The sequence below is a fragment of the Curtobacterium sp. MCBD17_034 genome, assembly GCF_003234515.1.
Taxonomy (GTDB): Bacteria; Actinomycetota; Actinomycetes; order Actinomycetales; family Microbacteriaceae; genus Curtobacterium.
The window spans coordinates 1-56,357 of the sequence record NZ_QKTN01000008.1 but is presented as its reverse complement, the minus strand read 5'-3'; the positions used below and the strand labels follow the sequence as shown (position 1 = coordinate 56,357).

The following is a 56,357-nucleotide window of genomic DNA, read 5'->3' as shown; positions in this document are numbered from 1 at the left end:
CGCCCTCCGCAGCGAGCAGGCCGAGGGCCTCAGCGACAAGGTGCTCGACGCGGTGCAGGGCGCGGTGGACAAGGCCACCGGCGGCAAGTACAGCGACCAGCTCAAGGGCGCGCGGGACCAGGCCGACAAGCACATCGGCAAGGTCGTGGGGCCAGGAGGGGACGACCGGGGGCACGACGCGCAGGCACACGGCGACCACGGCGTGGCGGGTCACGGGGGCCACGCGGCGCACGGCGCACCGGACCAGGAGCACGACGGCGGACCGCACCACGGCGACGGATCGGGCAAGCACAAGGCCTGACCGCGGTCACCGACTGGACGGGATCCGGAACAGCGGGGACCATGGACGGGTCGCCCTCGGGTGACGACGTCGCCGGCACCGTGCCGAGCGACACCGCCCACCCGGGCGCCAGGAGGACCGCACCACCGTGACGACGACCGTGACCACCGCCCCGCTCACCGACGCCGAGGTCCGCGCCATCCGCGCCGACTTCCCGATCCTCGGTCAGGAGGTCGGCGGCGTCCCGCTCGTGTACCTCGACTCCGGGGCGACCGCGCAACGGCCCTCGCAGGTGCTCGACGCCGAACGGCGGTTCCTCGAGACGAGCAACAGCGCCGTCCACCGCGGGGCACACACGCTCGCCGCGCTCGCCACCGACGCGTACGAGGAGGCCCGGGCGACCGTCGCCGGGTTCATCGGCGCCGCAGCCGCGACCGAGGTCGTGTGGACCGCGAACGCCACCGACGCGCTCAACCTCGTCGCGTACGGCATGGGCAACGCGAGCCGGGGCCGGGGCGGGCCCGCGGCCGAGCGCTTCCGGCTCGCCGCCGGCGACGAGATCGTCGTCACCGAGGCCGAACACCACGCCGACCTCGTGCCGTGGCAGGAGCTCGCCGCCGCGACCGGGGCGACGCTCCGCTGGGTCCCCGTCGACGACGACGGTTGCTGGACCGCCGAGGACGCCGCCGCCGTGATCGGCCCGCGGACCCGGGTCGTCGCGTTCGCGCACGTGTCGAACGTCACCGGGATGATCGCGCCCGTCGAGCAGGTCGTCGCGCTCGCCCACACCGTCGGCGCCCTCGTCGTGCTCGACGCCTGCCAGTCCGCACCCCACCGGCCGCTCGACGTCGGCGCCCTCGGGGTCGACTTCGCCGCGTTCTCCGGACACAAGATGCTCGGCCCGAACGGCATCGGGGTGCTCTGGGGACGCCAGGAACTCCTCGACGCGCTGCCGCCGTTCCGAACGGGCGGGTCGATGATCACGACGGTCACGATGGAGCACACCGAGTTCATGCCCGCGCCCGAGCGGTTCGAAGCCGGGACGCAGCCGGTGTCGCAGGCCGTCGCGCTCGCCGAGGCCGTCCGCTACCTGCAGGGCATCGGGATGGAGCGCGTGCGCGAGCACGAGGAGGCCCTCGCCCAGCGCCTCGTCGGAGGACTCACCGCGATCCCGGGCGTCCGCGTCGTCGGGCCCGGGGTGGGCGTCCCGCGGTCGGGACTGGCGGCGTTCGACGTCGACGGGGTCCACGCGCACGACGTGTCGCAGGTGCTCGACGCGCAGGGGTTCGCCGTCCGCGCCGGCCACCACTGCGCGCAGCCGCTGCACCGCCGACTCGGCCTCGTGGCCACGAGCCGTGCGAGCACGTACGTGTACACGACCGAGGACGAGGTCGACCGGTTCCTCGAGGCCGTCGCGGGTGTCCGCGCGTACTTCGGGCTGTCGGACGTCGACGGCCGGGCGGACGCCGGCGCGCCGGTCGAGGTCGGAGTGGACCGATGAGCGACGCGCTCGCGGGGCTCTACCAGCAGGTCATCCTCGACCACGCGAAGGCCCGCACCGGCGAGGGTCCGCTGCCCGACGCGGACGCCGAGCACCACGAGCGGAACCCCACCTGCGGAGACGAGATCACCGTGCGGATCCGGCTCGAGCGCGGTACCGACCGCATCGCCGACCTCCGCTGGCAGGGCGCCGGGTGCTCGATCTCGATGGCGTCGGCGTCCGTCCTCGCCGAGATGGCCCCGGGCCGGACCGTCGCGGAGTTCACGGCGCTCGCCGACGCGTTCCGGACCATGCTGCGGTCGCGGGGCGTGGGTGAGCCCGACGAGGAGCTCCTCGGCGACGCGGTCGCGTTCCAGGGGGTCGCGAAGTTCGTCATGCGGGTCAAGTGCGCGATGCTCGCCTGGGTGGCCACCGAGGCGTCGGCGGAGCTGGCCGCGGCGCGCTGACCCGACCCGTCCCTCCCGGTCGGCCCCCGTCACACGAGGTCACACACCCGGCAGCGGGGTCGGGGGCGGCCGTAGCGTCGGACCGTGACCGAACCCCAGGACGTCCGACGGATCCGCTTCAACGCGTTCGACATGAACTGCGTCGCGCACCAGTCCTCCGGGCTGTGGCGCCACCCGCGTGATCGTTCCCGCCACTACAACGACCTCTCCTACTGGACCGACCTGGCACGGCTGCTCGAGTCCGGGGACTTCGACGGGATCTTCATCGCCGACGTGCTCGGCACGTACGACGTGTACGGCGGATCGAACGAGGCCGCGTTGCGGACGGGGTCGCAGGTCCCCGTGAACGACCCGATGCTCCTGGTGTCGGCGATGGCGTCCGTCACCGAGCGCCTCGGCTTCGGCATCACCGCGGGGACGGCCTACGAGCACCCGTACCCGTTCGCCCGACGCATGTCGACGCTCGACCACCTGACGAAGGGCCGGATCGGCTGGAACGTCGTGACCGGGTACCTGCCGAGTGCGGCGCGGAACATGGGACAGACGGACCAGCTCGCGCACGACGACCGCTACGACGTCGCCGACGAGTACCTCGAGGTCCTCTACAAGCTGTGGGAGGGCTCCTGGGAGGACGACGCGGTGGTCGCCGATGTCGAGACCGGCGTCTTCACCGACCCCGCGAAGGTGCACCCGATCGAGCACCACGGCCGGCACTTCGACGTGCCGGGCATCCACCTGTCCGAACCGTCGGTGCAGCGATCGCCCGTGATCTACCAGGCCGGCGCGTCCCCCAGGGGGATCCGGTTCGCGGCCGAGCACGCCGAGGCGATCTTCGTCGGCGCGCCGACGATCCCGCAGCTCGCGGCCACCGTGGGCAAGATCCGGGATGCGCTGGAGGCGGCGGGTCGCGACCGGTACGCCGCGCGCGTCTACACCCTGCTGACCGTGATCACCGACGCCACGGACGAACTCGCACGGGCGAAGTACGCGGACTACCTGTCCTACGCGTCCGAGGTCGGCGCCCTCGTGCTCAACTCCGGGTGGATGGGCGTCGACCTGGCGCAGTACGACCTCGACGAGCCGCTCGGCAACATCGAGTCGAACGCGATCCAGTCCGCGGCCGCGAACCTCTCGGCCGCGACCGGCGAGGACGGTTCGACGTGGACCGTCCGGGACATCGCGCGACGGACCGCGATCGGCGGGCTCGGCCCCGTCGAGGTGGGCAGCGGCGCGACGATCGCGGACCGCCTCCAGGAGATCGTGCGGGAGACCGACGTCGACGGCTTCAACCTCGCCTACGCGGTGACCCCCGGGACCTGGGAGGACGTCGTCGAGTTCGTCGTGCCCGAGCTCCGGGCCCGCGGGGCCTATCCGGAGGCATCCGGAGCGGGGTCGTTGCGCGACAAGCTGTTCGGCCGGGGCGACCGGCTGCCGGACGAGCACCGTGGCGCGTCCCACCGGGTGGGAGCGCGGACGGCAGCCGTGTGAGTGCGTCGACACCGCCTCGACGAGCGCCCTCCGCGTGCACGCATCGGGCTCTTGTGGTGCACCCGCTAGCGTCGAGGTGAGCACGCCGACGGACAGCGCGTGCCGGACAGGAGCGTGCTCGTGAGTGGAACAGGGACGTCGGTCGTCGTCATCGGAGGCGGTGCGAGCGCGGTGTACGTCGCCGTCGCGCTCCGCGAGCGCGCCGCAGCGCGGGACCTGCCCGCACCGGACGTCACGATCGTCGCCCGTGAGACGCCGGTCGGCCGGGGGCTGGCGTACGGGCACGCCGAGGCGCACCACCGGCTCAACAGCCCTGCGGGCAAGATGAGCGTCTCCGCGGGCGACGCTGCGCACTTCGTCCGGTGGTGCGCCGACCACGGGTACGACGTCGCGCCGGGGGACTACGTCGAGCGCCGGCTGTTCGGTGACTACCTCGTCGATGTCGCGGAGCACCTCGTCGCCGACCCGGACCACCCGGTGCACGTCGTGCAGGGCGAGGCGGTGGGCTGCACGACCGACGACGACGGCGCGCACGTGGCCCTCGCGGACGGCTCGACGATCGTCGCCGACGTCGCCGTCCTCGCGCTCGGGAACCCGCCGCCTGCCACCTGGCCGACGGGAGCGGCGGTCCAGATCGACGACCCGTGGGCGTCCGGTGCGCTCGACCGTGTGCCCGACGGCTCGAGGGTCCTGCTCGTCGGGACGGGCCTGACGATGGTGGACGTCGCGACGTCGCTCGCCCGCCGGGAGGCCGGGATCACCATGACCGCGACGAGTCGCCACCTCCTGCTCCCGGCGGAGCACCTGTCGGCTCCGGTGGCGCCCGGGCCGGGCCTCGACCCGACCGTGTCGACGCTCGGCGGACTCGCCCACGAGCTCGGCGTACAGCTCCGTGCCGCCGAGGACGCCGCCACACCGTGGCAGGCGGTGATCGACGGCATGCGCCCTCGGCTCATGGAGCACTGGACGGGGATGGACGAGGCCGACCGCCGCCGGTTCGTCGAGCACCTCGCGCGCCGGTGGGATGTCCACCGGCACCGCATGGCGCCGTCGGTCCACGCCGAGCTCCAGGGGCTCGTCGACGGCGGCGCCCTCCGGTTCGTGGCCGACGCCGACCCGTCCGGGTTCGACGCCGTCGTGTTCTGCACCGGCCCCACCGCCGTGACGACACCCGGCTGGAGTCCCGTCGTCGATGCGTTGCTCGAGCGCGGGAGGATCCTGCCCGAGCCCCTCGGACTCGGACTGGACGCCGACTGGTCCGGCGCGGTCCGCGACGACCACGGCGACGTGGACGGGCGGCTCCTGGCGATCGGGCACGCGCTGCGCGGGGCGCTGTGGGAGACGACGGCGATCGGCGAGATCCGGATCATCGCGAACCGCGTCGCCGATCGGGCCCTCGACACGGTCGCGGCCGTCTCCGCCTGAGCGGGACTGTCAGGTCCGCGCGAGCCGGGGCGACCCCGCCTGCACGAGCGGCAGGACGTCCCGCGCGATGCGGGGGAGCTCCTCGTGGAGTGGCGACGCCTGCACGAGGAGCAGGGTCACGCCCGCGTCGGCGAACGCCAGGATCCGCTCTGCGACCTGCTCGGGCGTCCCCACGAGGTCCGGACGGAGCCCCCGCGTCCCGACGGAGTACTCGCGGCGGGACAGCTCGACGTCGAGGTTCGAGTTCGCCCGGAACTCCTCGAACGAGGCGTACCCGGGCGACGCGGGATCGACGGTGGTGATGCGCTCGAGCTCGGCGCGGGCCTCCGCCTCGGTCTCGCGCACGATGACGTAGGCGGCCATGCCGATCTCGGCGAACGGGGCGCCCTGCAACCGCTCGCGACGAGCGTTGACGTCGGCGACCTTCTCGCGGAGCTCCTCGACGGTGCCGCCGTGGGTGACGTAGGCGTCCGCGAACCCGGCGATGGACTCACGGCCGGCGTCGCTCTCGCCGCCGGCGAACACCCGCGGGGGCACGGCGGGTTTCGGCGACAAGACCGCGTCGACGACGTCGTAGAACGACCCACGTCGGGTGGCCGGGAGCTCCGTCCACAGCGCCCGGAGCACGTCGACGAACTCCTCCGCCTGCTCGTACCGGCGGTCGTGCGGAGCGAACACCCCGCCGTACTGCCGGGCCTCCTCGGCCCACCACGCGGCGACGACGTTGAGCGCGAACCGATCACCGCCCGCGATGTCGGTGATCGTCGCGGCGGCCTTGGCGATGACGGTCGGCAGGTGGAACCCGGCGCGGACCGCGGTCATGACGCGGAGCCGTTCCGTCGCGGCGAGGATCGCGGTGCTGAGCGACCAGGCCTCCAACGAGGGCGCCTCCACGCCCTTCCGGTCGTTGAGGTAGAGCTCGGGCACGAGGGTGGTCGTGAACCCGAGGTCCTCTGCCTGTCGTGACACGCGACGGATGTAGTCCCAGGTCGCGGGCATGCCCTCGTCGCCGACGTTGCGGAGGAACCCGCCGTAGACGGGGGTCCAGTAGCCGAGTTCCATGTCGTTCCTCCGAGGTGCTGGTCGGGTCAGTGGGCGGCGTCGAGCGCCTGGACCAGGTCGGCGACGAGGTCGTCCGGGTCCTCGAGGCCCACCGACAGCCGGATCGTCGCGTGGGACAGGCCCGCGGCGGCGAGCTGCTCGGGCGACAGGTGCCCGTGCGTGGTCGACGCGGGCGGGATGACGAGCGAGCGGACGTCGCCGATGTTCGCGACGAGGGCGAACCGCTCGAGCGCGTCGACGACCGGCGCGACGGCGTCGGGTCCGGCGGCGAGGTCGAACGAGAACACGGCGCCCGCACCGCGGGGCAGGTACCGCCGGGCCGCGTCGTGCCCGGGTGAGCCCGCGAGGCCCGGGTGGTGCACGCGGGCGACGGCCGGGTGCTCGGCCAGGACCTCCGCGATCCGCAGCGCCGACGCCGCCTGGCGGAGGACCCGGAGCTCGAGGGTCTCGACGCCCTGCAGGATCTGGAACGCGTTCCACGGCGCGAGCGACGGGCCGAGGTCGTGCACCCACTTCGTGCGGGCGAGGACGGTGTACGCGCTGCCGTTGCCGCCCGCACCCCGACCGAAACGGTTCCACAGGACGATGCCTCCGAACCGCGGGTAGGGGCCCGTGAACTGCGGCCAGCGCGCGGGGTCGGCGCCGAAGTCGAACGACCCGATGTCGACGAGCACGCCGGCGAGTGACGTCCCGTGCCCACCGAGGAACTTCGTCGCGGAGTGCACGACGACGTCGGCGCCGTGGTCGCCGGCGCGTTGCAGGGCGGGGGTGGCGAGCGTCGCGTCGACGACGAGCGGCACACCGGCCGCGTGCGCGATGTCGGCGACCTCACGCACCTGCAGCACGTCGGCGAGCGGGTTGCCGATCGTCTCGGCGAAGAACGCCCGGGTCTCGGGGCGCACGGCGTCGCGCCACGCGTCGAGGTCGTCCTGTTCGACGAACGTCACGTCGATGCCGAAGTCGGTGAACCCGTCGGTCAACAGGTCGACCGTCCCGCCGTAGAGGCGTCGGGCGGCGACGACGTGACCACCGGCGCGGACGAGCGTGAGCAGCGCGACCGCGACGGCGGACTGCCCGGACGCGGTGGCGACCGCGGCGACCCCGCCCTCGAGCGCGGCGATCCGCCGTTCGAGCACGGCCACGGTCGGGTTGGCGTTGCGGCTGTACAGGTTGCCCGGTTCCTCGAGCGCGAACACCGCTCGCGCGTGCGCCGTCGACGCGAACTCGTACGCGGCGGTCTGGTAGATCGCCGGCGCCACGGCGTTCTGCGCCACGGGCGTCTGGACCCCGCCGTGGATCTGCGTCGTCGCGATCTGCTCGGTCGTCGTCATGCCCCCACCCTGGCCGGGAGGCGCGGCTCGGCACGACGAGGACGGTCACGGTCTGTAACACGGTGACGACGGACGCGTCACATCGGTGCGGTGGTCCGGCCCGGGGGTCCAGCATCGCGGCCATGACGACTGCTGACCCCATCGCGACCGCTCCGTTCCTGCGCTCCCCGACGACACCGGCGCGAGGTCGCCTCGTGGTCCTCACCGGCCGCGGTGAGCACCCCGACGTGTACGAACGGTTCGCCACCCGGATCGCGTTCGACGGGTACGCGGTCCTCGCCGTCCGGGCCGACGACCCGGCGGAGCTCGTGGCGGCGGGGACCTGGCTCGACGAACGGAGTGCCGGTCCCGCCGTGCTCGTGGGCGCTGACGCCGGGGCCGCGCGCGCGGTGCGTGCCGTCCTGGGCGGCGCGGTCCGCATCGACGGTGTCGTGCTCGCCGGGGTCCTCACCGACGCGGCGGTGTCGGTGTCGGACGACGAGGACGAGGTGGCGGCACGGACGGCCTGCCCGGTGCACGGGGCACGGCTCCGCGACGGCGTGGTGCTCGTCGCCGGGCAGCTCACCCGTCCCGAGGCCGAGGACGTGGTGACTCGGGCGGAGCTCGCCGCGCTGCCCGTCGCGGTGCTCGCCTTCCACGGCACCGACGACCGCGTCAGTCCGGTCGACGCCGCACTCGACGTGCTCGCTCCGGCGGTCGGGCGCACTCCGGGCGGCGTGCGCGTCGTCGAGGGCGGTCGGCACGACGTGCTCAACGACGTCACACACCGCACGGTCGCCGCGGCGGTCGTCGAGTACGTCGAGCGGCTGCGCACGCCGGAGACGGGGATCCGCACGATCTGAGTCCGCCGGCCCGGCCCGGGCGGCGCTGTGTTGCGGTTCATGACGTGTTCATCGCCGACCTGAGGAAATTCTTACCCATCCGCCGTACCGTCTTTGATCGAGAAGCGCGATCGGCGATCACAAGCACCGATGAGCGGGAATGGAGACACCATGACGCAGTCCACGATGAAGCTGGGGGTCGTCCTCACCGGTGCCGGCGGCCCGGGACACCCGAAGACCTGGCTCGACGAGGACCTGCCCCTCGACTCGAGCGTCGACGTCGACTGGTACACGGAGTACGCACGCCTGGCGGAGGACGCCCGGTTCGACCTCGTGTTCATCGTCGACTCGCAGTTCATCACGCCGTCGTCGCCGCCCCACTACCTCAACCGGCTCGAGCCGCTGACGCTCCTGTCGGCGCTGGCCGCCCGGACGACGCACATCGGCCTCGTCGGCACGGCCACGACGTCGTACAACGAACCGTTCACCCTCGCGCGGCAGTTCGCGTCGCTCGACCTCATCAGCCACGGCCGGGCCGGTTGGAACGTCGTCACGACGGGTGACGGCGGGACGGCCCGAAACTACGGCCGCGACGAGCACTACGACTACGACCACCGCTACGGCCGGGCGCACGAGCACGTCGGCGTCGTCCGCGGCCTCTGGGACTCCTACGAGGACGACGCGTTCCCGCGCGACCGCGCCACCGGGCAGTTCCTCGACCCGACGAAGCAGCACCGGCTCGACCACCACGGCGAGTACCTCGACGTCGAGGGCCCGCTCAACATCGTGCGATCCGAGCAAGGGCAGCCGGTGATCTTCCAGGCCGGCGACTCCGACCAGGGCCGGGACCTCGGCGCCGCGATCGGCGAGGGCGTCTTCACCCACGCGAGCTCGCTCGAGCAGGCGACGGCGTTCCGCGACGACATCCGCTCCCGCGCCACGGCGAAGGGCCGTGACGCCGACGGGGTGCTCGTCCTGCCCGGGATCCAGTGGTTCATCGGCGACACCGACGAGCACGGCCGCGAGCTCGAGCGCGCCGCGCAGGCCCGCGACTGGGACTTCGACCGCGCACTCGCCGAGTTCGGCCGCTCGTTCGGCTGGCACGACTTCTCGCAGTACGACCCCGATGCGCCGTTCCCCGCCGAGACCTCCGCACTCGGCGAGACGAGTTGGAAGACCCAGACCGACCGCATCCGCGCGCTCGTCGAGGCCGAGGGGCTGACCCTCCGTCAGACGGTCGAACGGGTCAGCGCGCCGAAGCCCGGGTACTTCGTCGGCAGCGCGACGACCGTCGCCGACCGACTCGAGGAGTGGTTCCGCGGCGGGGGCACCGACGGGTTCCTGCTCCACATGGCCGCCCCGTCCCAGTTCCGCCGCTTCGTCGCCGAGGTCGTGCCGATCCTCCGCGAGCGCGGGCTGTTCCGCAGCGAGTACGAGGCCTCGACCCTCCGCGGCAACCTCGGACTGCCGATCCCCGAGAACCGGTACACCGCGGCACGGAGGACGGCGGACGGAACCGCACCGTCCCTCCCGGTCGACGCCACCCAGCAGCCGGCCACCGCCGGCGCGACCGCCTGACCACCACCCCAACCCCCGAAGGACGTCAGTGAGAACACACCTCCGCTCCCGACCCACCTGGGCGAGGATCCTCGGACTCGGTGCCGGGGCCGTCGTCGCCGCGACGGTCCTGGCCGGATGCTCCTCCGGGTCCTCCACCGCGACCGGCAGCTCGAGCTCCGCCTCCGGGTCCGGCGCCGCCACCGGCACGCTCAACTGGGCGTCGTCGTACGGCCCGTCGAGCTGGGACCCCGTGGTCAACGGCAGTGGCGCGTCCTTCCGGATCACCGCGCTCGCCTACGCGTCCCTGACGAACACGAACACCAAGGGCGAGGCGGTGCCCGGACTCGCCAAGAGCTGGGACTACAACGCGGACGGCACGCAGGTGACGTTCCACCTGCGGAAGGGTCTGACGTTCGACGACGGCAGCGCGCTCGACTCCACCGCCGTCGCGAAGTACCTGACCCGTGCGCAGACCCAGGAGAACTCGGCACTGGTCGGCGAGGGCATCTCGGTCATCAAGTCCATCGACACCCCGAACGCGACCGACGTCGTGCTCCACCTGAGCCAGGCCGACTACCAGCTGCCGCTGGTCCTGGCGCAGCGGGTCGGGCAGATCACGAATCCCGACAAGACCACCACCGAGCTCAACGAGAAGCCCGACGGCGCGGGTCCCTTCAAGCCGGTGAGCATCGTCGCCGGCTCCAAGGCCACGTTCGTCAAGAACCCCCGCTACTGGGACGCGAAGGACATCCACATCCAGAACGTGACGGTCTCGTTCGGCGTCGACGCCTCGAGCATCGTGTCGGGTCTGCAGAGCGGGGTGTACAACTTCGCCGACCTCGCGGCGAGCCAGGTCAAGTCCGCCAAGTCCGCCGGTCTCGACGTCGTGTTCCAGCCCGGGTTCAACGCGGCCAACGTCAGCGTGAACACGACGCAGGCGCCGTTCGACGACCCGAAGGTGCTCCAGGCGGTGAACTTCGCCATCAACCGGAACCAGATCGTCAAGCAGGTCGACTTCGGCTACGGGTCCGCGACGAGTGAGCCGTTCCCGAAGGGCTACATCGCGTACGACGCCGCGTCGGCGAACGAGTACCCGTACAACCCCACGAAGGCGAAGCAGCTCCTCGCCGAGGCTGGCTACCCGAACGGCGTCACGGTGACGATGACGGTCCTCAACAACAGCGCCGAGAACGAACTCGTGCAGGCGCAGCTCAAGAAGGTGGGCATCGACGCGACGCTGAAGGTCGACCCGAACTGGGCCACCTCGTTCTTCGCCAAGAAGCTGCCGCTGTCCACCTACAGCACCACGGGCCGCGACTCGCCCATCCAGACGCTGCAGGCGCACTTCGGTGCGCAGGGCGCGCTGAACTCGTCGGGCGTCGACGCCGGCAGTGCGTTCCAGGCGGCCGTCTCGAAGGCGCTCGCGACACCGCTCGACTCGCCCGACTACGCGGGGAACATCAAGGCGGCGACCGCCGCGGGGCTCGCCAACACGGGCCTGGTGTTCACCGACAGCGTGCCGAACATCCTCGTCAAGACGAAGGCGGTCTCGAGCATCCCGAAGATCCCGGCGTACATCACCTGGACCGGCGTGACCATCAGCGGGAGCTGACATGGCGAGCGAGATCGAGCTGCCCCGCGTCCGGAGCGTCCCCGCGCTCCGGGCGCGGTCGGCCGGCGGCCTGCGCTGGAAACGGGTCGTCCTGGCGGTGCTCCGCCCCCTCGCGGTGTTCGTGCCCGTGTTCGTGTTCGGGACGTTCATCACGTTCCTGCTCGGGGCGATCACCGGCCTGAACCCCGCGTACGTGCAACTCGGCGACGCCGCCACACCGTCGGCGGTCGCCCGGCTCAACCACCAGTGGGGCCTCGACAAGCCGTTCCTCGTCCAGTACTGGACGTGGTTCACCGACCTGCTCCACGGGTCCCTCGGCACGAGCTGGCTCGACGGCATCCCGGTCTCGACGCTCATCGGTCAGCGGATCCTCATCAGCCTGTCCGTGGCGCTCGTCGCACTCGTGATCGGCGTGCTGGTCGGGGCGCTGCTCGGCGCGCTCGCGGCGGTCACCGCGACGAGCTGGGTGGACCGGACGATCACGGCGTTCACGTCGTTCATCTCGGTGATGCCCCCGTTCACCGTCGGCATCGTGCTCGTCGCCGTGTTCGCGGTCCAGCTGCACCTGCTGCCGTCCGCGGGGTTCATCCCGCTCAGCCAGGGCTTCGGACCCTGGCTGTCGCACGTGATCATGCCCGCGATCGCCCTGAGCCTCGACATGGTCGCCGGCATCGCACGGCAGCTCCGCGCGGGACTCGTGTCGGCGTACGACGAGAACTACGTGCTCGGCGCCACCGTGCACGGGCTCAGTCCGCGGCGGATCTTCTTCGTGCACGTCCTCCGGAACGGCGGCGGGCCGGCCCTCGCGCTCCTCGGACTGACGTTCCCGAACCTGCTCGGCGGTGCGGTGGTCACGGAGACCGTGTTCGGCCTGTCCGGGTACGGCGTCTTCGCGAGCACGTCCGCGCTGCACGGCGACGTCCCGAGCGTGCAGGGGGTGCTCGTCGTGTCGATCGTGCTCGTCGTCGGGTTCAACCTGCTCGTCAACATCGCGCTGAACCGCATCCAGCCGTCCGCCGCGAGAGGTGTCTGACATGCTCGCTCGCCTCATCCGGCTCCCGTCGTTCTGGGTCGGCACCGGGGTCCTCGCACTCGTCGTCCTGCTCGGTGTGTTCGGCCACCTGCTCGCGCCGCACGATCCCCTGCAGGGTGGGTCGCGGCTCCTGGCGGCACCGTCGGCCGCGCATCCGCTCGGCACCGACTACCTCGGTCGCGACGTCCTGAGTCGCCTGCTCGCCGGCGCCCCGGCGAGCGTCCTCAGCGCGTTCGAGGTGGCCGCCATCGCGCTCGTCGTCGGCACGGTCCCCGGCCTGCTGTCCGTGTACCTGGGGCGCGTGTTCGAGTGGCTCAGCCTCCGCGTCGTCGACACCCTCATCGCGCTGCCGTTCCTCGTGTTCGCGGTCGCCATGACGGCCCTGCTCGGCAACGGGCTCACGCAGGCGATGTTCAGCGTCGGCATCCTGCTCGCCCCGATGTTCTACCGTGTCTCGCGCGCGGCAGCGCTGTCCGTGTCGGGCTCGCAGTTCGTCGAGGCGGCGGTGCTCAGCGGCGCGTCCACGGGCTGGGTGCTCCGGAAGCACATCGCACCGAAGGTCGTCGCGCCGGTCGGGATCGCCTTCGCGAACGCGACCGGGGTCGGACTCGTCATCGTGGCGAGCCTGACGTTCCTCGGCATCGGCGTGCAGCCACCGGCACCGACCTGGGGCGGGATGCTCGCGTCCGACCTCGGGTACCTGTCGTACCAGCCGTACGCGCCGGTGTGGCCGATCGTGCTCATCATGGCGACCGTGTGGTCCCTCAACCTGCTCGCGGACGTCCTCCGCGACGCGTCGGGCGAGTCCGGCCGCGTGATGCTCCGCAGACGCGCCCTGGAGCGAGCTCGGCGTCGCGCCCGCGGCATCGCGACCCCCGTCGCCCCCGTCGCCCGGAAGGCCGGTTCCTGATGTCCGTTCCCACGCCCCGCCCCGCTCCCACGTCCGGCGCGGCGCGCGCGTCCACCGACGGCACGGCCGGGAGGCCCGACACGACCGACACCGCCGCACCGGTCGTCGTCGTGGACAGCCTGCGGATCCACGACCACCTGCAGGACGTCGTCGCGGTCGAGTCGGTCACGTTCTCGCTGCGCCCCGGGCAGGCGCTCGGCATCGTCGGTGAGTCCGGCAGCGGCAAGACGATCACGTGCCGCGCGCTGCTCGGCGTGCTCCCGGAGTTGTTCGAGGTCACGGCCGGCTCGGTCACGATCGACGGCCGCGACACCGCCACGCTGAGCCGGAAGGACTGGACGGCGCTCCGCGGCACGACGATCTCCGCGGTGTTCCAGGACCCCGCGACCTACCTCAACCCATCGATCCCGGTCGGGAAGCAGCTCGAGGAAATCCTCCGCGTCAAGAAGGGCGTGCCCCGGCGGCAGGCGGAGGAGGCCGCGGTCGCCCTGCTCGAGGCCGTGCGCATCCGCGACCCGCACTTCGTGTTCCACCAGTACCCGTTCGAGCTGTCCGGCGGCATGCTCCAGCGCATCCTCATCGCCGCCGCGGTCGCCTGCGAACCCGCGGTGCTCATCGCCGACGAGGCCACCACGGCGCTCGACGTCACCGTGCAGGCGGAGATCCTCGACCTGCTCACCGACCTCAAGGACCGCCTCGGGCTCGCACTCATCGTCGTCTCGCACGACCTCGCGGTCGTCGCGCAGCTCTGCGGCGAGGTGCTCGTCATGCGGAACGGCGTCGTCGTGGAGCAGGGCCCCACCGAGCAGATCCTGTACCGGCCGGAGCACGAGTACACGCAGCTCCTGCTCGACGAGCACCACCGGTTCGGCCTCGAGCGGTTCCTCCGGGCCCCCGGAGACGACCCGGCGGCCAGCGTCGGCCGCGGTTCCCCGACGGAGGCCCCTGCATGAGCACCACGACCGACGCGACCGCGGGTGGCACCGCCACCCGCGCCGACGGAGCCGCCCCGGTCCTCCAGATCGAGGGTCTGCGGGTGTCGTACGGACGCGGTGCGCGGCGACAGCAGGTGATCCACGACGCCGACCTGACGATCGCACCTGGCGAGGTGGTCGGACTCATCGGCGAGACCGGGTCCGGCAAGTCGACGCTCGCGCGCGCGGTGCTCGGACTCGTGCCGGCGAGCGGGGGCCGGATCATCCTGGACGGACAGGACGTCACCCGCGCGAGCGCGAAGCAGCGGCAGGGGCTCCGCCGCTCCGGCCGGGTGCAGTACGTGTTCCAGGACCCGATGCGGAGCCTCGACCCCGGCTTCACCCTCGAGCAGTCGATCGCGGAACCCCTCGTGACGAGCGGCCGGTACGACCAGACGACCATCGCGGCGACGGTCCGCGAGTACCTGGCGAAGGTGCGGCTCGACGAGCGCCTGCTCGACCGGCTTCCCGGGCAGGTCTCCGGCGGGCAACGGCAGCGGATCGCGATCGCCCGAGCCCTGGTCACCCGACCCGGGCTGCTCATCCTCGACGAGCCGGTCAGCGCCCTCGACTCGGCGAACCGTGTGCAGATCCTCGAACTGCTCCAGGGGCTCGCCGGGCCGGACGTGTCACTGCTGTTCATCTCGCACGACCTCGGCTCCGTCGCCGGCATCACCGACCGCGTCGTCGTGCTGTATCGCGGTCGGGTGGTCGAGACGAACACGACGGACGCGATCATCAACGACCCGCAGCACCCGTACACGCAGTTGCTCGTGGGGTCCGCGCCGACGCTCGGCACCGAGGCGGCCACCCGCGCCTGGCGGGACGAGCTGCGCGCCCGCGTCGACGCCGGCTGACGCGCCGCAGGCGCACCCCGCCCGCCAGATCGCGGTCGGTGTCGTTCCGGAGGGTGCCAGAACGGCACCGACCGCGATCTCGCGGAGGGTCGTCGTGCCTCCAGTACCGTCGGCAGCATGACGGACCCGCTCGCGACCCTGTCGTTCCCCGTGATCGACGGCCACAACGACCTGCCGTGGGAGTGCCAGATGCGGCGCGGCTCGTCCGTCGAGGGCGTCGACGGCACCGCGCTCACGCTGCACACCGACCTGCCGAAGCTCCGTGCGGGCGGTGTCGTCGGCCAGTTCTGGTCCGTGTACGTCGACGTCGACGAGCCGGACCCCGTCCGCACGACGCTCCAGCAGATCGACCTGGTCCACCGCCTCATCGCCCGCTACCCGGACGACCTCCGGCTCGCGCGCACGGCCGACGACGTCCGCGCGGCCGTCTCGGCCGGACGCATCGCGAGCCTGCTCGGGGCCGAGGGCGGGCACGCGATCGGCGACGACCTCGCCGTGCTCCGGACGTTCGCGCGGCTCGGCGTCCGGTACATGACGCTGACGCACACCGCGGACACGGCCTGGGCGGACTCCGCGACGGGGGCGCGCGCGCACGGCGGCCTGACCGACCGCGGGCGCGAGGTCGTCGCCGAGATGGAACGGATCGGCATGCTCGTCGACCTCTCGCACACGAGCCCCGACACCATGCGCGACACGCTCGACGTCGCCACCGCCCCGGTGCTGTTCAGCCACTCGTCGACGACCGCGGTGAACGACCACCCGCGGAACGTCCCCGACGACGTGCTCGCCCGACTCACCGACAACGGCGGAGTCGTCATGATCACGTTCGTGCCGGCGTTCGTCTCCGCGCCCTGGGCCGCGTGGGAGGCCGCCGACCCGGCGAGCCGCCCGGCCGACGGCCCGATCGTCACCGTGGCCGACGTCGCGGACCACGTCGACCACGCACGCCAGATCGCGGGCATCGAGCACGTCGGGCTCGGGGGCGACTACGACGGCACGCCCGTCCTGCCCCCGGACCTCCGCGACGTCTCGCGGTACCCGGTGCTCGCCGACGAGCTCCGGCGGCGCGGCTGGTCGGACGACGACCTCCGCGCGCTGGCGGGCGGCAACGTGCTCCGGGTGCTCGCCGCGACGGACGCAGCGTTCGTCGGGGGCTGACGCAGCGTTCGTCGCGAACCGACGACGGACGGACGGACGGGAGGCGCGGGGCCGGGCCCGTCAGAACGCGTAGCGGACGCGGCAGTACGGCATGGTCGCGGCGAGCAGCGTCGTGAACCGGTCCACCGCAGCCCGCTTCAGCTCCCGCCGGTACCGCACGTTCACGGCGCCGTTCTCGGACACCTTCGTCTCCTGCAGTTCGGGGCGCCACAGGACGTCCTCGGCCTTGGGGTGCCAACCGAGGTTCACCCCGTGCAGACCCTCGTTGTGGGTGAGCATGATGACCTCGCACGCGAGCTGCGCCTTGGTCCGCGGGGACAGGACGTCGTCGAGGTGCTCGAACAGCGCCTGCCAGTCCTGCTCCCACGTCGGTGTGAGGATCACCGGCGAGAAGTTGAGGTGGACCTCGTACCCGGCCTCGACGAAGTCGTCGATCGCCGCGATGCGCTCGGCCACGGGCGACGTCCTGATGTCCGTGAGCTTGGCGAGCTCGGCCGGCATGAGCGAGAACCGGACCCGCGTGCGGCCCATCGGATCCCAGTCCAACAGGTCACGGTTGACGTACTTGGTGGCGAAGGACGCCTTCGCGGTCGGCATCATGCGGAACAGGTCGACGAGGTCGTGGACGTTCTCGCTCACCAGGGCGTCGGCCGAGCAGTCCGAGTTCTCGCCGATGTCGTAGACCCAGGCCTCGGGGTCGCACTGGTTCGGCTCGACCTTCGGCCCCTGCTTGGCGACGTGGCGGGCGATGTGCCGTTGGATCTGCTCGATGTTCACGAAGGTGGTGATCGGGTTGCTGTACCCCTTGCGCCGCGGGACGTAGCAGTACGCGCACGCCATCGCGCACCCGTTCGCCGTGGACGGGGCGATGAAGTCGGCGCTGCGCCCGTTCGGTCGGGTGACCAGGGACTTCTTGACGCCGAGCACGAGGGCCTCGGTCTTGATCCGGACCCACCGGCGCACGTTGGTCTCGTCGCCGTGGACCTCCGGGATCTGCCAGTGCGACGGGACCTCGACGACCTCGGCGTCCGGCCACTCGGCAAGGATCTCGGCCCCGCGCGGCATCGCGAGCGCGGCCGGCTCGGCGTAGATGCGTCGGACGTCGAGGAGCTGCCGCGGGGCGGTCGTCGTGGTGCCGGTCATCGCCTCCATCGTGGCCCCGACCACCGACACCACGAGGTCGGGCGGGTGCCGTCAGGGTGTCAGGACGATCCGCCCGAAGACGCTGCCGGCGTCCATCCGCCGATGCGCCTCCGCGGCCCGTCCGAGCGGCAGCACCGTGTCGACCACGGCATGGAGTTCCCCGCGCGCGGCCGCCGCGAACGCGTCGGCGCGGAACGCGTTCCGTGCCGCGGTCGGGACGGTGTCGAGGCTGAACGTCGCGAACGAGCGTGACCGCTGGAACGACCGCAGGAGCGCCGTACCGAAGTCAGCAGGGGGCATCCCCGCGACGGCGCCGACCATGACCATGCGGCCGTTCGCGGCCAGCAGGTCGATGAACCGCCCGACGTCCGCGCCGCCGACGACGTCCAGGACCACGTCGAACGCGTCGGGCGCCAGAGCATCGCCCGAGCCTGCGCGATCCAGGACATGGGTGGCCCCGAGCGCGCGGAGTCGCCGCCCCCGCTCCGCCGACGACGTCGTCACCGCGACGGTGCCGGCACCACCACGGACGGCGAGCTCCACCGCGGCGATGCCGATGCTCCCGGCCGCACCGCGGACGAGCACGGACGCTCCCGGCACCAGCCGGGCGTGCTCGAGCGCGAAGTGCGCGACAGGGGCGGCGCTCCCCAGGGTCACCGCGTCGGTCGAGGTGAGGTCGGCCGGCAGGGCGACGACGTCCCCGATCCTCGCCACGGCCTGCTCGACGTACCCGCCCCCGCGGCCCGTGAACGCCCAGACCCGGCGGCCGATCCACGCGGTGTCGACGCCGTCGCCGACGGACGTCACGGTGCCGGCGACCTCGCTGCCCGGCACCAGGCCGCCCGCGGCTCCGCGGCCGCCGAGGGTGCCGCGCCGGATGACCGCGTCGACCCCGCCGACGCCGATCGCCTCGGTCCCGATGACGAGCTGCCCCGGTCCGGCGACCGGGGCCGGGAGGTCCGCCACCACCATCCCGTCCGGGTCGCCGAACCGCTCGATCACCACTGCACGCACGTCGTCCTCCGCTCCCGGCACCGCACCCGCGGTACGCTCGGGACGGTAGTGGACGCTCCCGTCCACTTGGTCGAAGTGGGAACCACGGGGGACCCATTGCCTCACATCCTGCGGACCGACGCCCAGGACAACCGCGATCGGGCACTCGACGCCGCGCGTGCGCTGTTCGCCGAGCGCGGCCTCGCGGTCACGATGCGCGAGGTCGCTCGGCGCGCCGACGTCGGGCCGGCGACCCTCTACCGCCGGTTCCCGACGAAGCAGGCGCTCATGGACGCCGCCTTCGCCGACGAGCTCCGCGCCTGTCGTGCGGCCGTCGAGGACGGCGCGGCCCATCCGGACCCGTGGCACGGCTTCTGCTCGATGGTCGTCGCGTTGGCCGTGCTCAACGCGCGGAACCGGGGCTTCACGGAAGCGATGACGGCGGCCCACCCGTCCGGCGAGGCCCTGCACACCCACCGCACGGCACTGCTCCGGATCATCGCCGATCTCGTGCGGCGGGCGCAGCTCGTCGGCGCACTGCGCACCGACGTGGGGGTCGACGACGTCGTCCTCGTGCTCCTTGCCGGACGTGCCGCCCCGTCCGTGGCGACGGCCGACCGGGAGGCCGTGGCGCGGCGGTCCGCGACCCTCGCGCTCGACGCGTTCCGGGCCTCCCGGTCGAATGCGTCGCTCCCACCGGCACCACGCACGATCGTCGCGCACCGCCGCTGACCGTCGGCACCCCGATGCACGGGTCGGGCGACGTCGGGTCGGCGTCCCCGTGGGCTGAGCGCGCGACGAACCCGCGAGGCGCGCGCGTGGCAGGCTCCGGAGCGTGACCGTCATCGCCATCGAAGAACACTGGACGACCCCCGACCTCCGCCAGGCCCTCGAACGGCTCCCCGGGGACCGTCGGGACGACAGCCTCGTCCTCAACGAGCACGGGGACACCCTCGCCCTGCTCGAGGACCTCGACGCCGCGCGCCTCGCCGTCATGGACGAGCAGGGGGTCGACCTGCAGGTCCTGTCCGTGGCCCCGCCCGCGACCGGACCACTCGACCCCGCCGACGCGGTGGCGGCGAGCCGCGACCTCAACGACGCAGCGGCCGCCGCGGTCGCACGCCATCCCGACCGCTTCCGTGCGATGGCGACCCTCCCGATGGCGGACCCGAGCGCCGTCGTCGCCGAGCTCGAGCGAGCCGCCGACCTCGGGTTCATCGGGGCCATGGTGTACGGCCGCACGGGCGACGTCCCCCTCGACGACCCGCGGTACGACGACCTGTTCGCCGCAGCGGCCGCCCGGGCACTCCCGGTGTTCATCCACCCGCAGATCCCACCGCGGGCCGTGCGCGAGGCGTCCTACTCCGGCTTCGACCCGATGACCGACCTCGCGCTGTCGACCTTCGGGTGGGGCTGGCACCTCGAGGCCGCGGTGGCGGCGCTCCGCCTGATCGCCCGGGGCACGTTCGACCGGCACCCGGACCTCCAGATCGTCCTGGGGCACTGGGGCGAACTCCTGCTGTTCTGGGTCGACCGCATCCAGAGCCTCGCGCGCACCGGTGGGCTCGACCGCCCGGTGGTCGAGTACCTGCGGTCGAACGTCGTCGTGACGACGTCGGGCATGTTCAACCCCGCGCTCCTCCGGCACGCCCTGACCGTCACGTCGGTCGACCGCCTCGTGTTCTCGACCGACTACCCGTTCCAGCGGCCCACGCGCGCGGACGTCGAGCGGTTCCTCGCCGAGTTCGACTCGGACGCCGACCGCCAGGCCTTCACGAGCGGCAACGCACGGCGGGTGTTCGGGCTCGGCGACGACGTGGCGCGGTAGCTCCGCGGGAGGCCCGTCCTACGCCCGCGCGAACACGAGCGACGCGTTGTGGCCGCCGAAGCCGAACGAGTTGAGCAGGGCGACCCCGGTGTCGACCGTCCGCGGTGTCGTCGCCACGTCGACCTCGACCTCGGGGTCCACGGCGTCGACGTTCGTCGTCGGCGGGACCGTCCCGGTCCGCAGGGCCTCGACCACGGCCACCGCCCCGAGCGCGCCGGACGCCCCGAGCAGGTGCCCCGTCATGGACTTCGTCGACGTCACGACGGGGTGCGCCCCCACGGACGACAGGATCGCGCGTGACTCGTTGAGGTCCCCGAGCGGCGTCGAGGTCGCGTGGGCGTGCACGAACCCGATCTCGGACCCGGGGACACCCGCCACCCGCAGGGCGAGCGTCATGGTGCGCGCCTGGTTGTCCGGGTCGGCCTGGACGATGTCGTGGGCGTCGCTCGTCACGGCCGACCCGTCGAGCCACGCGAGCACCCGGGCGCCGCGTGCGCGGGCGTGGTCCTCGGACTCGAGCACGAGCATCGCCGCCCCCTCGCCGAGCACGAAGCCGTCGCGGTCGGCCGCGAACGGCCGGGAGGCACGGCTCGGGTCGTCCTCCCGCCGCGACAACGCACGGGTCTGGGCGAGCGCCGCGAGCGTGAGGCCCTCGACGCAGGCCTCGGTGCCGCCGGCGAGCACGACGTCGGCCGCGCCGGACGCGATGAGCATCCGCGCCTGCCCGAGGGCCTCGGTGCTCGACGCGCACGCGGACACGGGCGCACTGGCGCCGCCGCGGGCGCCGATCGCCATCGAGAGCCAGGCCGCGGCGCCGTTCGCCATCATCATCGTGACGGTGTGGGGGAGCACCTTGCGGGATCCCGACCGCTCGAGCGCGTGCTGCTGCTCGATGGTCGAGTGCAGGCCGCCGATCGCGGTGCCCACGACCACGGCGGCGCGGTCCCGGTCGTCGTCGGTGAGGGGGCCGTCGTACCCGGCGTGGGCCCACGCCTCCCGGCCGGCGACCATGGCGATCTGCTCCGCGCGGTCCATGCGCTTCGTCTCGCGCACCGTCAGGTGCGCGCCGAGGTCCGCGTCGACGCGCGCACCGATGCGGACCGGCAGGTCCGCCGCCCAGTCGTCCTCGATCAGGGCGACACCGGAGCGACCGGCGAGGAACGCCGCCCAGGTGCTCGGGGCGTCGGCGCCGACGGGGGAGACGGCGCCGAGGCCGGTGACGGCGACGCGGGTGCTAGTCATGCGGTCCATCCTCGCAGTGGGTCCGGGGGTCGAATCGGTGGAGGTCCCACCACGGTTCGGCGACCGGACGGTGGTGATCCTCCAACGAGCGGTCCCGCCGTGTTCGGAGCCGCGGCTAGGCTCGACGGGTGCAGGCGATCGTCATCGAGCGGCTGGACGGTCCCGACGCGGCGGTCGTCCGAGACGTCCCGGAACCCGGACACCACCACCACCGTGCGGGCGGCGTCCGGGTCGTCGTCGAGGTCCGTGCGGTGGGCCTGAGCGTCATCGACGTCCTGCAGAGCCGGGGCCGCTACCAGTACGGCACGCCCACCCCCTACGTGCTCGGCAGCGAGATCGCGGGTGTCGTGGTCGAGGCGGACCCGGCGAGTGGCTTCGCGGTGGGTGACCGCGTCGGCAGCATCGTGTTCTGGGGCGGCATGGCCGAGCGGGCGGTCGTCGCGCCGGACTACACGGCGAAACTCCCCGACGACATGTCGTTCGCCCAGGGGGCGGCGGTGTACCTCAACTACTCGACCGCCTGGTTCGCGCTGCACCGGTCGGGCGTCCGCCCGGGAGGCATGGTGCTCGTCCACGGTGCGGCCGGCGGCGTCGGGACGGCCCTGCTCGACCTCGCCGACGCCTTCGGCGTCCGCGCGATCGCGGTCGTCTCGTCGGACGACAAGGCGGAGCTCGCGCGCCGGGCGGGTGCCGACGAGGTCATCCGGTCGGACGGCCCCTGGAAGGACGACGTCCTGCGCCTGACCGACGGCCACGGGGTCGACGCCGTGCTCGACCCCGTCGGCGGCGACCGCTTCACCGACTCGCTGCGGGCGCTCCGCACGGGTGGGATGCTCGTCGTCATCGGGTTCGCCGGCGGTTCGATCCCCGAGGTCCGGGTGAACCGGCTGCTCCTGCGGAACCTGTCCGTCACGGGAATCTCGATGGACACCATGGACGCCGAGTACCCCGGCACGCTGCGCATGGTCCGCGACGCCGTGCAGGACCTCATGGCGGCGGGACGGATCCACCCCGTCGTCGGGCGTGTGTTCCCGTTCGTCGAGGCCGCCGACGCGATGCGCCTCATCGAGTCCCGCGACGCCCTCGGCAAGGTGGTCGTCACCGGCCCGTGACCGGACGGGCGCGGACCGCCCTCCTGGTAGCGTGCTGAACGGCAGTGACACGGTGTCGACCCGAACGACACCGCCTGCCAGGCGGACCGGAACGGTGGTGGACCTTGGCACGTGGACCAGCGGACGGTGAGCGGCGCGATCCCTACTCGCCGACCCTCCTCGAGGGCGATCGGATCCTCGTGACCGGCGGCGGGTCCGGCCTGGGCAAGGCGATCGCCGGCGCCCTCGTCGCCCACGGGGCCGAGGTCGTGCTCTGGGGCCGCCGCCGTGCCGTGCTCGACGCCGCCGCGAGCGAGATCGCGATGCTCGGTGACCCGTCGCGGATCGTCGTCGACTCGGTCGACGTGCGGGACGCCGAGGCCGTCGACGCCGCGGTCGACCGGATGCACGCCGGGGGTCGTCCCCTCACCGGGCTCGTCAACGGCGCCGCCGCGAACTTCATCGCCCCGACCGAGTCGCTGTCCGCACGCGCGTTCGCCGCGGTGACCTCGACGGTGATCAACGGCTCGTTCCACGTCACGCACGCCGTCGGTCGCCGATGGATCCGCGAGGGCCTCCCCGGCGCCGTCGTGTCCCTCCTGACCACGTGGGTCGAGACCGGTTCGGCCTACGTCGTCCCGTCGGCGATGTCGAAGGCCGCCGTGAACGCGATGACGATGTCGCTCGCCGTCGAGTGGGCGCACTACGGGATCCGGTTGAACGCCGTCGCGCCCGGTCCGGTGCCGACGGAGTTCGCCTGGGACGTCCTCGACCCCGGGGACAGTTCCGTCATCGGGGCCACCGACGTGCGCGGTGTCCCCGCGGGCCGGTTCGGGCGCCCCGACGAGGTCGCGAACCTCGTCATGTTCCTGCTGTCCGACGCGTGCGACTACCTGACCGGCGAGACGATCGCGATGGACGGCGGGCAGCGGCTCGCCGGACCGTCGACGTTCTCGGACCTCACCCACCTCACCGCGGACGACTGGGCCGCGATCCGCGCTCGGGGCAAGGCCGCTGCGGCCGCGACGAAGGCGCAGCAGGCGGAGGGCGCCGGGGCCGACCAGCGGTAGGGGCGGTCACTGCCCGGTGAACTCGGGCGGGCGCCGGTTCAGGAACGCGTCGAGCGCCTCGGCCATGTCCGCGGTCCGGGACAGCAGCGCCTGTCCTCGGCTCTCGTACTCGACCGCCGCAGCGTACGACCCGATCTCGAGGTTGTGCTGCAGCGCTCGCTTCGAGAACCGGACGCCCGACGGCGAGTTCCCCACGATCGCGGCCGCGGTGGCCAGTGCCTCCTCGAGCAGGGACTCCGCCGGGACGACGCGGGACACGAGTCCGATCCGCTCCGCCTCGGCGGCGTCGACCGCGCGACCGGTCAACGTGATCTCCGCGGCGCGGCCCGACCCGATCACGCGTGGGAGGAGCCAGGACAACCCGAGATCACCGGCGGACAGGCCGATCCGGACGAACGACGCGACGAAGGTGGCCGTGGGGGAGGCGAGTCGGATGTCCGCCGCGAGGGCCAGCGAGAACCCGCCACCGGCGGCCGGACCGTTCACCGCCGCGACGACGGGGATCGGCAGGGACCGGAGGCCGACGAGCGCGCGTGCCGCGGCCTCCTGGCGGGCGAGCATCCCCATGGCGGTGAGCTGCGGGAGCTCCTTCGCCTCGTCGAGGTCGTAGCCGGACGAGAACCCCCGGCCGGCGCCCGTGAGCACGAGCACGCGGACGTGCTCGTCGCGGGCGAGCGATGCGGCGAGCTCCTCGAGCTCGGCGAACATCCCGACCGTGATCGCGTTGAGCCGCTCCGGGCGGGACAGCGTCGCCAGGACGACGCCCGGCGCGGGGCGGGTCACGACGACGGTGGGCTGTTCGGCGGTCACGGTGCTCCTCGGTTCGGCAGGCGCGGCGCCCGCCGACGTCCAGGGACTCACACGGCGACCGGTTCCGCGACCGGGACGGGCGCGCCGGGTCCGGCGACGCCGACGTGCTCGGGCAGCCGCACGACCTGCGCGGCGTACGCCAGCCCGGCGCCGAACCCGAACTGCAGGGCGATCTGGCCCGGCTGCGCGAGTCCCTCACGCAGCAGCCGCTCGGTCGCGAGCGGCACCGACGCGGACGACGTGTTGCCCGTGTCGACGATATCGCGCGCGACGATGACGTCGTCGGCGAGTCCGAGCCGGTCGTGCAGTCCCTCGACGATCCGGAGGTTCGCCTGGTGCGGCACGAAGACCTCGATGTCCTTCGGGGTCAGGCCCGCGTCCGCGATCGCCTTGAGCGCGAGCTCCGGCAGCGCCGTCTGCGTCCACCGGTACACGCTCGGTCCGTCCTGGCGCGCGGTCGGCCACGGCACGCGCTCGTCGTCGGCGGCGTACTTGAAGTCGAGCCACGAGTGCGTCAGCCCGATCGCGCCGTTGAGGCGGCCGTCCGACCCCCACACGGTCGGGCCGATGCCGGGGGTGTCGCTCGGTCCGACGAGTGCGGCACCCGAGCCGTCACCCATGATGAACGACATCGTGCGGTCAGTCGGCTCGATGAAGTCGGAGATCTTCTCGGCACCGATCACCAGGACGTGCCGGGCGAGCCCCGAGCGGATCATCGCATCCGCTTGGCCGATCCCGTAGCAGTAGCCCGCACAGGCGGCGTTGGCGTCGAACGCGGCGGTGCCGGGTCCGGTGCCGAGCCGATGCGCCACGAGGGGCGCCATCGCGGGCGTGGTCTGCATCCACGAGATGCTCGCGACGATGACGACGTCGACCTGCTCGGGGTCGATCCCGGCGGCCTCGATCGCACTGCGCCCGGCCTGCTCGGCGAGGTCCTCGACCAGGACCTCCTTGCGCGCGTGCCGACGCGTGACGATCCCCGTGCGGCGGCGGATCCACTCGTCGGACGAGTCGATGGGACCGACGAGGTCGTCGTTCGGGACGACGAGGTCCCCGCGGACGCCCCCGACGCTGATGATGCGGGAGGCCGTGGTGGTGGTCGCGCTGCGCATGGTGCTGGACACGCTATGTGTTCGAGGCGGCCCGGCTCGGGGTTTGGTGACCCCAGTCCGGGGCGTCCGCGTCGAGCGGACAGTCCGGCGCCGCGCTGCCGGTCAGGCCTGCGGTGCGGCCAGCCGGGACTCCCACTTGTCGACGACCTGCTCCGCGATCCCGCGCACGTCCTCGGTGGCCGGCCCCGGCTCGGGGACGAACCCCGCGCGCCGGTAGTACTCGAGCTCCCGGATCGACTCGAGGATGTCGGCCAGGGCGCGGTGGCCGCCGTGCTTCTCCGGTGCGTTGAAGTACACGCGCGGGAACCAGCGGCGGCAGAGTTCCTTGATGCTCGACACGTCGACGCTGCGGTAGTGCAGGTGGTTGTCGACCCGGGGCATGTACCGCGCGAGGAACGACCGGTCGGTGCCGATCGTGTTGCCCGCCAGCGGTGCCGAGCCCTCGGCGGGGACGTGCCGCAGGATGTACTCGAGCACCTGGTACTCCGCGTCGGCCAGGCTCACGCCGTTCGGGATCTCGTCGATGAGGCCCGAGGTCGTGTGCATGTTCCGCACGAAGTCGTTCATGTTGTCGAGAGCCGACTGGTTCGGCTTGATGACGATGTCGAAGCCCGGGTGGACCGGCTCGAGGTCGAAGTCCGTGACGACGACCGCGACCTCGACGAGTTCGTCGGCGTCGAGGTCGAGCCCCGTCATCTCGCAGTCGATCCAGACGAGGCGGTCGTGTGACGTGGACATGTGCTCGATCCTATGCCGGTCCGGTGACGGTCCTGGGGGGCGGGGTCGGGCCTCCCGGCCGGGCCGCGTGCGGTCGGGAGGCGCGGCGGACGTCCGGTGGTCAGCTCACCTCGCCGGCGCTGACGGCCTCCGCCTCGACGCGCTGGGGCTCGGGTCCGTCGTCGACGCGGCGGAGTGCGCGCGCCGCGACGAGCGTCACGACGAAGGCGACCGTGACGGACGCGCCGGCGAAGACGTACGCGGCACTCGGGGCGATCGCGTCCGCGAGCAGCGTCGCGACCGGCGGGGCCACCGCGCCGCCGATGAACCGGACGGCCGAGTAGGCGCTCGACGCAACGGCACGGGGCAGGTCCGTGGCCTCCATGACGCTCTCGGTGAGGACGGTGTTGAGCACGCCGAGCACGAGACCGCCGATCACCACGCAGATCACCAGGCCGACCTGGCTGTGCACCACGACCGCCGCCGCGAACAGATCGAGCGCCAGCAGCGGCAGCGCGAGCCGGAGCACCGACGTGCGCCGGAGCCGGGCCGTCAGCATCGGCGCGACCCACACCGAGGTGACCGCGAGGCCGACACCCCAACCGAAGAAGGTGAAGCCGATGCCGAGCGCGTCGAAGCCGAGCGGGTACGGCGTGTAGGCGAGGAGCACGAAGAAGCCGATGTTGTAGAACAGCGCGGTCGCGGCGAGGGCGGCCAGCGCCGGACGGCCGAGCGCGCGGAACGGGGCGGACAGCGGGGTGGGCGACGGCTTCTCCACCCCGTTGCCCCGGAGGAACACGAGGATCGCCACGAACGCGATCGCCATGAGCGTCGTCACGCCGAAGAACGGCCCGCGCCAGCTGATCGACCCGAGGAGCCCGCCGACCAGCGGACCGATCGCGATGCCGAGCCCGAGCGCCGCCTCGTACAGGATGATCGCCGAGGCCGTCCCGCCCGACGCCGCACCGACGATCGTGGCGAGCGCGGTCGAGATGAAGAGCGCGTTGCCGAGCCCCCACCCGGCGCGGAAGTCGATGATGTGCCAGACGCTGCCGGACGTGGCGGCGAGCACCGAGAACAGCACGATGAGCGCGAGCCCGATCATGAGCGTCTTCTTCGCGCCGATCCGGCTCGAGACCCAGCTCGTGAAGAACATCGCGACGCCCGTCACCGCGAGGTAACTCGTGAACAGGAGCTCGGTCTGCGTCGGCGTGGCCTTGAGGGACTGCGCGATCGCCGGGAGGATCGGGTCCACGAGCCCGATGCCCATGAACGCCACGACGCAGGCGAAGGCGATCGCCCAGACCGCCGAGGACTGCTTGAGGATGCTGCTGCTGCTGCTGCTGCTGCTGCCGTGGCCGGTGGGGCCGTGGCCGGTGCCGGTCGGTGCTGCGTGGTCCGTCACGCGGGTGTCTCCGTCCTGACCCTCGCCGTGACGAGGGTCGCTGCTCGGTGCAGGGTGTCCCACTCGTCGGGGTCGAGGTCCGCGAAGAGCGGACCGACCTCGCGCGCGAGGGTGGCGCGCCAGTCCCGGATGGCCTGGTGACCGGCGTCGGTGATCGTGATGAGGCCGGCCCGGGAGTCCTCCGGGTCGGTGGTCCGGCTCGCGAGGCCGTCCGTGACCATGCCCGCGACGAGCTTGGTCATCGTCGGCTGGCTGACCCGGCTGACCGCGGCGAGCTCGCCGAGGCGCATCGTGCCGTCGCTGTCGAGGATGCCGAGGGTCCGCCACACGGCCGACGAGGTCGTGTTGCCGCTGGCGCGGGCAGCGCGACGGATCAGTCGATTCACGGACACGAGGAGCGCCTCGATGGTGGCCTCGCGATCGTCCATGCCGACAATTCTATAGCCGAGCTATGTATCCGACAAGGGCTGCCCTCCCGACCGTCCTCGTGGTGCCCGATGCGCGGGCCGCTCGATGCCCCCGACTGGTAGAAGGGACGAATGAGCGACATCACCATCCACGAGGGCGACGAGTACACCGCCATCTACCACGACGGCCCCTTCAACGGCACGACGGACACCCGCACCGCGACGAGCGACACGTGGGACGACGAGGTGACGGCGTTCGCGATCGTCGACGGGCTCGAGACCGCGTTCACCTACAAGGCCGAGAACGCCAAGCAGGTCGTCGACCAGGTGCACGTCGACTACCGCTGGGACGCCGAGCACTCGGATCCCGTCGACGCACTCGAGAACCGGGGCGACCGCACCGGCGAGTTCGACCGCCCCTGACCCGCGTCCGCCGGCCTCCGGGAATGGAGGCCGGCCGGATCGCGTTCGGCCCCGCATGCACCTCGACCTGTACACGTCCGCGTTCTGCGCCCCCTGCGCCGCGGCACGACGGGTCGTCGGTGAGGCACAGCGGCTCGTCCCCGCGCTCGAGGTGCGGGAGCTCGACGTCGCGGCGCACCCGGATCGGGTCGAGGCGCTCGGCATCCGCTCCACGCCGACCATCGTCATCAGTGCGGCGGACGGCGACGAGGTGTTCCGCGCTGCAGGGGTCCCACGACCGGACCAGCTGCTGACGGCGCTCGCCCGCGCGCTGCCCTGACGCGTCCCCGCCGTCCGGCATGCGACCCGTCGCCGTCCACGGCCACGCCGTACAATCGCTCGCAGGCCTCCGTAGCTCAGTGGAAGAGCAGATGGTTTCTACCCATCCTGTCGCGGGTTCGAATCCTGCCGGGGGCGCGCGACGACGAACGGCCGCCCCCGTCGAGGGAGCGGCCGTCCATGTGGTCCGTCTGAGCGCGCGCTCGATCAGTCGTCGTCCTGGTCGGCCCGGCGCCGGAGTTCCGCCGCGCTGACCGGCGAGCCGTACGGCGCCTCGTCCGTCTCGTCGGGATCGGCCGGCTCGACCGGCGCGTCGGCGATGCGGGTCGGGATCGACGTCGTGTTCGTGGTCGCGGGCCCGGCCGCGTCGACCTTCGGGTCCGTCAGCTCGCCCGCCGGTCGGCCGTGCTCGCCGGACTCGTCCGCGCTCACCGGGACGACCTGAGCCGGGGCCGGGGCCGGGGCCGGGGTCGCGGTCGGGGACTGGGTCGCCGGACGCTCCGACGTCGACGGTCGTGCGACGGCCACGGCCGGCACCACGGCCGTCTGCCGGTCCGCCTCGGTCCCGCCGGTACCGGACACTGCCGCGCCGGACGGCGTCACCGCTGCCGATCCATCGGCTCCCGCCTCGCGGTCCGGCGTCCCGACCGGCCGTGCCGAAGGGGCGCGGTCCGCCGGGGTGCTGCTGTCTGCCGAAGCACTGCGGTCGGTCAGTGTGCCGCGAGCTGCCGAAGCACTGCGGTCGGGCAGGGGGCTGCGATCCACACGGGGGAGCACCGGTGCGATCGGCGCCGGACGCGGAGCGGTCCCCGAACCGACCGTCACCCCACCGGCGGCGGCGTCGGCGGTCCCGCTCGCCGCGGTCGTGCCCGTCGCGGTCGTGCCCGTCGCGGTCGTGCCCGTCGCGGTCGTGCCCGTCGCGTCCGAGCGCCCGGCGCGGAGGGGCGTCGTCGTGGCACCGCGCTCGGCACCGGATCCCGCCCGTACCGCGTCGGTCTGGTCCGCGTTCCACTCCTGCTGGCGCTTGACGAGGTCGGCGTCGGGGTCCGGGCTCTCGAACTTCCAGCGCTCCAGGTCCGCGCGGAACAGCTTGCGTGCCCTGGACGGCCGCGCCTGCCACTCGAGCATCCGGTCACGGAACTCGGACAGCGACTGTTCGGCCTGGAAGCTGAAGGTCGACGAGTGCTTCTTGATGTCGGCGATCTCGTGCTGCGCCCAGTTCGCCGCCACGGGTGCACCGACCACGGGCAGGAGCCGCAGCCGGATGTCGGCGTCCTCGGCCAGGTGATCCGCGTAGGAACGCTCGTCGTGGCCCAGCGCACCCCAGGTCGCGGCCTTGCGGGCGGCGGAGATCACGCCGGTGACGGCGGCGTTCTTCGCTTCGCGCTCCTGCATCGCCACGACGCGCTTGGTGGCACCGCGACCGATGAGGGCCGCGACGATGCCCGCGACGACGATCGCGACGAACGGGATGATCGCGCCCGAGATGAGTCGCCACCCATGGGCCGAACCCGACCAGTCGATGAAGCTGTTCCACCATTGCATGTGCGCACCATATCCATGGCTCACGGCGCCGTCGGCGTGCGACAGGCCATTGCGGAGAACCGCCCCGCGGAGGGTCCGATCGGTGTCACCAGCGCAGGCAGTCGACGGCGTCGTCCGGGTCCCACACCGTGGGGAGCGCCACGAAGCGACGCTCGGCGGGGACGTATCGGCGCGCTCGGTACGCCGGAGCGCCCGCGACCTCGACGCGGTCCACGTACCCGACGATCTCGCCGTTCGCGCGGGTCACCCGGCTCAGGTCCTCACGCACGTCGAGGACGCGGAGGCCGCCACGGGAACGCGCGACCGGCCGTGGCGTCCCGATCCGCCAGGGAGCTGCTGTCGTCTCCAATGTCGCCTCCTCGTCCGCCAGGCGGTTCCCGGCTCGACGACGACGCTAGGAGCACCCGCCGACAGCGCAGCGCGCGACCGCGACCGGTGTGGACGACGGGCGCCGTGCCTCCCGTGTGGAGGGCGGGCCGGGGAATGGCGAGGGGCCCGTCGTCGTTGACCACCCAGCCGGGAGTCGCCCGGCCGCGGAAGGTAGGTTGCCCCCATGACGACGTTCGTGCTCGCAGGTGGTTGTTTCTGGTGTCTCGACGCGGTGTACCGCACGCTCCAGGGCGTGCAGGACGTCGTGTCCGGTTACGTCGGCGGGACGGTCGCCGACCCCTCGTACGAGCTCGTGTGCACCGGCCGGACCGGGCACGCCGAAGCGGTCGCCGTCACCTTCGACGAGACCGTGATCCCCGCCGACGTCATCCTCGACGTCTTCTTCACGCTGCACGACCCGCGCCAGCTCAACCGTCAGGGCGCCGACGTCGGCACCCAGTACCGGTCGGCGATGTTCCCGGCCGACGACGAGCAGCGTGCCCTGTTCGAGCGCGCGATCGAGCGTGCGGCTGACATCTGGGACGGCACCATCGTCACGACGATCGAGCCGCTCACGGAGTTCTACCGGGCCGAGGAGTACCACCAGGACTTCTTCGCGAAGAACCCGGGTCAGGGCTACTGCATGGCCGTCGCGGTGCCCAAGGTGAACAAGGTGCGCCGGGCGTACGCTCAGTACATCCTGGCGTCGTAGCCGGACACCGATCCGGTCGTCGGACGGCGCGGGACCACGAGGAGGTGGTCGACGATGACGACGACGGACGAGCGTGTCACCACACGCACGACGGACACCTGGGTCGCGATCGGACCGGCCGGTGCGGTGGGCAGCATCCACCGCACCGAAGCCGGGTTCCGCGTCGCGCTGTACGGCCGGGAGGACCGACACGCGTCGTACCCGACGCTCGAGTCGGCGAAGCGTGCCGTGCACGCGGCGCTCGGGCCATTGGCCGAGCGGCCCGAGTTCCGCGCCCACTGACCGGACGTCGTCCCCAAGGGACCCGTCGGGGCGGTTGTCCACCGGTGTGGTCGACAGCGCCTCGCCGCGTTGGGCCAGGCCCGACGATCGGGGCATGAACGACACGATCACCATCCGCGGCATCGTCGCGACCGAACCACGGCACCTCGTCACGGGGACCGGCCTGGCCATCACGAGCTTCCGACTGGCGTCGCCGTCGCGGCGGTGGGACCGCGCCAACTCCGCCTGGGTGAACGGCGACACGAACTGGTTCACGGTCACCGCGTTCCGCAGCCTGGCGTCGAACTGCACCGGTTCCGTCGTCAAGGGGGACCGGGTGCTCGTCGCAGGGCGGTTGCGGGTCCGGACGTGGGAGCGCCAGGACCGGTCGGGGCTCGCGGTCGAGATCGACGCCGACGCGATCGGGCACGACCTGGCCTACGGGCGCGGTCAGTGGCGCCGCACGCCGCGGCAGACGGCCGACGAGATGGCGGCTCCGGGTGACGCGCCGTCGGCCGAGGAACGCGCGGTGGCCGGTGCCGTCGCGGTCGAGGTCGCAGCCGGCGCGCTGGGGGCGACGCCCGGTGCCGACGACGCTGGCTCCATGGACGGGAACCTGGACGACGGCGGCCCGGATGGCGACGGTCTCGCCTCGACGCCGGGGATGTTCGTGGCACCGGAGTTCGCGGGCGTGGGCCCCGACGGCGTCGTGCCCGACGACGACGCCGCACCGGCCCCTGGCCCGGACCGTCACGACCCCTCGGCCCTCGCGGTGGACGCCACGGCGTGACGGGCAGTGGTCTCCCGGCCCGCCCGGGTCCTGCCCGTACACTGGTGCGGCGCCGCCGGGGGGACCGCCGTCGCAGGAAGGACTCGTCCATGCGAGGCAGGCTCCCGATGGTCCTGGCGATCACGATGCTCGCTGGGATCGGCGTGAGCGCCTGCACGGGCGGCGGTGACCACGACACGGTGTCCGCACCGCCGAGCAGCAGCGTCTCCGCGAGCACGACGGCCACGGCGATCTCGACCCCGACGGACGTCCCCGTCCCGACCGCGACGATGGACGCCGCCGCCATCGCGGCGAAGGGCCGGTTCGACGACGCCGCGCACACGCTCACCACGTCGAACGCGCACCCCGACGACGCGGCGATCGTGAACTCCCTCGTGAACGCGGGGTTCCCGAAGAAGGCGATGCAGATCACGCCGGACACGACCTCGATCGGTCGCGCCGCCGACTCGATCCAGGTGTCGGTGCTCGTCGGGTCCACCTGCCTCATCGGTCAGTTCCGCGGCGCGGCGTTCGTGAGCGAGACGGCTCCCGTGCTCAGCACGGGCAAGTGCCTGATCGGCAAGACCGAGAGCATCCAATGACGCCGGGGGTGGTGATCACCGCCCCCGCTGTCCTCCGTACCCCTCAGTAGACTGGACGAGACATGGCTGAGTACATCTACCAAATGGTCCGCGCCCGCAAGTCGGTCGGCGAGAAACTGATCCTCGACGACGTCACGATGTCGTTCCTGCCCGGCGCCAAGATCGGCGTCGTCGGCCCGAACGGCGCTGGCAAGTCGACGATCCTCAAGATCATGGCCGGCCTCGACCAGCCGTCGAACGGCGAGGCCAAGCTGACGCCGGGCTTCACGGTCGGCATCCTCATGCAGGAGCCGGAGCTCGACGAGGACAAGACGGTCCTCGAGAACGTGCAGGAAGGCGTCGGCCCGATCAAGGCGAAGCTCGACCGCTTCAACGAGATCTCGGCGCAGATGGCCGAGCCGGACGCCGACTTCGACGCGCTCCTGGCCGAGATGGGCACCCTGCAGGAAGAGATCGACGCGGCCGATGCGTGGGACCTCGACTCGCAGCTCGAGCAGGCGATGGCGGCGCTCCAGTGCCCGCCGGCGGACGAGGTCGTCTCGCACCTCTCCGGTGGTGAGAAGCGCCGCGTCGCCCTCTGCAAGCTCCTGCTGCAGAAGCCCGACCTGCTCCTGCTCGACGAGCCGACGAACCACCTCGACGCCGAGAGCGTGCTGTGGCTCGAGCAGCACCTGCAGCAGTACCCCGGCGCCGTCCTCGCCGTGACCCACGACCGGTACTTCCTCGACCACGTCGCCGAGTGGATCGCCGAGGTCGACCGCGGACGGCTCTACCCGTACGAGGGCAACTACTCGACGTACCTCGAGAAGAAGCGTGCGCGCCTCGAGGTGCAGGGCAAGAAGGACGCCAAGCTCGCCAAGCGTCTGTCGGACGAGCTCGACTGGGTGCGGAGCAACTCGAAGGGCCGCCAGGCGAAGTCGAAGGCCCGCCTCGCCCGCTACGAGGAGATGGCGGCCGAGGCCGAGCGGACGCGCAAGCTCGACTTCGAGGAGATCGTGATCCCCGTGGGGCCGCGCCTCGGCTCGCAGGTCATCGACGCGGCCAAGCTGCACAAGCAGTTCGGCGAGCGGATCATCATCGACAACCTGTCGTTCACGCTGCCGCGCAACGGCATCGTCGGCGTCATCGGCCCGAACGGCGTGGGCAAGACGACGCTGTTCAAGACGATCGTCGGCCTCGAGCCCCTCGACGCCGGCGACCTCAAGATCGGCGAGACCGTCGACATCTCGTACGTCGACCAGACGCGCGGCGGCATCGACCCGAACAAGAACCTGTGGGAGGTCGTGTCCGATGGCCTCGACTTCATCCAGGTGGGCAAGACCGAGATCCCGTCGCGCGCGTACGTGTCGCAGTTCGGGTTCAAGGGCCCGGACCAGCAGAAGAAGGCCGGCGTGCTCTCCGGTGGTGAGCGCAACCGACTGAACCTCGCGCTGACGCTCAAGCAGGGCGGCAACCTCCTGCTCCTCGACGAGCCGACGAACGACCTCGACGTCGAGACCCTCGGCAGCCTGGAGAACGCCCTCCTCGAGTTCCCGGGCTGTGCCGTGGTCATCACCCACGACCGGTGGTTCCTCGACCGCATCGCGACGCACATCCTCGCGTGGGAGGGCGTGAACGAGGACGGCGTGCCGAACTGGTACTGGTTCGAGGGCAACTTCCAGGCGTACGAGGAGAACAAGATCCAGCGCCTCGGCGCCGATGCCGCCAAGCCCGGCCGGGCGACGTACCGCAAGCTCACGCGGGACTGACGGTGGCACGACTGCGCGTGCCCGTCCGCATCCGGTGGAGTGACATCGACGCGTACGGGCACGTCAACAACTCGGCGATGCTCCGGCTCCTGGAGGAAGCACGCATCCTCGCGTTCTGGGCGCCGGACCCCGAGGAACTCGAGGGCACGTCCGAGACGCCGCCGCCGATCATCGACGGTCGCCCCGGATCCGGGACGTTGACGGTGATCGCCGGACAGCGGCTCGAGTACCTGCAGTCGATCCCGTACCTCCGGCGGCCGCTCGACATCCAGATGTGGGTCGGGCGGATCGGCGGGGCGAGCATCGACGTCTCGTACGAGGTCTGCTCGCCCGCTGGTACCGACCCCTTCGTCGTGTTCACCCGGGCGACCACCTCGCTCGTGCTCGTCGACGCCGAGACGAACCGCCCGCGCCGCCTCACCGACGTCGAGCGTGCCGCGTGCGAGGCGTACCGCGAGGAGCCCGTGGCGTTCTCGCGCCCGTAGGACCGTCGTGGGCGACGGCCTGTGCGCCGCCCACGACCCGCTTGCCGGGTTCGGCTGCCGGTCAGCGCCCGGGCAGGTTCGCGAGCGCTGCCGACCGTCGTGCCACGAGGTCCGCGTACGTGCCGTCACGCTCCGCCCAGCGGTGCATCTGCACGCCCTGCACCAGGATCTCGTGGGGCGTCGGGTCCTGGGTGAGCAGGTCGGTCACCTCGTCCAGGAACCCCTCCAGCGGCAGGGCCGCGGGGTTGACCGCGCCCTGGTCACCCGTGTCGACCGCGGGCGGGACGAGCTCGGTGACGGCGACCCCGGTGCCGGCGAGCTGCGCGCGGAGGGCCTCCGAGTACGCGTGCACCCCGGCCTTCGACGCCGCGTAGCTCGCCATGAGGGGGAACGGGAGGAACGCGATCCCCGACGTCACCGTGATGAGGTCACCGCCGCCACGCGCGATGAGGTGCGGCGTGAACGCATCGATGACCCGGATCGTCCCGAGGAGGTTGACGTCGACGGTCACCGCGGTCTGCGCGAAGTGGGCCGGATCGCGGAGGTCCTCGAGGAGCATCACGCCCGACATCGTGACGACGACGTCGAGGTCCGGGTGATCCCGCAGGACGGTGTCGCGTGCGTGGAGGACGGAGGCCGGATCGGTGACGTCGACGACGACGGTCTCGAGGTCGTCGACCCGGTCGACGTTCCGCCCGCCGACGACGACGGTGCTGCCCGCGGCGGCGAACCGTCTGGCGAGTCCGAGGCCGATGCCGGAGGTCCCTCCGACGATGAAGACGCTGCGTCCGTTGATGTCCATGGTGCTCTGCTCTCTGTCTGGTGACGGGGACATGAGCATCGTGGGCGCGCCCGGCGCCGTGGGGGAGTCGTCGGGTCTTCCTGGGACCGTCAGACCCCCGCTCAGGCCCCGGGCACGCGGAGCATGCCCTCCTGCGCGACCGTGGTCAGCAGGCGGCCCGACCGGTCGAACATCCGGCCGATCGCCAGTCCACGGCCACTCTGCGCGCTCGGTGACTCCTGCGTGTAGAGCACCCAGTCATCAGCGCGGCCGTCGCGGTGCCACCACATGGCGTGGTCGAGGCTCGCGCTCTTGACGCCCGGCGTGCCCCAGGCGAGGCCGTGCCGCCGCATGATCGGCTCGAGGATCGACAGGTCGCTCGCGTAACCGAGCACGGCACGGTGGAGGGCGGGGTCGTCGGGCAGGTCACCGGCCACCCGGAGCCAGACGGCCTGGTGGGCGACGCGCTCGCCGGTCACCTCGATGAACACCGGCCCTCCGGGGTGGCGGACGTCGATCGACCGTTTCGCCCAGTGGCGGGCGACGGGGTGGTCGATCCCGGCGAGGAGCTCGGCGGCCGACGGCAGGGACTCGGGATCGGGGACGTCCAGGGGCATCGCGTCCTGGTGCTCCACGCCGGTGTCGGGCGTCTGGAACGAGGCGATCATCGAGAAGATCGGCACACCCCGCTGGTACGCCTGGACCCGACGCGTGGCGAAGGAGCGGCCGTCGTGGATCCGCTCGACGGCGAACGTGATCGGCTCGTCGATGGCACCGGGTCGGAGGAAGTACCCGTGCATCGAGTGGATGGCCCGCCCGTCGATCGTGGTCTGGGCCGCGACGACGCACTGGGCGAGGACCTGCCCGCCGAACACCCGGCCGCCGGGTGACCAGTGGCTCGACCCGGTGAAGATGTCCTCGCCGGTGCTCGCACCCGTGTCCACGAGCCGGAGGGTGGGCATGAAGTCCGGTTCGCCCGTCGTCGGGCCTCCGTGCGCTGGGCCGTTCATCGCCCCGTAGTCTACGAGCCACCCGAGCGGGGTGCCCCAGCGGTCCGCGGGCGCGGTCCGTTATCCTCGACCGTTGATGAGCCCGTCGTTCACGCTTCCCGACACCACCTCCCTCGGCGACCTCCGCACCTACCTGGGGCGGGCCTCCCGGGTGGAGGACGGATCGGTGCGGCTCATCGCCGGTGGCGGCGTCCTCGCCGTCTACACGGCGATCCTCTACCCGGTCGGGTTGCTCGACGAGGTGCCGACGGTGCTCGGACTCCGGACGTTCGCGCTGGCCGACCCGGTCGAGTTCGACGCCGTCGTCCCGATCGCGTCGTTCGTCCACCGGCTCGACGCGCTCGTCGAGGAGCACCGCTCCGCCGAGGAACGCGGACTGGACCCGACCGCGGCGACCGCCGTCACGGCTGAGCTCCCGCTCGAGGTCCACACCGTGACCTGGGCCGCGATCTCGCCGCCCCGCGGTGGCTGGGTCGCGCAGCTCGACATCGATGCCCGCACGCTCCGCCGGGTCGCGCGCGAGGGCATGGCCGAGGTGGCAGAAGCCGTCCCGACGGCCGCCGGCGACGCCGTCGTGCGCCGCGTCCGCGCCGAGGTCTGGGGAAGGCCCGTCAACGGTGAGGAGCACCTGCCCGCTGGAGCCGCGTTCGCGGCCGAGAGCCTCGGGTTCCTGGCCGAGGGTGAACCCGTCCGTCTGTTCGAGACGGGGCCGTGGAGCCGCCTGACGACGACCCGCGGCCACGTGCTCGTCAAGCGTCGGGCGTGGAGCCTGTCCCGCTGACGTCGCCCGCGGCGTTCACCATGGCGTGCGCCGCGCGCTCGAGGTACGCCCAGAGCATCGCCTCGTCCATCGGAGCGAGGTCGAGACCGTCGACGGCGGCGCGCATGTGCCGCAACCAGCGGTCCCGCGCATCCGGGGTCACGCGGAACGGCATGTGCCGCATCCGCAGCCGCGGGTGCCCGCGCTCCTCCGAGTAGGTCGTCGGTCCGCCCCAGTACTGCTGGAGGAACAGGGAGAGTCGCGAGATCGCGCCCTCCAGGTCCTCGGCCGGGTACATCGGCCAGATGACGGGGTCGCTCTGGACACCCTCGTAGAAGGCACGGACGAGCCGGTCGAACGTCGGGGCGCCGCCGATCCGGTGGAAGAGCTCGCCGCCCGGGGTCACGCCGCCCGAGCCGACGCGGAGCGTGATCGGCTGCGGCCCGACGCCGACGCCGGGGCGCTCGGTGCCGTGAGCGGGGCGCTCGGTGCCGTCGCCGCTCATGCCGGGTCCCGGGGCGCCGTGGCCTTCTTGCGGGACGGTCGGGTGACGGGCGTCGGATGCGTGCGCGGGGGTCGAGCGCCGTTGATCGAGGTGGCGTTCTCCCATCCGGCGGGCATGATCATCGCCATGGCGGGCAGCGTCACGCCGAGGTCGTCGACCGCCTTCTTGAGGCGGACCCGGAGCTCCCGGCCGACGGCGTCGAGTTCGGCAGCGCGCGTCTTGATGACGAGCCGGAACACCATCGCACCGTCGGTGATCGTCTGGAGGCCCCAGATCTCCGGCTTCTCGACGATGCGCTGCCGCCAGCGGGTCTCCTGCGCCATCGCCACCGCCGCGCCGAGCAGTGCGTCCTCGACGGCGTCGATGTCCGTCTCGTACGGGACGGTGACGTCGACGAGGACGCGGGACCATCCCTGCGACATGTTCCCGACGCGGAGGATCTGCCCGTTCGGTACGAACCAGAGGATCCCGTTGACGTCACGGACCTGCATGACCCGCAGGCCGACGTTCTCGACCACGCCGGTGGCCTGACCCGTGTCGACGACGTCACCGACGCCGGCTTGGTCCTCGATGATCATGAAGATCCCGGACAGCAGGTCCTTGACGATGCTCTGCGCCCCGACGGCGAGGCCCGCGGCGACCACCGACGCCCCCGCGACGAGCCCCAGCAGGTTCGCGCCGAACTGGCTGGCGATGATGACGAGCGCCACGACGGCGATCACCACGGTGGCGACGTTCTCGAGCACGCTGCCGAGCGTCCGGGTGCGCTGGATCACACGCGCGGTCTGCAGGGGCGACGCGATGAGGGCCTGCGTGTCCTCGACGTTCTGCCGACGCTTCACACCGTTGACGATGCGGTCGACGAGGTTCCGGATGACCCGGCGCAGGAACAGTCGCAGGACGACAGCGAGGACCACGACGATCACGATCGTGATCGCCGTGTGCCAGGTGTCGACGAACTGCGTGAAGGCGTTCGTCACGATGGTCTTCGCTTCGTCGGTGGGGGATGGGGTCGATGTCGCGGCGAGGAGCATGGTCCGAGCGATGGTAGGGGATGGACCTCGGCCGGACGTTCAGCTGCGCCCGGCCGAGGCGCGGTCACACGGTGTTCTCAGGGGTCCCGAGGCCTGTCACGAGGATGACACCCGGGAGAGGGCCCCAGGAGCGGGCGGAGTACCCGAGAGAGGGGCGGCGGGAGATACCGCCACCCCTCCCGTCGATCAGGCGTCGGCCGCCTGGACCGCGAGCGCCCGCTCGACACCGGCGAGGTTCTCGACGACCAGGCGGCGGAGCGCCGGGGTCTCCGGGTGGGTGTCGAGCCATGCCTGCGTGGCGTCGCGGAGTTCGACGCTCGCGAGCGGCGCCGGGTAGAGGCCCGCCACCAGGGTCTCCGCGATGTGGTAGGTCCGGTTGGCCCAGATCTCGGTCAGGGCGTCGAAGTACCGCGACACGATGCCCTCGAGCGCGACGGGCGTGAGGACGTGCTGGTACCCGACCGCGGTCTGCCGCACGATCGCGTTCGGCAGGGCGTCGGAGTCGACGAGCGACGAGAACGCGGTGAGCTTGCCCTCGGCGGTGGGGATGGTCGCCCGCGCGCGCGCCGCGGCCTGCTCACCGTTCGCCGTCGGGTCGGCGGCGAGCTCCGTGGCGATCTCGGACTCGCCCGCGGCGCCGTTGAGCACGAGCCCCTCGAGCAACTCCCAGCGCAGGTCCGTGTCGATCGTCAGGTCGTTGAGCAGGACGTCACCGCTCCGGAGCCCCTGCAGCGTGGCGACGTGCTCCGGGGTCGACGCGATCTGCGCGAAGAACTTGACGAACTGGAACTGGGCGTCGGATCCGGCCTCCGCCGTCGCCGCCAGCTGCCAGAGGGCGTCGCCGACCTCGCGGACGGCGGCCTCTCGCTTCGCGGGCGCGACGTAGCTCCGGGCGGCCAGGAGCAGCTGCGACAGCGTGGTCCGGATGGTCGTCGACTCGGTCTCGGTGGCGATGTTGCCGAGGACCAGGCGGACGTAGTCGCTCGCCGGCGCTTCGGCGTCGCGGGTGGCGTCCCACACCGCACCCCAGACGATGGACCGGGCGAGCGGGTTCGCGATGGCGGCCAGGTGTTCCACCGCCGTGCGGCGCGAGTCCTCGTCGAGGCGGATCTTGGCGTACGCCAGGTCGTCGTCGTTGAGCAGCACGAGGTCCCCGCGGTGCACGCCGACGAGCTCCGGGACCTCGGTCCGCGGGCCGTCGACGTCGATCTCGATGCGGTGCGTGCGCTCGAGCTTGCCACCGGCGGACGCGGCGTTCGCGCCGAACGGGTGGACGGCCTCCTCGTGGGCGTCGCCGCCGAACGCGTACACGCCGATGGCGAGGCGATGGGGACGCAGCGTCGGGTGGTCGCTCGGGGCCTCCTGGAGCACCGCGAACGCGGTGATCACGCCGTCGTCGTCCGTCGTGAACTCGGGACGGAGCGTGTTCACCCCGGCCGTCTCGAGCCAGACGCTCGACCAGTCGGAGAGGTCTCGGCCGCTCGTGACCTCGAGCTCGGCAAGCAGGTCGCGCAGCTCGGTGTTGCCGTGCGCGTGCTTCTTGAAGTAGGCCGAGACGCCGGCGAAGAAGGCGTCGATCCCGACCCAGGCGACGAGCTGCTTGAGGACCGAGCCGCCCTTCGCGTACGTGATGCCGTCGAAGTTGACCTGGACGTCCTCGAGGTCGTTGATGGTGGCCACGACGGGGTGGGTCGACGGGAGCTGGTCCTGCCGGTAGGCCCAGGACTTCTCCATCGCCTGGAACGTCGTCCAGGCCTCGGTCCACTCGGTGGCCTCGGCGGTCGCGATCGTCGAGGCCCACTCCGCGAAGGACTCGTTGAGCCAGAGGTCGTTCCACCACTTCATCGTGACCAGGTCGCCGAACCACATGTGCGCGAGCTCGTGCAGGATCGTGACGACGCGGCGCTCCTTGATCGCATCGGTCACCTTCGAGCGGAACACGTAGGTCTCGGTGAACGTCACGGCACCGGCGTTCTCCATGGCCCCCGCGTTGAACTCGGGCACGAAGAGCTGGTCGTACTTGTCGAAGGGGTAGGCGACGTCGAACTTGTCCTCGTAGTAGGCGAAGCCCTTGCGGGTCGTCTCGAAGACGTACTCGGGGTCGAGGTACTCGGCGAGCGACTGCCGGGCGAAGATCCCGAGCGGGATGGTGCGGCCGTCGCGGCTCGTCAGTTCGCTGCGGACCACGGTGTACGGGCCCGCGATGAGCGCGGTGATGTAGCTCGAGATCCGCGAGGTCGGAGCGAACGTCCACGTCGCGACGTCGCCGTCGACGCGGGGTTCGGGGGTCGGCGAGTTCGACACGACCTGCCAACGAGACGGCGCGGTGACCGTGAACGCGAACGTCGCCTTGAGGTCGGGCTGCTCGAACACGGTGAACATCCGGCGCGAGTCCGGGACCTCGAACTGGGAGTAGAGGTAGACCTCGCCGTCGACGGGGTCGACGAAGCGGTGCAGGCCCTCGCCCGTGTTGGTGTACCGCATGTCGGCGACGACGGTGAGCTCGTTCTCGGCCTGGAGATCGTCGAGGCGGATGCGCACGCCGTCGTTGACGTCCGCCACGTCGAGCGCGGTGCCGTTCAGTGTGACCGCGTGCACGGCCGCGGTGATCGCGTCGATGAACGTCGCGGCACCCGGCGTCGCGGAGAACCGCACGGTCGTGGTGCTCCCGAAGGTCTCGTCACCCCGTGTCAGGTCGAGGTCGACCTCGTAGGCGGCGACGTCGACGACGGCCGCACGCTCCTGGGCTTCGATTCGGGTGAGGTTCTCTCCGGGCACGGGCCGCTCCATCCTTCTGCGAGCGCGCAGGCGTCGTGGGCCCGGCGCGTCGGGGGTGTCGTCGCCGTCGATGGCGACCCGTCAACCCTACCGACGCGCGTAGTGTCACCGGCATGACGGACACCGCTGTGGACAGCTCCCCGACGACCCCGACCGCTGTGGACTTCTGGTTCGACCCCACGTGTCCCTGGGCGTGGATGACGAGCCGCTGGGTGGGCGAGGTCGAGCAGCACCGCGACCTCGACGTCACGTGGCACGTCATGAGCCTGTTCGTCCTCAACGAGGGCCAGGACATCCCCGAGAACTACAAGGAGGCGCTCGACCGGAACCAGGTGTACTCGCGGCTCGTCACCGCGGCGCGCCTCCGCCACGGCCAGGACGTCGTCAAGCGCCTCTACGACGCCCTCGGCGAGCACATCCACCACCGTCAGGAGAAGGACCCGCAGCAGGTCGTGCCCACCGTCCTGGAGGAGCTCGGACTCGAGGCCGATCTCGCCGACGCCGCGTGGACCGACGAGACCGACGCCGCGATGCGCGAGAGCCACCGCGACGGCATCGAGCGGGTCGGCCAGGACGTCGGCACCCCGGTGATCGCCGTCGAGGGCACCGCGTTCTTCGGCCCCGTCATCTCGCCCGCCCCGAAGGGCCAGCAGGCGCTCGACCTGTGGGACGGCGTCGTCGCGGCGGCCCGGTACCCCGGCTTCTTCGAGCTCAAGCGCTCCCGCACCGTCGGCCCGATCTTCGACACCGTCTGACGCGGCCGCCGTCGGCCGGGAGGCGCGGGTCGGTCCCGCCCCGTCCCTCCCGGCCGCCCCTGGCCGGCCTCCGGAGTCGCCGAGATCGCAGAACACGCCGCTCACGGATGGACGTGAGCGGCGTGTTCTGCGATCTCGGCGGAGGGTCGGGCCCACCCCGTCAGGCCAGGGCTCGCCGCATGACGACGAGGTCGTGCCACCGGTCGAACTTGCGGCCGACCTCGCGCACGGTGGCGACGTGCTCGAACCCGAACCGTTCGTGCAGGCGGATCGACGCGGCGTTGTCCGAGGCGATGTCGGCGATCATGACGTGTCGTCCGTCCCGGACAGCATGGTCGATCGCGGCCCCGAGGAGCGTCGACGCGATGCCCCGGCCGTGGAACCGCGCGTCGAGGTAGATGCTGTCCTCGACGGTCCACCGGTAGCCCGGGTTCTCGCGCCACGGCCCGTAGGTGACGTAGCCCGCGACCGCACCGTCGGCCTCGGCGACGAACACCGGGAACCCGTCGCGGCGGCGCTCCGCCAGCCAGTCGTCGAACCACGCGCGGGGGAGCGGTTCGTCGCGCCAGATCGCCGTGGAGTGCAGGACGGCCTCGCGGTGGAGCGCGTGCACGACGTCGAGGTCGTCCGGCTCGGCATGCCGCACGACGACGTCCGGCGGGGTCGTGGTCATGCCTCGATGCTAGGGGCCGGCAGCACGCCGGACCGGCCCGGAGCGGCGTCTGCGCCCGGGAATAGGATCGCAGGCATGCGCATCCACCTCGGCACGGACCACGCCGGCCTCGACTTCTCGCACACGCTCGCCCAGCACCTCACCGAGGCCGGCCACGAGGTCGTCGACCATGGTCCCGCCGAGTACGACCCGCTCGACGACTACCCCTCGTTCTGCATCAACGCCGCGTCGGCCGTCGTGCGCGACCAGCGTGCGGGCGTGCAGGCCCTCGGCGTCGTGTTCGGTGGGTCGGGCAACGGCGAGCAGATCGCCGCCAACAAGGTCGAGGGTGTGCGCGCCGCGCTCGTGTGGAACGAGTCGACCGCGCTGCTGGCCCGGCAGCACAACGACGCGAACGTCATCTCGATCGGTGCCCGCCAGCACACCGAGGCCGAGGCCATCCGCTTCGTCGACCTGTTCATCGCCGAGCCGTTCTCGGGCGAGGAGCGCCACGCGCGTCGCATCGCGCAGCTCGCCGAGTACGAGACCACCGGCACGATCGCCGGCAAGCAGATCGACGCCTGAGCCGTCCCGATGCCCGAGGGTCACTCCATCCACCGCATCGCGCGGCAGTTCTCCCTGCACTTCGTGGGGCAGCGCTGCAGCGTGTCGAGCCCACAGGGGCGGTTCGCGGCCGGCGCCGCCCAGCTCGACGGCCGCGTGATGACCGGGGCGACGGCGGTGGCCAAGCAGATGTTCCTCGAGTTCGAGGGCGGCCTGTTCCTCCGCGTGCACCTCGGCCTCTACGGTGCGTGGGACTTCGCCGGCGAGATATCGACCGACGCCACGATGGCGAGCGCGAACGGCCGGATCGGGCAGACCAACCAGCGCGGGACGATCGTCGACGCCGCGGGCGAGGACTCCCTGGCCAGCATCGGGGCACCCCGCCGCTCGCGCTACCGCATGGCGGAGCAGGAGCACGAGGAGACCCCGATCGAGGCCTTCCCGCCCGAGCCGGTCGGCCAGGTGCGGGTCCGGATCCTCACGGACACCGCCGTCGCCGACCTCCGTGGGCCGACCGCGTGCGTCGTCGAGACGGCGGAGGAGATCCAGCGCGCCATCGACAAGCTCGGCCCGGACCCCATGGTCGACGACGGCCCCGAGGCCGAGCAGCGGTTCGTGGACGGCGTGCGGCGGCGGAACGTCCCGATCGGGCAGCTGCTCATGGACCAGTCGGTCGTCAGCGGCATCGGGAACGTCTACCGGGCGGAGCTGTTGTTCCGCGCCCGCCTCGACCCGTACAAGCCGGGCAAGCAGGTCACCGACGAGCAGGCACGGGCCCTCTGGCGGGACTGGTCGAAGCTCCTGCACGACGGCGTCCGCGTCGGTCAGATGATGACGATGGACGACCTGACCCCCGAGGAGTACGACGCCGCGCTCCGCAGCCGGGACGACCGCCACTGGGTGTACCACCGCGCCGGGCTGCCCTGCCGCGTGTGCGGGACGAACATCGCGATGGCGATGATGGCGGGCCGCAAGCTCTACTGGTGCCCGGTCGACCAGACCTGACCCGGTCCGCACCGCAGCGGCCCCGCTCGGCGCCGGCCCCGCTCGGCGCCGGCCCCGCTCGGCGCCGGCCCCGCTCGGCGCCGGCCCCGGTCGGCGCCGGCCCCGCTCGGCGCCGGCCCCGCTCAGCGGTCCAGGTACGTCCAGCGCCCCGCGACCGCGGTCCCCAGGACGCGCATCGACCGGAGCGCACCGGACGACGCCGCGAGCGGGTCCGATGCCACGAGCACGAGGTCCGCGACGTCGCCGACGGCGACCGTGGTGCGGCCGTCGGTCGACGCCGTCCACGCGGTCAGCTGGTCGATGCGCTGTTCCGGGTGCCACGCCTCCCGGCCGTCGCGGTCCCGACCGACCGCCGCCGCCATCGACACCCACGGATCGAGCGGCGCGACGGGGGCGTCGGACCCGAGGCGGAGGCGCGCCCCGGCCTCGCGGAGTGTGCGCAACACGAACGCGCGGTCGGTCCGGCCGGCCCAGTAGCGGTCCGCCACGTCGCGGTCGTCCATCGCGTGCTCCGGCTGCACGCTCGCGTCGACGCCGAGTCGAGCGAACCGGGCGACGTCGGCGGGGCGCAGGAGCTGCGCGTGCTCGATGGACCCGCGGACCCCGACCTGCTCGAACACGTCGAGCGCCAGGGCGTTCGCCCGGTCGCCGATGGCGTGCACCGCGGGGACGAGCCCGCCGTCGGCGGCGCGGCGCACGAGCGCGCGGACCTCGTCCGGCGTGAACGCGAGGACCCCGAGTGCGTCGTGCCCGTGCAGCCCCGCGTAGGGCTCGTCGACCGCGGCGGTGCGGGTGTTGAGCGAACCGTCGGTGATCACCTTGAACGGCCCCATGGTCACCAGGCCGAGGGTTCCCGGGACGACATCCCCCGTCCGCAGCCCGCGGTCGAGCACCGCGTCGAGCTCCTGGGGGTAGACGCCGGATCGGACCCGGATGCCGTCGATGCCGGCGCGGACGCGGCGCGTCCAGCGGTCGAGCCCGAACCGCATCTCGAGGTCGACGACCCCGACGACGCCCCGACCGCTCGCCGCCTCGACGGCGTCGGCGACGTAGTCGTCGAGCACCGCGTCGGGCACGCGGGAGATCGCCGTGCTGACGTCGAACGCGTCCTGCTCGCGGAGCAGCCCGGTCGGATGGGTCACGAGGGGCCGGTCGAGCAGGTCGCCGTACCGCGCGAGTGCGATCCCGTTGCACCACACCGCGTGCAGGTCACCGCTGACGACGACGACCGGGAGGCCCGGTGCGGCCCGGTCGAGCAGGTCACGGTGGGCGGCGTCCGGCCAGAGCCCGTCCCGGAACCCGTAGCCGATGAGGACGTCGTCGGGCGGGGCGCTCCGCGCGGCGTCGGCGATGACCGCGGCGACGCCGGCGGCGCTCGTGCATGCCGAGACGTCGACCCGGCGCCGGACGAGCGCCCACTGGTCGAAGTGCGTGTGGTGGTCCCACAGCCCGGGGCCGAGCCAGGCACCGTCCGCGTCGACGACGTCCTCGAGGTCGGCCGTGGGCGTGGTGGACTCGATGACGCCGGCCGGTGCGAGGGCGGCGATCCGGCCCTCCCGGACGAGCACGTCGGCGGAGGCGCCCGCGGTCCCGATGCGCCGGACGTGGCGGATGAGGGTCCCGGTCACGTGCGGTCCGTCCCGGGGGCCGGTTCCGGCGCGGGCCGGTCCTCGGGATCCGGCGCGGCCGTGGCACGGTCACGGACGCGACGCATCTCCGCGGCGAGCGCCGGGTGTCCGTACGGCCCGGGGGACTCGAGCCCGGCGATGACGTCGTCGACGACCTCGGGCGCCTTGTTCTGACTGAGCTTGGCGCGCGCCTCGAACCGCGTCACCCGGATCCGGATCCCCACGGTGCCCCGGGCGATGCGGCGGGCGGCGTCCTCGTCGACGTCGAGGCCGACCGGCGACGGCATGCGCCGCTCGAAGTGGTCGACGAGCTCCCCCAGCACACGGAAGTTCTCCTCGTCGGACAGGATCTCGGGCGTGCCCCACAGATGGGCGGTCACGTGGTTCCAGGTGGGCACGAACTGCTGGGCCGGGTACCAGGCGGGCGAGACGTACCCGTGCGGACCCTGCACGATGACGAGGACCTCGTGCCGTCCGAGTTCGTGGGCGACCTCGTCGGGGCGCCCGACGTGGCTGACCAGGGTGATCTTCGTGGCGTCGTCACCCCGGTCCTCGAGCAGGAACGGGTAGTGCGACGCGACCAGGCCCTCCGTCGTCGCGGACACGATCGTCGCCCACGGGTGCGCGCGGACCAGGCGGCGGACCTCCTCGGGGTCCGTCATCAGGAACGCGGGTGTGTGGCGCATGTCGGACAGCGTCCCACAGGCCCTGCGCGGCCACCACCGGGGCTGTTTCGTCGGTGTTTCGACCTCGTGAAGCTTTCAACGCACAGTGAAAGAAGCCTTGAGTGTGCGCCGCCGTGCTCCCTACCGTGAGCAGCCAAGCCGGCTCCTGCCCGGCCCGGCCGACCGATCCGGCGGCCACAGCAGGCCCGGCGCGACGCGTCGCGGCCCCGCGAGGAGCGAGATGGACATGCGACGGAGTGGCATCGCGGCGGTGGCCGCGGCGGCGGCGTTGGCACTGGTGGCGACCGGGTGTTCGGCGGGCGGTGGGTCCTCGTCGGACGACGCGTCCGGCACGAGCCTCGTGTACGCGACCGGCGTGCCCGACCACCTGACCCCGGGCCGACAGACGGTGGCGTTCGACCAGGTGATGAGCCTGTTCGCGCCGCTCGTCCAGACCGACAGCGACGACCACCTGACGGACCTGGCCGCGAAGAGCGTCAAGAGCGATGACGCCACGACCTGGACCATCACGCTCCGCCACGGCTGGAAGTTCCAGAACGGCGAGACCGTGACGCCCGAGAGCTACGTCCGCGCCTGGAACTACACGGCGTACGCCCCGCACGCGTGGGAGAACAGCGGCGAGCTCGCCGGGATCGTCGGGTACTCCGACCTCAACCCCGCCTCGGGCACGCCGACGACCGACACCATGCGCGGGCTGAAGGTCACCGGCAAGGACACGTTCACCGTCACGCTGACGCACGCCGACAGCCAGTTCCCGCTCCAGCTGAGCCAGGCGCAGACCGCGTTCTACCCGATGCCGAAGGCCGCCTACCGGGACATCAAGGCGTACGACAAGAAGCCGATCGGCAACGGCCCGTACGAGATGACCGAGGCCTGGACGAAGAACAAGGAGTTCACCGTCAGGGCCTGGAGCGGGTACCAGGGCCCGGCGCCGAAGACCGAGCGGGTCACCTACCGCAGCTACAGCGACATGGACACCGCCTACACGGACGTCCTGGCCGGCAACGCGGACGTCCTCTACCTGCCCGCCGACAAGATGACGAGCGCGAAGTCGGACTTCGGGGACCACCTGTACTCGTTCACCTCGCCGGGCATCGACTACCTCGGGTTCCCGCTCTGGGACAAGCGGTACTCCGACCCGCGGATCCGTCAGGCGATCTCGATGTCGATCAACCGCAAGCAGGTGGACAAGGCGATCTACGGCGGACTCTACGAACCCGCGACCGCGCTCACCCCGCCGGTCATGTCCGGAACCCAGGAGGGCATCTGCGGCAAGTACTGCACGTACGACCCCGCGGCCGCCAAGCAGCTCCTCGCCGCGGCGGGCGGGTTCTCCGGCGAGATGGACCTCGTCTACCCCGGCGGCCTCGGACTCGACTCCCTGTACCAGGCGTACGCGAACCAGATCCGCCAGAACCTCGGTGTCGCGAAGGTCGTGGCGAAGCCCACCACGGACTGGGCGTCGTACTACAGCACGCTGACCGCCAAGACGGTCGCCGGACCCCACTTCGGCCACTGGGGCGCCCTGTACACGAGCCAGCAGAACACGCTCCGCGCGCTGTTCACCGCGGCGGGCGGGTGCACGACCTGCGCCGGGTACTACCAGAACGACGACGTCGACCGGCTGCTCGACCAGGCCGACGCCGCATCGACGCAGTCCGCCGCCGATGCCCTGTACAACAAGGCGCAGAAGCGGGTGCTCCAGGACTTCCCGATCGTCCCGACGTTCTTCGACAAGTACTCCTACGTCACGAGCAGCACGGTGACGAAGCTCCCCGAGGTCGCCGGCAGCCCCGTGATCTCGGAGATCCAGGTCAGCAAGTGACCGGCCTCGACACCGCCACGATCGTCGAACACGCCCGCGCGGTCCCGCAGCACACCGGGTTCCCGACGGTGGACGACCTCGTCGCACGGTTCGACCGCCTGGCGGCCGACCACCCCGACGCCGTCACGGTCACCCGCGTCGGCACCAGCCGCCTCGGCGAGCCGATCCACGCCTACCGGGTCGGCCGCGGTGCACGCTCGGCGGTCGTGGTCGGCGGGGTGCACCCGAACGAGCCGATCGGGTCGTGGACCGCGCTGCACCTGGCCCAGAGCGTGCTCACCGACCCGGTGCTCGCGGCGGCCCTCGACACGACGTGGCACATCGTCCCGACGATCGACCCGGACGGCATGCGGCTCAACGAGGCGTGGTTCGACGACCCGACGGACCGCGTGCACTACGCCCGGCACTTCTACCGGCCGGCACCCGACGCCCAGGTCGAGTGGACGTTCCCGACGAACCACAAGGGCGCGTACTTCGACCGGGTCCTGCCCGAGACGCTCGGACTCATGCTGCTCATCGACCGGGTGCGGCCGGACCTGCTCGTGAGCCTGCACAACGGCGAGATGGGCGGCGTCTACTACTACCTCTCCCGCGACGAGCCGGAGGTCATCACCACCCTGCACGCCGTCCCGGCCGCGCTCGGGCTCTCGCTCGACACCGGCGAACCCGAGTCCCCGTACCTGCGGGAGTACGCGCGGTCGGTGTTCGCGATGGGGGAGATCGACGAGGCGTACGACTACTACGAGTCCCTCGGCATCGACCCCGCCGCGTTCATCGGTGGGTCGTCGTCGTCCTCGTGGGCGGGGCGCCACGGCACGCTCTCGCTCGTGGCCGAACTGCCGTACTGGCAGCACCCGGACGCCGACGACGACACGGCGACGGGCGAGTCCTACGCCGACCTCGTCCGTCGGACCGCCGACGCCATGGCGGTCACCGGTTCCGTCCTCGATCAGGTGCTCGACGCCGCGTCCCCGATGCTCACCATCGCGACCCCGTTCCTCGAGGCCTCGCGCGCCTTCGTCCCGATGCTCGCGCGCATGGCGGAGACGGACCGCGCCCGGGCCGACCGCGAGCCGCCGGGGCGGATGGCCACGGTCGCCGAGCGGTTCGGCCTCGAGGACCTCGTGCGGTGCTTCCGGCTCCGCTACGGCGGCATGCTCCTCCGTGCGATCGAGGCCGAGACCACCGCGGGCACGGCGCCCGTGGCGCTCCGTCGCCTCCGCGACCGCCTCGTCGAGCAGTACGCGACGTGGCAGGCCGAGGCGGGGACCGGAGCGGAGCAGCCGATCCCGCTCGCCGCGCTCGTCGGCGTGCAGTACGGCGCGGTCCTCGCTGCGGCGTCGCATCTCGCACGCACGCTCGGCCCGGCGGCGGGCGGCGGCGACGGACCGGCGGCCGGCTCTTCGGCGGAGGCAGACCCAGGGGCGGACGCCGGCGACGGGGCCGCCCGCAGCCGCGCCTCCCGACCGGTGGGCGTGCCGGGAGGCGCGTGATGCGGACCGCGCTCGTCGTCGGCCGCCGACTCGGTGGCCTGCTCATCGTGTTCCTCGGGGTGACGTTCCTCATCTACGCGATGACGTTCGCGCTCCCCGGTGACCCGATCAAGGCGCTCGGCGGCGACCGGCCGCTCAGTGACGCGGTCGTGCACGCGCTGCGGGCCGAGTACCACCTCGACGAGCCACTGTGGGAGCAGTACCTCCGCTACCTCGGCGGCCTGCTCCACGGCGACTTCGGCACGGACTTCGACGGCGAGAGCGTCGGCTCGGAGATGGCCGCGCGGTGGCCAGTGACGATCGCACTCGCGCTCACCGCCTGGCTGTTCGAGATCGTCCTCGGCATCGGACTCGGCGTCGTGTCGGCGCTCCGGCGGGGCACCGTGCTCGACCGGACGGTGCTCATCGGCACGATCGTCATCGGCGCCGTGCCGGTGTTCGTGCTCGGCGTCGGCGCACAACTCGTGTTCTCCGTGCGGCTCCGGTGGTTCCCGGTCGCCGGGGTCACCGCGGGGTGGCCGTTCGCCTACGTCCTGCCCGCCCTCGTCATCGCGGTCTTCGGTCTCGCGGCCGTCTCGCGGCTCACGCGGACCAGCGTGCTCGACACCCTCGACGCGGACTTCGTGCGCACCGCCAGGGCCAAGGGGCTCACCCCCGGACGCGTCGTGGGCGTGCACGTCATGCGCAACTCGCTCATCCCGACGGTCACGTACCTGGCGACGGACCTCGGGTACCTGATGGGCGGGACCGTCATCGTCGAGGGCATCTTCAACCTCCCCGGCGTCGGCAACCTGCTGTTCCAGGGGATCCGGTCGCACGAGGGCGCCACGGTCGTCGGGATCTCCACCGCCCTCATCCTCGTGTTCCTGGTGACGAGCGTGCTCGTCGACCTCCTCCACGCCGCCCTCGACCCGCGAGTGAGACGATGACCGACTCCGCGCTCAGCGCCACCCTCGAACCCGTCGTCGCGACGCGTCGTCGTCCGCTCGCCGCGGCCCTCCGCACGCCCGGCTTCTGGGTCCCCGCCGCGGTCCTGGCGCTCGTGCTCCTCATCGCGCTGTTCCCGGCCGTCTTCGCCGGGGTCTTCGGCCACGGCGACCCGCGTGCCTGCGACCTCGGCCGGAGCGGTCACGGCGCGTCCGCCGGGCACCCGTTCGGCTACGACCTGCAGGGCTGCGACGTGTACGCGAACGTCGTGTACGGCACCCGCTCGTCGGTCGCCGTCGGGGTCCTGACGACCGTCCTCGCGATGGTCGTCGCGGTCGTCGTCGGCACGCTCGCCGGCATGAACGGCGGTTGGGTCGACGCCGTCCTCTCCCGCCTCACCGACGTGTTCCTCGGCTTCCCGTTCCTGCTCGGCGCCGTCGTCGTGCTCAACAGCGTCGGCGACCGGAACGTCCTGACGGTGTCGCTCGTGCTCGCCCTCTTCGGCTGGCCGACCATGGCCCGGCTCGTCCGCGGGTCCGTGCGCAGCATCCGGCAGGCCGAGTTCGTGCTCGCCGCCCGCACGATGGGACTCTCGACCTGGCGTATCACGACGCGGTACGTCCTGCCGTCGTCGATCTCGCCGCTGCTCGTCCTCGCGACCATCACGGTCGGTGGGGTCATCGTGTCCGAGTCGTCGCTGACCTACCTCGGCATCGGGCTCGAGGCGCCGGCGATCTCCTGGGGCCTCCAGCTCTCGGCGGCCACCACCCAGTTCCAGCAGGCGCCGCACATGCTCGTGTTCCCCGCCCTGTTCCTCGCGGTCACCGTGCTCAGCGTCATCGGGCTCGGCGATACGCTGCGGACCGCACTCGACCCGCGCCGCCGTTGACGCCGGTCACCGATCAGGAGGTACTCCCTTGACCAACGCCGAACCCTCCGCCGCCGCGCTCGACGCGTACCGCGGCGTCCTCCCGTACATCGCCGACTGGGTCGCGTACAAGGTGTGGCAGCTCCGGGTGCCGGGCGTGCAGGTCGCCGTCGGCTACCAGGGCGAGGTCGTCTGGTCGACCGCCTACGGCTACGCCGATGTGGAGGCCGAGCGCCGGTTGACGGAGCACGACCTGTTCCGCATCGCCTCGCACTCCAAGACCTTCACCGCCACGGCGCTCATGCTGCTCGCCGAGCGGGGGCAGCTCCGTCTCGACGACACCGTGGGCACGTACGTCCCCGCGCTCGTCGACGCGGGGTCGCCGATCGCCGACGCGACCGTCCGCGAGCTCATGGAGCACGGCGCCGGGGTCCTCCGCGACGGACTCGACGGCGACTACTGGTCGCTGGCGCGGCCGTTCCCCGACGAGGACGAACTGCTGGCGCTCGTGCTCGACCAGGGGTCGAAGGTCCCGGTCGGCTCGAGCTTCAACTACTCGAACCTCGGGTACTCGCTGCTCGGCATGGTCGTCGCCGCGGTCTCCGGGCGTCCCTACAACGACTACGTGCGCGAGGAGATCATCGAGCCCCTCGGCCTCCGGGACACCGGGCCGGACTGGGACCCGACCCGGGCGGACGACTTCGTCGTCGGGTACACGGGCTTCCACGTCGACCGCACCCGCTCGCGGCTCCCGCACGTGGACACGCGCGCGATGGCCTCGGCGACCGGGTTCCACGGCACGGCCGAGGACCTCGTCCGGTACTTCTCCGCGCACGTCATCGGGCAGGGCGAGCTCCTGTCCGACCACGCCAAGCGTCAGGCGCAGCGTCGGGCGTGGACCGCCGAGGACGACCCGGCGTCGCGCGGGTACGGCATGGGGTTCATCGTCGACCGCGTGGCCGGGCACGACGTCCGTGGACACTCGGGCGGGTTCCCCGGGCACATCACGCAGTCGCTGTTCGACCCGACGTCGTCGCTCGTCATCTCGGTCATGACGAACGCCGCGGCCGGACCCGCGACCCTGCTCGCCCAGGGCATCCTCCGGCTGCTCGACGCCGCCGCGGACACGGCGGCCCCGGGCGACGCGCTCTCGGACGCCCCCGACGACGTGGACGTCGACACCCTGACCGGTCGGTTCGCGAACCCGTGGGGCGTCGTGGACATCGCCCGGATCGGCGACCGCCTGCTCGAGATCGACCCCTCGGCGCCCGGGCCGCTCGACAGCGTCACGCGCCTCACCGTCACCGGGCCGGACACCGTGCGCATGAGTTCCGGCAACCGGTTCGGCTCCGTCGACGAGGACATCCGGTACACCCGCGACGACGACGGCACGGTGACCGCGATCCGGGCGGGCGGGGGCATGTCGATGACGCCCTGGGCCGTCCCGGGCGACGAGTCGCCGGCGGTCGCCGCCGGACTCGCCTGAGCACGGGACACGGATGAGCACGGACGAGCGGACCCCCGCCGACGCCACCGGTGTCGGCCCGGTCCTCGACCCCGCCCGCCAGGCGTTCGTCGAGGAGTTCGCGATCATGCTCCAGGGGTCGGGGTTCCCGCTCATGGACGGACGCGTGCTCGCGTACCTCATCATGACGCGCGCGCCGTACTCGTCGTCGGCGGACATCGCGGCCGGGCTCGAGGCGAGTTCCGGCGCGGTGTCGATGGCCACGCGGCACCTCGTCGTGTCGGGGTTCATCAAGCGGCACTTCGTCCCGGGCGAGCGCAGCCACTACTTCCGCGCCGAGAACGACGTGTGGGGGAGCTGGCTCGCGGGGGAGCGTCGCTACCTCGACCGCGAGCGCGACGTGATCGAGCAGGGTCTCGCGGCACTCGGCGACTCGGACGACCCCGCGGATGCACCGATCCGCGAACGCCTGGTCAACGGACGCGACTACATGACGTGGCTGCACAGCCACCACCGCAAGATGCTCGCGGAGTGGGAGGCGTTCAAGGCCGCCCGCGACGCCGGCACCGACCCCGAGGAGCGACCATGACGACACCGACCGCGTACGACACCGCGACGGACGCACCCGTCCTCGTCGTCGACGGCCTCACCGTCGCGTTCACGGTCGAGGACGAGGAGGTCGTCGCCGTCGACCACGCCTCGTTCACCGTCGGCCGCGGCGAGGTCGTCGCCGTCGTCGGGGAGTCGGGGTCGGGCAAGAGCATGACCGCCATGACGGTCATGGGCATCGCGCCCGAGGGAGCGCGGACGTCGGGAGCGGTCCGACTCGGCGATCTCGACGTCGTCGGCGCGGACGAGCCGACGCTCCGCCGGGTCCGCGGCCGGCGGGTGTCGATGATCTTCCAGGACCCGATGGCCGCGCTCAACCCGGTGTTCTCCATCGGGTTCCAGCTCGCCGAGGCGGTGCGCCGGGCCGACCCGGGCCTCCGCGACCGGGACGCCGTGCGCGTGCGGTGCGTCGAGCTGCTCCGCATGGTCGAGGTGCCGGACCCGGAGCACCGGATCCGGCAGTACCCCCACGAACTGTCCGGGGGCCAGTGCCAGCGCGTCATGATCGCGATGGCGCTCGCCGCGGACCCGGACCTCCTCATCGCGGACGAACCGACGACGGCGCTCGACGTGACGGTGCAGGCCGAGGTGCTCGACGTCCTCCGCCGGCTCCGCGCACGCACCGGGGCGAGCATCCTGCTCATCACCCACGACATGGGCGTCGTGGCGGACCTGGCCGACCGCGTCGTCGTGATGCGCAACGGGCGCGTGGTCGAGACCGGCGACGTCGCGGACGTCTTCCACCACCCTGCCGCCGAGTACACGCGTGAGCTGCTCGCCGCCGTCCCGCGCATGGGCGAGACCGGCCGGGAGGCCGTGCCCACCGCCGTCACGCCCGTCCCGGACGCGGTCCTCGCGGTCCGCGGCCTCGTGGTCGAGTACGGCAGCCGCCTTCGCGGGCGGTTCCGGGCGGTCGACGACGTCACGTTCACGGTGGGGCGTGGTGAGATCGTCGGCCTGGTCGGGGAGTCCGGCAGCGGCAAGACCACGATCGGACGGGCCGCGGTGGGACTCGCACCCATCACCGCCGGCACGGTCACGGTCGGGGGGACGGACGTCGGGACGGCGCGTCGTGCCGACCGGCGTGCGATGCGTCGGCGGGTCGGCGTCGTGTTCCAGAACCCGATGCTCTCGCTGAACCCCCGGTACACGGTCGCGCAGACGATCGCCGAGCCGCTCCGCCACATCCTCGGGCTGGACCCCGCGGAGGTCGACGTGCGCGTCGACCGACTGCTCACCGACGTCGGGCTCGGCCCCGGGTGGCGACACCGGTACCCGCACGAGCTCTCGGGCGGTCAGCGGCAGCGGATCGCGATCGCCCGCGCGGTGGCGCTCGATCCGGCACTCCTCATCGCCGACGAGCCGACGAGCGCCCTCGACGTGTCCGTGCAGGCGCGGGTGCTCGACGTGTTCCGCGAACTGCAGGAGCGCCTGGGGTTCGCCTGCCTCTTCGTGACCCACGACCTCGCCGTCGTCGACTCGCTCTGCGACCGCGTCGTCGTGC

At 72.3% G+C, this 56,357-nt stretch carries 56 protein-coding genes and 1 tRNA gene (1 of these 57 running past the window's edge); 37 read left to right on the top strand and 20 right to left on the bottom strand.

The features are described 5' to 3' along the window. The 5 genes from DEI92_RS16710 to DEI92_RS13225 form a co-directional block, all read left to right on the top strand. Nucleotides 1-301: the 3' portion of an Rv0909 family putative TA system antitoxin gene (locus DEI92_RS16710; RefSeq protein ID WP_111013816.1), read on the top strand. The gene continues 65 nt to the left of window position 1, outside the view; 301 of the gene's 366 nt are visible here — the last part of the coding sequence; the start codon falls outside the window, past its left edge; its stop codon occupies nucleotides 299-301. Nucleotides 302-428: 127 nt separating this feature from the next. Beyond that, nucleotides 429-1,781, top strand: a complete 1,353-nt coding sequence (locus tag DEI92_RS13240; RefSeq protein WP_111013815.1) for a SufS family cysteine desulfurase — start codon at nucleotides 429-431, stop codon at nucleotides 1,779-1,781. Further along, nucleotides 1,778-2,227: a Fe-S cluster assembly sulfur transfer protein SufU gene (gene sufU / locus DEI92_RS13235; protein WP_111013814.1), complete on the top strand. Its 450-nt coding sequence runs from the start codon at nucleotides 1,778-1,780 to the stop codon at nucleotides 2,225-2,227. The genes DEI92_RS13240 and sufU overlap by 4 nt, the downstream gene beginning before the upstream one ends. Before the next feature lie 84 nt (nucleotides 2,228-2,311). After that, nucleotides 2,312-3,715, top strand: a complete 1,404-nt coding sequence (locus DEI92_RS13230; protein ID WP_258370199.1) for an LLM class flavin-dependent oxidoreductase — start codon at nucleotides 2,312-2,314, stop codon at nucleotides 3,713-3,715. Between the two features lie 120 nt (nucleotides 3,716-3,835). Further along, nucleotides 3,836-5,140: an FAD/NAD(P)-binding protein gene (locus DEI92_RS13225; RefSeq protein WP_181434905.1), complete on the top strand. Its 1,305-nt coding sequence runs from the start codon at nucleotides 3,836-3,838 to the stop codon at nucleotides 5,138-5,140. A 9-nt stretch (nucleotides 5,141-5,149) separates the two neighbouring features. Here DEI92_RS13225 and DEI92_RS13220 read toward each other — a convergent pair whose 3' ends face one another. Further along, nucleotides 5,150-6,202, bottom strand: a complete 1,053-nt coding sequence (locus DEI92_RS13220) for an LLM class flavin-dependent oxidoreductase (protein ID WP_111013812.1) — start codon at nucleotides 6,200-6,202, stop codon at nucleotides 5,150-5,152. A 26-nt stretch (nucleotides 6,203-6,228) separates the two neighbouring features. Then, complete coding sequence (locus DEI92_RS13215) at nucleotides 6,229-7,533, bottom strand: O-acetylhomoserine aminocarboxypropyltransferase/cysteine synthase family protein (RefSeq protein WP_111013811.1); 1,305 nt, start codon at nucleotides 7,531-7,533, stop codon at nucleotides 6,229-6,231. A 122-nt stretch (nucleotides 7,534-7,655) separates the two neighbouring features. Here DEI92_RS13215 and DEI92_RS13210 point away from each other — a divergent pair, with 122 nt between their 5' ends. The 8 genes from DEI92_RS13210 (at nucleotide 7,656) to DEI92_RS13175 (ending at nucleotide 16,458) form a co-directional block, all read left to right on the top strand. Continuing rightward, complete coding sequence (locus DEI92_RS13210) at nucleotides 7,656-8,375, top strand: alpha/beta hydrolase (RefSeq protein ID WP_111013876.1); 720 nt, start codon at nucleotides 7,656-7,658, stop codon at nucleotides 8,373-8,375. A 150-nt stretch (nucleotides 8,376-8,525) separates the two neighbouring features. Continuing rightward, nucleotides 8,526-9,932, top strand: coding sequence for an NtaA/DmoA family FMN-dependent monooxygenase (locus DEI92_RS13205; RefSeq protein ID WP_111013810.1), 1,407 nt, complete (start codon nucleotides 8,526-8,528; stop codon nucleotides 9,930-9,932). A 28-nt stretch (nucleotides 9,933-9,960) separates the two neighbouring features. Then, the gene (locus DEI92_RS13200; RefSeq protein ID WP_111013809.1) at nucleotides 9,961-11,526 is read left to right on the top strand and encodes an ABC transporter substrate-binding protein; all 1,566 of its coding nucleotides are present in this window, start codon (nucleotides 9,961-9,963) and stop codon (nucleotides 11,524-11,526) included. Between the two features lies 1 nt (nucleotide 11,527). Next, nucleotides 11,528-12,559, top strand: a complete 1,032-nt coding sequence (locus tag DEI92_RS13195; RefSeq protein ID WP_111013808.1) for an ABC transporter permease — start codon at nucleotides 11,528-11,530, stop codon at nucleotides 12,557-12,559. Between the two features lies 1 nt (nucleotide 12,560). Beyond that, complete coding sequence (locus DEI92_RS13190; RefSeq protein WP_111013807.1) at nucleotides 12,561-13,469, top strand: ABC transporter permease; 909 nt, start codon at nucleotides 12,561-12,563, stop codon at nucleotides 13,467-13,469. Then, nucleotides 13,469-14,422 (top strand): ABC transporter ATP-binding protein, encoded by a 954-nt coding sequence (locus tag DEI92_RS13185; protein ID WP_111013806.1) that lies wholly within the window; start codon nucleotides 13,469-13,471, stop codon nucleotides 14,420-14,422. The genes DEI92_RS13190 and DEI92_RS13185 overlap by 1 nt, the downstream gene beginning before the upstream one ends. Further along, entirely contained in the window at nucleotides 14,419-15,300 is an 882-nt protein-coding gene (locus DEI92_RS13180; RefSeq protein WP_111013805.1) for an ABC transporter ATP-binding protein, read from the top strand. Before DEI92_RS13185 ends, DEI92_RS13180 begins: the two co-directional genes overlap by 4 nt. Before the next feature lie 117 nt (nucleotides 15,301-15,417). Continuing rightward, on the top strand, nucleotides 15,418-16,458 hold the full coding sequence (locus DEI92_RS13175) for a dipeptidase (RefSeq protein WP_111013804.1): 1,041 nt from the start codon (nucleotides 15,418-15,420) through the stop codon (nucleotides 16,456-16,458). Nucleotides 16,459-16,518: 60 nt separating this feature from the next. Here the strand turns inward: DEI92_RS13175 and DEI92_RS13170 are convergent, their stop codons facing one another. Further along, nucleotides 16,519-17,601: a spore photoproduct lyase family protein gene (locus tag DEI92_RS13170; RefSeq protein WP_111013875.1), complete on the bottom strand. Its 1,083-nt coding sequence runs from the start codon at nucleotides 17,599-17,601 to the stop codon at nucleotides 16,519-16,521. A gap of 51 nt (nucleotides 17,602-17,652) precedes the next feature. Continuing rightward, complete coding sequence (locus tag DEI92_RS13165) at nucleotides 17,653-18,615, bottom strand: zinc-binding dehydrogenase (protein WP_111013874.1); 963 nt, start codon at nucleotides 18,613-18,615, stop codon at nucleotides 17,653-17,655. Nucleotides 18,616-18,711: 96 nt separating this feature from the next. Here DEI92_RS13165 and DEI92_RS13160 point away from each other — a divergent pair, with 96 nt between their 5' ends. Both DEI92_RS13160 and DEI92_RS13155 read left to right on the top strand, forming a co-directional pair. Continuing rightward, nucleotides 18,712-19,326, top strand: a complete 615-nt coding sequence (locus DEI92_RS13160) for a TetR/AcrR family transcriptional regulator (protein WP_111013803.1) — start codon at nucleotides 18,712-18,714, stop codon at nucleotides 19,324-19,326. Nucleotides 19,327-19,429: 103 nt separating this feature from the next. After that, nucleotides 19,430-20,422 carry an amidohydrolase family protein gene (locus DEI92_RS13155; RefSeq protein ID WP_111013802.1) on the top strand — a complete coding sequence of 331 codons (993 nt, stop codon included), beginning with the start codon at nucleotides 19,430-19,432 and terminating at the stop codon, nucleotides 20,420-20,422. Between the two features lie 18 nt (nucleotides 20,423-20,440). Here DEI92_RS13155 and DEI92_RS13150 read toward each other — a convergent pair whose 3' ends face one another. Continuing rightward, nucleotides 20,441-21,664, bottom strand: coding sequence for a beta-ketoacyl synthase (locus tag DEI92_RS13150; protein WP_111013801.1), 1,224 nt, complete (start codon nucleotides 21,662-21,664; stop codon nucleotides 20,441-20,443). A gap of 128 nt (nucleotides 21,665-21,792) precedes the next feature. Here DEI92_RS13150 and DEI92_RS13145 point away from each other — a divergent pair, with 128 nt between their 5' ends. Together DEI92_RS13145 and DEI92_RS13140 are read left to right on the top strand one after the other, a co-directional pair. Continuing rightward, nucleotides 21,793-22,776, top strand: a complete 984-nt coding sequence (locus tag DEI92_RS13145) for an NADPH:quinone oxidoreductase family protein (protein WP_111013800.1) — start codon at nucleotides 21,793-21,795, stop codon at nucleotides 22,774-22,776. 104 nt (nucleotides 22,777-22,880) lie between these two features. Further along, on the top strand, nucleotides 22,881-23,825 hold the full coding sequence (locus tag DEI92_RS13140; RefSeq protein WP_111013799.1) for an SDR family oxidoreductase: 945 nt from the start codon (nucleotides 22,881-22,883) through the stop codon (nucleotides 23,823-23,825). 6 nt (nucleotides 23,826-23,831) lie between these two features. Here DEI92_RS13140 and DEI92_RS13135 read toward each other — a convergent pair whose 3' ends face one another. The 5 genes from DEI92_RS13135 to DEI92_RS13115 all read right to left on the bottom strand — a co-directional run bounded on the left by DEI92_RS13135 (nucleotide 23,832) and on the right by DEI92_RS13115 (nucleotide 28,297). Then, nucleotides 23,832-24,635, bottom strand: a complete 804-nt coding sequence (locus tag DEI92_RS13135) for an enoyl-CoA hydratase/isomerase family protein (RefSeq protein ID WP_111013798.1) — start codon at nucleotides 24,633-24,635, stop codon at nucleotides 23,832-23,834. A gap of 47 nt (nucleotides 24,636-24,682) precedes the next feature. Beyond that, the gene (locus tag DEI92_RS13130; protein ID WP_111013797.1) at nucleotides 24,683-25,747 is read right to left on the bottom strand and encodes a beta-ketoacyl-ACP synthase 3; all 1,065 of its coding nucleotides are present in this window, start codon (nucleotides 25,745-25,747) and stop codon (nucleotides 24,683-24,685) included. A 102-nt stretch (nucleotides 25,748-25,849) separates the two neighbouring features. Continuing rightward, nucleotides 25,850-26,485 (bottom strand): oligoribonuclease, encoded by a 636-nt coding sequence (gene orn / locus DEI92_RS13125; RefSeq protein WP_111013796.1) that lies wholly within the window; start codon nucleotides 26,483-26,485, stop codon nucleotides 25,850-25,852. Nucleotides 26,486-26,585: 100 nt separating this feature from the next. Further along, nucleotides 26,586-27,791, bottom strand: a complete 1,206-nt coding sequence (locus DEI92_RS13120) for an MFS transporter (RefSeq protein WP_258370207.1) — start codon at nucleotides 27,789-27,791, stop codon at nucleotides 26,586-26,588. Nucleotides 27,792-27,865: 74 nt separating this feature from the next. Next, on the bottom strand, nucleotides 27,866-28,297 hold the full coding sequence (locus DEI92_RS13115) for a MarR family winged helix-turn-helix transcriptional regulator (protein ID WP_111013794.1): 432 nt from the start codon (nucleotides 28,295-28,297) through the stop codon (nucleotides 27,866-27,868). Between the two features lie 111 nt (nucleotides 28,298-28,408). On the opposite strand from DEI92_RS13115, the gene DEI92_RS13110 reads away from it, so the two are divergent. The 3 genes from DEI92_RS13110 to DEI92_RS13100 all read left to right on the top strand — a co-directional run bounded on the left by DEI92_RS13110 (nucleotide 28,409) and on the right by DEI92_RS13100 (nucleotide 29,155). Then, nucleotides 28,409-28,699 (top strand): oligoribonuclease, encoded by a 291-nt coding sequence (locus tag DEI92_RS13110; RefSeq protein ID WP_111009955.1) that lies wholly within the window; start codon nucleotides 28,409-28,411, stop codon nucleotides 28,697-28,699. Nucleotides 28,700-28,754: 55 nt separating this feature from the next. After that, the gene (locus tag DEI92_RS13105) at nucleotides 28,755-29,018 is read left to right on the top strand and encodes a thioredoxin family protein (RefSeq protein WP_111013793.1); all 264 of its coding nucleotides are present in this window, start codon (nucleotides 28,755-28,757) and stop codon (nucleotides 29,016-29,018) included. Nucleotides 29,019-29,083: 65 nt separating this feature from the next. Then, a tRNA-Arg gene (locus DEI92_RS13100) sits at nucleotides 29,084-29,155 on the top strand. 69 nt (nucleotides 29,156-29,224) lie between these two features. Here DEI92_RS13100 and DEI92_RS13095 read toward each other — a convergent pair. Beyond that, on the bottom strand, nucleotides 29,225-30,562 hold the full coding sequence (locus DEI92_RS13095; RefSeq protein ID WP_111013792.1) for a hypothetical protein: 1,338 nt from the start codon (nucleotides 30,560-30,562) through the stop codon (nucleotides 29,225-29,227). A gap of 85 nt (nucleotides 30,563-30,647) precedes the next feature. After that, nucleotides 30,648-30,911, bottom strand: a complete 264-nt coding sequence (locus DEI92_RS13090) for a hypothetical protein (protein WP_111009950.1) — start codon at nucleotides 30,909-30,911, stop codon at nucleotides 30,648-30,650. Nucleotides 30,912-31,115: 204 nt separating this feature from the next. On the opposite strand from DEI92_RS13090, the gene msrA reads away from it, so the two are divergent. From msrA to DEI92_RS13060, 6 genes are all read left to right on the top strand, one after another. Continuing rightward, nucleotides 31,116-31,643: a peptide-methionine (S)-S-oxide reductase MsrA gene (gene msrA / locus DEI92_RS13085; RefSeq protein ID WP_111009948.1), complete on the top strand. Its 528-nt coding sequence runs from the start codon at nucleotides 31,116-31,118 to the stop codon at nucleotides 31,641-31,643. Between the two features lie 54 nt (nucleotides 31,644-31,697). Continuing rightward, nucleotides 31,698-31,925, top strand: a complete 228-nt coding sequence (locus DEI92_RS13080) for a methyltransferase (RefSeq protein ID WP_111009946.1) — start codon at nucleotides 31,698-31,700, stop codon at nucleotides 31,923-31,925. 94 nt (nucleotides 31,926-32,019) lie between these two features. Further along, on the top strand, nucleotides 32,020-32,694 hold the full coding sequence (locus DEI92_RS13075; RefSeq protein WP_111009944.1) for a single-stranded DNA-binding protein: 675 nt from the start codon (nucleotides 32,020-32,022) through the stop codon (nucleotides 32,692-32,694). 89 nt (nucleotides 32,695-32,783) lie between these two features. Next, complete coding sequence (locus DEI92_RS13070; protein ID WP_146242799.1) at nucleotides 32,784-33,275, top strand: DUF6993 domain-containing protein; 492 nt, start codon at nucleotides 32,784-32,786, stop codon at nucleotides 33,273-33,275. 62 nt (nucleotides 33,276-33,337) lie between these two features. Beyond that, nucleotides 33,338-35,023, top strand: a complete 1,686-nt coding sequence (ettA, locus tag DEI92_RS13065; protein ID WP_111009941.1) for an energy-dependent translational throttle protein EttA — start codon at nucleotides 33,338-33,340, stop codon at nucleotides 35,021-35,023. Nucleotides 35,024-35,040: 17 nt separating this feature from the next. Then, nucleotides 35,041-35,508, top strand: a complete 468-nt coding sequence (locus DEI92_RS13060; RefSeq protein WP_258368554.1) for a thioesterase family protein — start codon at nucleotides 35,041-35,043, stop codon at nucleotides 35,506-35,508. 61 nt (nucleotides 35,509-35,569) lie between these two features. Here the strand turns inward: DEI92_RS13060 and DEI92_RS13055 are convergent, their stop codons facing one another. Next, nucleotides 35,570-36,310 carry an SDR family oxidoreductase gene (locus tag DEI92_RS13055; RefSeq protein ID WP_111013791.1) on the bottom strand — a complete coding sequence of 247 codons (741 nt, stop codon included), beginning with the start codon at nucleotides 36,308-36,310 and terminating at the stop codon, nucleotides 35,570-35,572. 101 nt (nucleotides 36,311-36,411) lie between these two features. Next, nucleotides 36,412-37,299, bottom strand: a complete 888-nt coding sequence (locus DEI92_RS13050; RefSeq protein WP_181434903.1) for an acyl-CoA thioesterase II — start codon at nucleotides 37,297-37,299, stop codon at nucleotides 36,412-36,414. A gap of 76 nt (nucleotides 37,300-37,375) precedes the next feature. On the opposite strand from DEI92_RS13050, the gene DEI92_RS13045 reads away from it, so the two are divergent. Then, nucleotides 37,376-38,080, top strand: a complete 705-nt coding sequence (locus tag DEI92_RS13045; protein WP_111009935.1) for a hypothetical protein — start codon at nucleotides 37,376-37,378, stop codon at nucleotides 38,078-38,080. Here the strand turns inward: DEI92_RS13045 and DEI92_RS13040 are convergent. From DEI92_RS13040 to pepN, 3 genes are all read right to left on the bottom strand, one after another. After that, nucleotides 38,049-38,564, bottom strand: coding sequence for a globin (locus tag DEI92_RS13040; RefSeq protein ID WP_111009933.1), 516 nt, complete (start codon nucleotides 38,562-38,564; stop codon nucleotides 38,049-38,051). The genes DEI92_RS13045 and DEI92_RS13040 overlap by 32 nt on opposite strands. Continuing rightward, a complete protein-coding gene (locus DEI92_RS13035) occupies nucleotides 38,561-39,598 on the bottom strand; it encodes a mechanosensitive ion channel family protein (protein ID WP_111009932.1) in 1,038 nt (345 codons plus the stop codon). Before DEI92_RS13035 ends, DEI92_RS13040 begins: the two co-directional genes overlap by 4 nt. A 186-nt stretch (nucleotides 39,599-39,784) precedes the next feature. After that, nucleotides 39,785-42,376, bottom strand: coding sequence for an aminopeptidase N (gene pepN / locus DEI92_RS13030; protein WP_111013872.1), 2,592 nt, complete (start codon nucleotides 42,374-42,376; stop codon nucleotides 39,785-39,787). A gap of 113 nt (nucleotides 42,377-42,489) precedes the next feature. On the opposite strand from pepN, the gene DEI92_RS13025 reads away from it, so the two are divergent. Further along, nucleotides 42,490-43,131 carry a DsbA family protein gene (locus tag DEI92_RS13025; protein WP_111013790.1) on the top strand — a complete coding sequence of 214 codons (642 nt, stop codon included), beginning with the start codon at nucleotides 42,490-42,492 and terminating at the stop codon, nucleotides 43,129-43,131. Nucleotides 43,132-43,291: 160 nt separating this feature from the next. On the opposite strand, the gene DEI92_RS13020 is transcribed toward DEI92_RS13025, so the two are convergent. After that, nucleotides 43,292-43,804: a GNAT family N-acetyltransferase gene (locus DEI92_RS13020; RefSeq protein WP_111013789.1), complete on the bottom strand. Its 513-nt coding sequence runs from the start codon at nucleotides 43,802-43,804 to the stop codon at nucleotides 43,292-43,294. Nucleotides 43,805-43,879: 75 nt separating this feature from the next. On the opposite strand from DEI92_RS13020, the gene DEI92_RS13015 reads away from it, so the two are divergent. Continuing rightward, entirely contained in the window at nucleotides 43,880-44,368 is a 489-nt protein-coding gene (locus tag DEI92_RS13015) for a ribose-5-phosphate isomerase (RefSeq protein ID WP_111009926.1), read from the top strand. Nucleotides 44,369-44,377: 9 nt separating this feature from the next. After that, a complete protein-coding gene (locus DEI92_RS13010) occupies nucleotides 44,378-45,352 on the top strand; it encodes an Fpg/Nei family DNA glycosylase (protein ID WP_111013788.1) in 975 nt (324 codons plus the stop codon). Between the two features lie 122 nt (nucleotides 45,353-45,474). Here the strand turns inward: DEI92_RS13010 and DEI92_RS13005 are convergent, their stop codons facing one another. After that, the gene (locus tag DEI92_RS13005; protein WP_220037499.1) at nucleotides 45,475-46,980 is read right to left on the bottom strand and encodes an amidohydrolase; all 1,506 of its coding nucleotides are present in this window, start codon (nucleotides 46,978-46,980) and stop codon (nucleotides 45,475-45,477) included. Then, complete coding sequence (locus DEI92_RS13000) at nucleotides 46,977-47,666, bottom strand: FMN-binding negative transcriptional regulator (protein WP_111013787.1); 690 nt, start codon at nucleotides 47,664-47,666, stop codon at nucleotides 46,977-46,979. Before DEI92_RS13000 ends, DEI92_RS13005 begins: the two co-directional genes overlap by 4 nt. 220 nt (nucleotides 47,667-47,886) lie before the next feature. Here DEI92_RS13000 and DEI92_RS12995 point away from each other — a divergent pair, with 220 nt between their 5' ends. From DEI92_RS12995 to nikE, 7 genes are all read left to right on the top strand, one after another. Beyond that, nucleotides 47,887-49,491: an ABC transporter substrate-binding protein gene (locus DEI92_RS12995; RefSeq protein ID WP_258370198.1), complete on the top strand. Its 1,605-nt coding sequence runs from the start codon at nucleotides 47,887-47,889 to the stop codon at nucleotides 49,489-49,491. Then, entirely contained in the window at nucleotides 49,488-50,984 is a 1,497-nt protein-coding gene (locus tag DEI92_RS12990) for a M14 family zinc carboxypeptidase (protein WP_111013786.1), read from the top strand. The genes DEI92_RS12995 and DEI92_RS12990 overlap by 4 nt, the downstream gene beginning before the upstream one ends. Next, nucleotides 50,984-51,913, top strand: a complete 930-nt coding sequence (locus DEI92_RS12985; RefSeq protein WP_111009919.1) for an ABC transporter permease — start codon at nucleotides 50,984-50,986, stop codon at nucleotides 51,911-51,913. Before DEI92_RS12990 ends, DEI92_RS12985 begins: the two co-directional genes overlap by 1 nt. Beyond that, nucleotides 51,910-52,800, top strand: coding sequence for an ABC transporter permease (locus DEI92_RS12980; protein WP_111013785.1), 891 nt, complete (start codon nucleotides 51,910-51,912; stop codon nucleotides 52,798-52,800). The genes DEI92_RS12985 and DEI92_RS12980 overlap by 4 nt, the downstream gene beginning before the upstream one ends. A gap of 28 nt (nucleotides 52,801-52,828) precedes the next feature. Then, nucleotides 52,829-54,265, top strand: coding sequence for a serine hydrolase (locus tag DEI92_RS12975; RefSeq protein ID WP_111013784.1), 1,437 nt, complete (start codon nucleotides 52,829-52,831; stop codon nucleotides 54,263-54,265). 13 nt (nucleotides 54,266-54,278) lie between these two features. Further along, nucleotides 54,279-54,833 carry a GbsR/MarR family transcriptional regulator gene (locus DEI92_RS12970; protein ID WP_181434902.1) on the top strand — a complete coding sequence of 185 codons (555 nt, stop codon included), beginning with the start codon at nucleotides 54,279-54,281 and terminating at the stop codon, nucleotides 54,831-54,833. After that, a partial coding sequence (gene nikE / locus DEI92_RS12965) for an ABC transporter ATP-binding protein (RefSeq protein WP_111013783.1) occupies nucleotides 54,830-56,357 on the top strand: 1,528 nt, incomplete at its 3' end. The genes DEI92_RS12970 and nikE, both read left to right, overlap by 4 nt.

Coding starts and splice junctions, on each gene's coding strand:
- sufU (WP_111013814.1), top strand. CDS start 1,778: ATGAGCGACGCGCTCGCGGGGCTCTACCAGCAGGTCATCCTCGACCAC.
- DEI92_RS13220 (WP_111013812.1), bottom strand. CDS start 6,202: ATGGAACTCGGCTACTGGACCCCCGTCTACGGCGGGTTCCTCCGCAAC.
- DEI92_RS13215 (WP_111013811.1), bottom strand. CDS start 7,533: ATGACGACGACCGAGCAGATCGCGACGACGCAGATCCACGGCGGGGTC.
- DEI92_RS13210 (WP_111013876.1), top strand. CDS start 7,656: ATGACGACTGCTGACCCCATCGCGACCGCTCCGTTCCTGCGCTCCCCG.
- DEI92_RS13205 (WP_111013810.1), top strand. CDS start 8,526: ATGACGCAGTCCACGATGAAGCTGGGGGTCGTCCTCACCGGTGCCGGC.
- DEI92_RS13195 (WP_111013808.1), top strand. CDS start 11,528: ATGGCGAGCGAGATCGAGCTGCCCCGCGTCCGGAGCGTCCCCGCGCTC.
- DEI92_RS13190 (WP_111013807.1), top strand. CDS start 12,561: ATGCTCGCTCGCCTCATCCGGCTCCCGTCGTTCTGGGTCGGCACCGGG.
- DEI92_RS13185 (WP_111013806.1), top strand. CDS start 13,469: ATGTCCGTTCCCACGCCCCGCCCCGCTCCCACGTCCGGCGCGGCGCGC.
- DEI92_RS13180 (WP_111013805.1), top strand. CDS start 14,419: ATGAGCACCACGACCGACGCGACCGCGGGTGGCACCGCCACCCGCGCC.
- DEI92_RS13175 (WP_111013804.1), top strand. CDS start 15,418: ATGACGGACCCGCTCGCGACCCTGTCGTTCCCCGTGATCGACGGCCAC.
- DEI92_RS13170 (WP_111013875.1), bottom strand. CDS start 17,601: ATGACCGGCACCACGACGACCGCCCCGCGGCAGCTCCTCGACGTCCGA.
- DEI92_RS13150 (WP_111013801.1), bottom strand. CDS start 21,664: ATGACTAGCACCCGCGTCGCCGTCACCGGCCTCGGCGCCGTCTCCCCC.
- DEI92_RS13130 (WP_111013797.1), bottom strand. CDS start 25,747: ATGCGCAGCGCGACCACCACCACGGCCTCCCGCATCATCAGCGTCGGG.
- orn (WP_111013796.1), bottom strand. CDS start 26,485: ATGTCCACGTCACACGACCGCCTCGTCTGGATCGACTGCGAGATGACG.
- DEI92_RS13115 (WP_111013794.1), bottom strand. CDS start 28,297: ATGGACGATCGCGAGGCCACCATCGAGGCGCTCCTCGTGTCCGTGAAT.
- DEI92_RS13110 (WP_111009955.1), top strand. CDS start 28,409: ATGAGCGACATCACCATCCACGAGGGCGACGAGTACACCGCCATCTAC.
- DEI92_RS13105 (WP_111013793.1), top strand. CDS start 28,755: ATGCACCTCGACCTGTACACGTCCGCGTTCTGCGCCCCCTGCGCCGCG.
- DEI92_RS13095 (WP_111013792.1), bottom strand. CDS start 30,562: ATGCAATGGTGGAACAGCTTCATCGACTGGTCGGGTTCGGCCCATGGG.
- msrA (WP_111009948.1), top strand. CDS start 31,116: ATGACGACGTTCGTGCTCGCAGGTGGTTGTTTCTGGTGTCTCGACGCG.
- DEI92_RS13080 (WP_111009946.1), top strand. CDS start 31,698: ATGACGACGACGGACGAGCGTGTCACCACACGCACGACGGACACCTGG.
- DEI92_RS13075 (WP_111009944.1), top strand. CDS start 32,020: ATGAACGACACGATCACCATCCGCGGCATCGTCGCGACCGAACCACGG.
- DEI92_RS13070 (WP_146242799.1), top strand. CDS start 32,784: ATGCGAGGCAGGCTCCCGATGGTCCTGGCGATCACGATGCTCGCTGGG.
- ettA (WP_111009941.1), top strand. CDS start 33,338: ATGGCTGAGTACATCTACCAAATGGTCCGCGCCCGCAAGTCGGTCGGC.
- DEI92_RS13055 (WP_111013791.1), bottom strand. CDS start 36,310: ATGGACATCAACGGACGCAGCGTCTTCATCGTCGGAGGGACCTCCGGC.
- DEI92_RS13050 (WP_181434903.1), bottom strand. CDS start 37,299: ATGAACGGCCCAGCGCACGGAGGCCCGACGACGGGCGAACCGGACTTC.
- DEI92_RS13045 (WP_111009935.1), top strand. CDS start 37,376: ATGAGCCCGTCGTTCACGCTTCCCGACACCACCTCCCTCGGCGACCTC.
- DEI92_RS13040 (WP_111009933.1), bottom strand. CDS start 38,564: ATGAGCGGCGACGGCACCGAGCGCCCCGCTCACGGCACCGAGCGCCCC.
- DEI92_RS13035 (WP_111009932.1), bottom strand. CDS start 39,598: ATGCTCCTCGCCGCGACATCGACCCCATCCCCCACCGACGAAGCGAAG.
- DEI92_RS13025 (WP_111013790.1), top strand. CDS start 42,490: ATGACGGACACCGCTGTGGACAGCTCCCCGACGACCCCGACCGCTGTG.
- DEI92_RS13020 (WP_111013789.1), bottom strand. CDS start 43,804: ATGACCACGACCCCGCCGGACGTCGTCGTGCGGCATGCCGAGCCGGAC.
- DEI92_RS13015 (WP_111009926.1), top strand. CDS start 43,880: ATGCGCATCCACCTCGGCACGGACCACGCCGGCCTCGACTTCTCGCAC.
- DEI92_RS13010 (WP_111013788.1), top strand. CDS start 44,378: ATGCCCGAGGGTCACTCCATCCACCGCATCGCGCGGCAGTTCTCCCTG.
- DEI92_RS13000 (WP_111013787.1), bottom strand. CDS start 47,666: ATGCGCCACACACCCGCGTTCCTGATGACGGACCCCGAGGAGGTCCGC.
- DEI92_RS12995 (WP_258370198.1), top strand. CDS start 47,887: ATGGACATGCGACGGAGTGGCATCGCGGCGGTGGCCGCGGCGGCGGCG.
- DEI92_RS12985 (WP_111009919.1), top strand. CDS start 50,984: ATGCGGACCGCGCTCGTCGTCGGCCGCCGACTCGGTGGCCTGCTCATC.
- DEI92_RS12980 (WP_111013785.1), top strand. CDS start 51,910: ATGACCGACTCCGCGCTCAGCGCCACCCTCGAACCCGTCGTCGCGACG.
- DEI92_RS12970 (WP_181434902.1), top strand. CDS start 54,279: ATGAGCACGGACGAGCGGACCCCCGCCGACGCCACCGGTGTCGGCCCG.